At 70.9% G+C, this 55,529-nt stretch carries 52 protein-coding genes and 1 tRNA gene (2 of these 53 cut by a window edge); 14 read left to right on the top strand and 39 right to left on the bottom strand.

The window, feature by feature from the left end:
• From ASE68_RS17445 to ASE68_RS17430, 4 genes are all read right to left on the bottom strand, one after another.
• A protein-coding gene (locus ASE68_RS17445) for a hypothetical protein (protein ID WP_055862525.1) crosses the window boundary here: on the bottom strand, positions 1-187 show its 5' portion. Its footprint begins 1,094 nt before the window's first position; only the first 187 of its 1,281 coding nucleotides appear in the window; it begins with the start codon at positions 185-187; its stop codon lies off the left edge, out of view.
• 75 nt (positions 188-262) lie between these two features.
• Positions 263-1,534 (bottom strand): hypothetical protein, encoded by a 1,272-nt coding sequence (locus ASE68_RS17440; protein ID WP_055862523.1) that lies wholly within the window; start codon positions 1,532-1,534, stop codon positions 263-265.
• Positions 1,535-1,564: 30 nt separating this feature from the next.
• Positions 1,565-2,611 carry a sugar phosphate isomerase/epimerase gene (locus ASE68_RS17435; RefSeq protein WP_235481088.1) on the bottom strand — a complete coding sequence of 349 codons (1,047 nt, stop codon included), beginning with the start codon at positions 2,609-2,611 and terminating at the stop codon, positions 1,565-1,567.
• An 83-nt stretch (positions 2,612-2,694) separates the two neighbouring features.
• Positions 2,695-6,120: a PQQ-dependent sugar dehydrogenase gene (locus ASE68_RS17430; protein ID WP_235481086.1), complete on the bottom strand. Its 3,426-nt coding sequence runs from the start codon at positions 6,118-6,120 to the stop codon at positions 2,695-2,697.
• A gap of 515 nt (positions 6,121-6,635) precedes the next feature.
• Between ASE68_RS17430 and tatA the strand changes: the two genes are divergently transcribed.
• Entirely contained in the window at positions 6,636-6,938 is a 303-nt protein-coding gene (gene tatA, locus ASE68_RS17425) for a Sec-independent protein translocase subunit TatA (protein ID WP_055862521.1), read from the top strand.
• Positions 6,935-7,333 (top strand): hypothetical protein, encoded by a 399-nt coding sequence (locus tag ASE68_RS17420; protein WP_055862520.1) that lies wholly within the window; start codon positions 6,935-6,937, stop codon positions 7,331-7,333. Before tatA ends, ASE68_RS17420 begins: the two co-directional genes overlap by 4 nt.
• Here the strand turns inward: ASE68_RS17420 and ASE68_RS17415 are convergent.
• From ASE68_RS17415 to ASE68_RS17325, 19 genes are all read right to left on the bottom strand, one after another.
• Positions 7,288-8,112, bottom strand: coding sequence for a YidC/Oxa1 family membrane protein insertase (locus ASE68_RS17415; RefSeq protein ID WP_055862518.1), 825 nt, complete (start codon positions 8,110-8,112; stop codon positions 7,288-7,290). The genes ASE68_RS17420 and ASE68_RS17415 overlap by 46 nt on opposite strands.
• 100 nt (positions 8,113-8,212) lie before the next feature.
• Positions 8,213-8,503, bottom strand: coding sequence for a DUF6412 domain-containing protein (locus tag ASE68_RS17410; protein WP_157421741.1), 291 nt, complete (start codon positions 8,501-8,503; stop codon positions 8,213-8,215).
• Between the two features lie 171 nt (positions 8,504-8,674).
• On the bottom strand, positions 8,675-8,944 hold the full coding sequence (locus ASE68_RS17405; protein ID WP_055862515.1) for a GlsB/YeaQ/YmgE family stress response membrane protein: 270 nt from the start codon (positions 8,942-8,944) through the stop codon (positions 8,675-8,677).
• A gap of 76 nt (positions 8,945-9,020) precedes the next feature.
• Positions 9,021-10,505 (bottom strand): aldehyde dehydrogenase (NADP(+)), encoded by a 1,485-nt coding sequence (locus ASE68_RS17400; protein ID WP_055862513.1) that lies wholly within the window; start codon positions 10,503-10,505, stop codon positions 9,021-9,023.
• Positions 10,506-10,593: 88 nt separating this feature from the next.
• Positions 10,594-11,595 (bottom strand): proline racemase family protein, encoded by a 1,002-nt coding sequence (locus ASE68_RS17395; RefSeq protein WP_055862510.1) that lies wholly within the window; start codon positions 11,593-11,595, stop codon positions 10,594-10,596.
• 51 nt (positions 11,596-11,646) lie between these two features.
• On the bottom strand, positions 11,647-12,564 hold the full coding sequence (locus ASE68_RS17390) for a dihydrodipicolinate synthase family protein (RefSeq protein WP_055862508.1): 918 nt from the start codon (positions 12,562-12,564) through the stop codon (positions 11,647-11,649).
• Positions 12,561-14,048 carry an FAD-dependent oxidoreductase gene (locus ASE68_RS17385; RefSeq protein WP_055862506.1) on the bottom strand — a complete coding sequence of 496 codons (1,488 nt, stop codon included), beginning with the start codon at positions 14,046-14,048 and terminating at the stop codon, positions 12,561-12,563. The genes ASE68_RS17390 and ASE68_RS17385 overlap by 4 nt, the downstream gene beginning before the upstream one ends.
• On the bottom strand, positions 14,045-14,368 hold the full coding sequence (locus ASE68_RS17380) for a (2Fe-2S)-binding protein (RefSeq protein WP_055862504.1): 324 nt from the start codon (positions 14,366-14,368) through the stop codon (positions 14,045-14,047). The genes ASE68_RS17385 and ASE68_RS17380 overlap by 4 nt, the downstream gene beginning before the upstream one ends.
• Positions 14,368-15,564 carry an FAD-binding oxidoreductase gene (locus tag ASE68_RS17375; RefSeq protein WP_055862502.1) on the bottom strand — a complete coding sequence of 399 codons (1,197 nt, stop codon included), beginning with the start codon at positions 15,562-15,564 and terminating at the stop codon, positions 14,368-14,370. The genes ASE68_RS17380 and ASE68_RS17375 overlap by 1 nt, the downstream gene beginning before the upstream one ends.
• Before the next feature lie 185 nt (positions 15,565-15,749).
• Positions 15,750-16,421: a GntR family transcriptional regulator gene (locus ASE68_RS17370; protein WP_055862500.1), complete on the bottom strand. Its 672-nt coding sequence runs from the start codon at positions 16,419-16,421 to the stop codon at positions 15,750-15,752.
• A 40-nt stretch (positions 16,422-16,461) separates the two neighbouring features.
• Entirely contained in the window at positions 16,462-17,973 is a 1,512-nt protein-coding gene (locus tag ASE68_RS17365) for an aminopeptidase P family protein (RefSeq protein WP_082462448.1), read from the bottom strand.
• Positions 17,970-19,292, bottom strand: coding sequence for an alpha/beta fold hydrolase (locus ASE68_RS17360; protein ID WP_055862498.1), 1,323 nt, complete (start codon positions 19,290-19,292; stop codon positions 17,970-17,972). Before ASE68_RS17360 ends, ASE68_RS17365 begins: the two co-directional genes overlap by 4 nt.
• Entirely contained in the window at positions 19,289-20,137 is an 849-nt protein-coding gene (locus ASE68_RS17355; RefSeq protein ID WP_055862496.1) for an ABC transporter ATP-binding protein, read from the bottom strand. Before ASE68_RS17355 ends, ASE68_RS17360 begins: the two co-directional genes overlap by 4 nt.
• On the bottom strand, positions 20,134-20,994 hold the full coding sequence (locus tag ASE68_RS17350; protein ID WP_055862494.1) for an ABC transporter ATP-binding protein: 861 nt from the start codon (positions 20,992-20,994) through the stop codon (positions 20,134-20,136). Before ASE68_RS17350 ends, ASE68_RS17355 begins: the two co-directional genes overlap by 4 nt.
• Positions 20,991-21,986, bottom strand: coding sequence for an ABC transporter permease (locus ASE68_RS17345; protein WP_055862492.1), 996 nt, complete (start codon positions 21,984-21,986; stop codon positions 20,991-20,993). Before ASE68_RS17345 ends, ASE68_RS17350 begins: the two co-directional genes overlap by 4 nt.
• Positions 21,983-22,942 carry an ABC transporter permease gene (locus ASE68_RS17340; protein ID WP_157421740.1) on the bottom strand — a complete coding sequence of 320 codons (960 nt, stop codon included), beginning with the start codon at positions 22,940-22,942 and terminating at the stop codon, positions 21,983-21,985. The genes ASE68_RS17345 and ASE68_RS17340 overlap by 4 nt, the downstream gene beginning before the upstream one ends.
• A gap of 5 nt (positions 22,943-22,947) precedes the next feature.
• Positions 22,948-24,639 (bottom strand): ABC transporter substrate-binding protein, encoded by a 1,692-nt coding sequence (locus ASE68_RS17335; protein ID WP_055862489.1) that lies wholly within the window; start codon positions 24,637-24,639, stop codon positions 22,948-22,950.
• A 60-nt stretch (positions 24,640-24,699) separates the two neighbouring features.
• Positions 24,700-26,676 (bottom strand): glycoside hydrolase family 127 protein, encoded by a 1,977-nt coding sequence (locus tag ASE68_RS17330; RefSeq protein WP_055862487.1) that lies wholly within the window; start codon positions 26,674-26,676, stop codon positions 24,700-24,702.
• A gap of 204 nt (positions 26,677-26,880) precedes the next feature.
• On the bottom strand, positions 26,881-27,420 hold the full coding sequence (locus ASE68_RS17325) for a GNAT family N-acetyltransferase (protein WP_055862485.1): 540 nt from the start codon (positions 27,418-27,420) through the stop codon (positions 26,881-26,883).
• Positions 27,421-27,576: 156 nt separating this feature from the next.
• Between ASE68_RS17325 and ASE68_RS17320 the strand changes: the two genes are divergently transcribed.
• Complete coding sequence (locus ASE68_RS17320; protein WP_055862484.1) at positions 27,577-28,491, top strand: helix-turn-helix transcriptional regulator; 915 nt, start codon at positions 27,577-27,579, stop codon at positions 28,489-28,491.
• Positions 28,492-28,558: 67 nt separating this feature from the next.
• Here the strand turns inward: ASE68_RS17320 and ASE68_RS17315 are convergent, their stop codons facing one another.
• Genes ASE68_RS17315 through ASE68_RS17305 form a run of 3 tightly spaced genes read right to left on the bottom strand, consistent with a single transcriptional unit; the run spans position 28,559 to position 31,112 of the window.
• Positions 28,559-28,978 (bottom strand): cupin domain-containing protein, encoded by a 420-nt coding sequence (locus tag ASE68_RS17315; protein ID WP_055862482.1) that lies wholly within the window; start codon positions 28,976-28,978, stop codon positions 28,559-28,561.
• A gap of 57 nt (positions 28,979-29,035) precedes the next feature.
• Positions 29,036-30,022 (bottom strand): aldo/keto reductase, encoded by a 987-nt coding sequence (locus ASE68_RS17310; RefSeq protein WP_055862480.1) that lies wholly within the window; start codon positions 30,020-30,022, stop codon positions 29,036-29,038.
• A gap of 43 nt (positions 30,023-30,065) precedes the next feature.
• The gene (locus ASE68_RS17305) at positions 30,066-31,112 is read right to left on the bottom strand and encodes an alcohol dehydrogenase catalytic domain-containing protein (RefSeq protein ID WP_200921772.1); all 1,047 of its coding nucleotides are present in this window, start codon (positions 31,110-31,112) and stop codon (positions 30,066-30,068) included.
• A 124-nt stretch (positions 31,113-31,236) separates the two neighbouring features.
• On the opposite strand from ASE68_RS17305, the gene ASE68_RS17300 reads away from it, so the two are divergent.
• Entirely contained in the window at positions 31,237-31,602 is a 366-nt protein-coding gene (locus tag ASE68_RS17300) for a DUF2255 family protein (RefSeq protein ID WP_055862476.1), read from the top strand.
• A gap of 26 nt (positions 31,603-31,628) precedes the next feature.
• Here ASE68_RS17300 and ASE68_RS17295 read toward each other — a convergent pair whose 3' ends face one another.
• Positions 31,629-32,732, bottom strand: a complete 1,104-nt coding sequence (locus ASE68_RS17295; RefSeq protein WP_055862473.1) for a DUF998 domain-containing protein — start codon at positions 32,730-32,732, stop codon at positions 31,629-31,631.
• A gap of 186 nt (positions 32,733-32,918) precedes the next feature.
• Here ASE68_RS17295 and ASE68_RS17290 point away from each other — a divergent pair, with 186 nt between their 5' ends.
• Positions 32,919-34,349: a DUF2252 domain-containing protein gene (locus ASE68_RS17290; protein ID WP_055862472.1), complete on the top strand. Its 1,431-nt coding sequence runs from the start codon at positions 32,919-32,921 to the stop codon at positions 34,347-34,349.
• Positions 34,350-34,493: 144 nt separating this feature from the next.
• On the top strand, positions 34,494-35,333 hold the full coding sequence (locus ASE68_RS17285) for an alpha/beta fold hydrolase (protein ID WP_055862470.1): 840 nt from the start codon (positions 34,494-34,496) through the stop codon (positions 35,331-35,333).
• Positions 35,334-35,422: 89 nt separating this feature from the next.
• Here ASE68_RS17285 and ASE68_RS17280 read toward each other — a convergent pair.
• A tRNA-Ser gene (locus ASE68_RS17280) sits at positions 35,423-35,512 on the bottom strand.
• A gap of 45 nt (positions 35,513-35,557) precedes the next feature.
• On the bottom strand, positions 35,558-36,760 hold the full coding sequence (locus tag ASE68_RS17275; protein WP_055862468.1) for an NAD(P)/FAD-dependent oxidoreductase: 1,203 nt from the start codon (positions 36,758-36,760) through the stop codon (positions 35,558-35,560).
• 120 nt (positions 36,761-36,880) lie between these two features.
• Here ASE68_RS17275 and radA point away from each other — a divergent pair, with 120 nt between their 5' ends.
• Positions 36,881-38,242, top strand: a complete 1,362-nt coding sequence (gene radA / locus ASE68_RS17270) for a DNA repair protein RadA (protein WP_055862466.1) — start codon at positions 36,881-36,883, stop codon at positions 38,240-38,242.
• A 27-nt stretch (positions 38,243-38,269) separates the two neighbouring features.
• Here radA and ASE68_RS17265 read toward each other — a convergent pair whose 3' ends face one another.
• Positions 38,270-38,689, bottom strand: coding sequence for a dehydrogenase (locus ASE68_RS17265; RefSeq protein WP_055862464.1), 420 nt, complete (start codon positions 38,687-38,689; stop codon positions 38,270-38,272).
• A gap of 346 nt (positions 38,690-39,035) precedes the next feature.
• On the opposite strand from ASE68_RS17265, the gene ASE68_RS17260 reads away from it, so the two are divergent.
• Positions 39,036-40,190 (top strand): acyl-CoA desaturase, encoded by a 1,155-nt coding sequence (locus tag ASE68_RS17260; protein ID WP_055862463.1) that lies wholly within the window; start codon positions 39,036-39,038, stop codon positions 40,188-40,190.
• 13 nt (positions 40,191-40,203) lie between these two features.
• Here ASE68_RS17260 and ASE68_RS17255 read toward each other — a convergent pair whose 3' ends face one another.
• Positions 40,204-40,839 carry a hypothetical protein gene (locus tag ASE68_RS17255; protein ID WP_055862461.1) on the bottom strand — a complete coding sequence of 212 codons (636 nt, stop codon included), beginning with the start codon at positions 40,837-40,839 and terminating at the stop codon, positions 40,204-40,206.
• A 75-nt stretch (positions 40,840-40,914) separates the two neighbouring features.
• Complete coding sequence (locus tag ASE68_RS17250; RefSeq protein WP_055862459.1) at positions 40,915-41,421, bottom strand: amino-acid N-acetyltransferase; 507 nt, start codon at positions 41,419-41,421, stop codon at positions 40,915-40,917.
• A gap of 124 nt (positions 41,422-41,545) precedes the next feature.
• On the opposite strand from ASE68_RS17250, the gene ASE68_RS17245 reads away from it, so the two are divergent.
• From ASE68_RS17245 to ASE68_RS17235, 3 genes are all read left to right on the top strand, one after another.
• A complete protein-coding gene (locus ASE68_RS17245; RefSeq protein WP_055862458.1) occupies positions 41,546-42,031 on the top strand; it encodes a hypothetical protein in 486 nt (161 codons plus the stop codon).
• 86 nt (positions 42,032-42,117) lie between these two features.
• Positions 42,118-46,074, top strand: coding sequence for a Pls/PosA family non-ribosomal peptide synthetase (locus ASE68_RS17240; RefSeq protein WP_055862456.1), 3,957 nt, complete (start codon positions 42,118-42,120; stop codon positions 46,072-46,074).
• On the top strand, positions 46,074-47,393 hold the full coding sequence (locus ASE68_RS17235) for a M1 family metallopeptidase (protein WP_055862453.1): 1,320 nt from the start codon (positions 46,074-46,076) through the stop codon (positions 47,391-47,393). Before ASE68_RS17240 ends, ASE68_RS17235 begins: the two co-directional genes overlap by 1 nt.
• A gap of 11 nt (positions 47,394-47,404) precedes the next feature.
• Here ASE68_RS17235 and ASE68_RS17230 read toward each other — a convergent pair whose 3' ends face one another.
• The 3 genes from ASE68_RS17230 to ASE68_RS17220 form a co-directional block, all read right to left on the bottom strand.
• Positions 47,405-48,028 carry a 4'-phosphopantetheinyl transferase superfamily protein gene (locus ASE68_RS17230; RefSeq protein WP_055862451.1) on the bottom strand — a complete coding sequence of 208 codons (624 nt, stop codon included), beginning with the start codon at positions 48,026-48,028 and terminating at the stop codon, positions 47,405-47,407.
• Between the two features lie 25 nt (positions 48,029-48,053).
• Positions 48,054-48,263, bottom strand: a complete 210-nt coding sequence (locus ASE68_RS17225; RefSeq protein WP_055862449.1) for a three-helix bundle dimerization domain-containing protein — start codon at positions 48,261-48,263, stop codon at positions 48,054-48,056.
• Positions 48,264-48,442: 179 nt separating this feature from the next.
• Positions 48,443-50,968: an ATP-dependent Clp protease ATP-binding subunit gene (locus tag ASE68_RS17220; protein WP_055862447.1), complete on the bottom strand. Its 2,526-nt coding sequence runs from the start codon at positions 50,966-50,968 to the stop codon at positions 48,443-48,445.
• Between the two features lie 245 nt (positions 50,969-51,213).
• Between ASE68_RS17220 and ASE68_RS17215 the strand changes: the two genes are divergently transcribed.
• Positions 51,214-51,834 carry a hypothetical protein gene (locus ASE68_RS17215; protein ID WP_157421739.1) on the top strand — a complete coding sequence of 207 codons (621 nt, stop codon included), beginning with the start codon at positions 51,214-51,216 and terminating at the stop codon, positions 51,832-51,834.
• Positions 51,834-52,076: a helix-turn-helix transcriptional regulator gene (locus ASE68_RS17210; RefSeq protein ID WP_055862443.1), complete on the top strand. Its 243-nt coding sequence runs from the start codon at positions 51,834-51,836 to the stop codon at positions 52,074-52,076. The genes ASE68_RS17215 and ASE68_RS17210 overlap by 1 nt, the downstream gene beginning before the upstream one ends.
• Here the strand turns inward: ASE68_RS17210 and ASE68_RS17205 are convergent.
• Positions 52,069-52,539, bottom strand: coding sequence for a hypothetical protein (locus ASE68_RS17205; protein WP_055862441.1), 471 nt, complete (start codon positions 52,537-52,539; stop codon positions 52,069-52,071). The two genes, ASE68_RS17210 and ASE68_RS17205, sit on opposite strands and share 8 nt — an antisense overlap.
• A 31-nt stretch (positions 52,540-52,570) precedes the next feature.
• Here ASE68_RS17205 and ASE68_RS17200 point away from each other — a divergent pair, with 31 nt between their 5' ends.
• Positions 52,571-53,626: a pirin family protein gene (locus ASE68_RS17200; protein WP_055862439.1), complete on the top strand. Its 1,056-nt coding sequence runs from the start codon at positions 52,571-52,573 to the stop codon at positions 53,624-53,626.
• Positions 53,627-53,720: 94 nt separating this feature from the next.
• Here ASE68_RS17200 and cls read toward each other — a convergent pair whose 3' ends face one another.
• The 3 genes from cls to ASE68_RS17185 form a co-directional block, all read right to left on the bottom strand.
• Positions 53,721-55,196 (bottom strand): cardiolipin synthase, encoded by a 1,476-nt coding sequence (cls, locus tag ASE68_RS17195; protein WP_055862437.1) that lies wholly within the window; start codon positions 55,194-55,196, stop codon positions 53,721-53,723.
• 4 nt (positions 55,197-55,200) lie between these two features.
• Positions 55,201-55,401 (bottom strand): hypothetical protein, encoded by a 201-nt coding sequence (locus ASE68_RS17190; protein ID WP_055862435.1) that lies wholly within the window; start codon positions 55,399-55,401, stop codon positions 55,201-55,203.
• Positions 55,402-55,503: 102 nt separating this feature from the next.
• Positions 55,504-55,529, bottom strand: partial view of a DUF1684 domain-containing protein gene (locus ASE68_RS17185; protein ID WP_055862434.1) — the 3' portion only. Its footprint extends 736 nt past the window's final position; only the last 26 of its 762 coding nucleotides appear in the window; the start codon falls outside the window, past its right edge — the gene reads right to left on this strand; it ends in the stop codon at positions 55,504-55,506.

Raw genomic sequence — 55,529 nt, 5'->3', positions numbered from 1 at the left:
CGGCGCCGGCTCCGGCGACGGAGCCGAGCCAGGCGGAGAGCGCGAGGACGAGTGCGATGGCGGCGCCGAGCAGCAGGCGGAGCGTCTCGGGCCCGATGCGACCCTGCTGCGGCCGATGGGCTGCTGCGACGTGGCGGCCGCGACGTGCGCGGGCTGCGGTGGACTGGGAGGTGACGGCCTGGGACATGGGCGCTCGCTCGCTTTCGTGCGGTTCGGAGAATGGGGTGTCCGGGCCCCGGCGAACCGGGGCCCGGACGGGTGATCAGCTGAGCGCGGTCAGCGTGATCGTCGCGGTGTACGTGCCACGAGGGGTCTCGAGCGGAAGCTTCAGCTCGAGGTCGGCACCGACGACGGACGCGCTGCGGGCGTGACCGTCGGGAGCGCCGGCGAGGGTGCGGGCGACCGAGAGGCCGTCCCCACCGTCGAAGCCGGACTGCACCGGAGCACCGGCGACGGCGCCGCCTGCGGCATCCGTCACCTCCGGGGTCCAGCCCAGGTACTTGCTCGAGACGGGGTCGCCGCCGGCCGAGAAGTTGGACACCTGTGCGGTGAGCGACCACTCGGGGTTGCCTGCGCGGGTGTCCTGCACTCGGATCGGGACGATCTCGCCGGATGCCTCGAAGTGGTCGAGCTGCTCCTCGGCCACGCCGAGGTCGACGAGCGCCGACGAGCCCTCGAGCTCCCAGATCAGCTCGCCCGGAGCCTGGTTCGGCACCGTCACGGCGATCGCCTGGTCACCGGCTGCGGGGACGCCCGGCGCGGTGCCGGTGTAGTCGCCCACGACCGAGCCCGCTGCCACGCCCGAGCCGAACGCCGCCGCCGGGTCGTTGTCCGACAGCTCGATCGCGCCCTGCACGGTCGTCGCTGCGACGCGCAGGTTGGCCGAGTTGCCGGTCAGCACGAGGTCGCCGCCGATCGTGTTGGCGAACGCATCAGCCGCGCCATCGGCATCCGCACCGATGAGCACGTCGCGAGCGCTGCCGCTGACCGTCACGCTGCCCTGCACGATCGCGCCTGCGACAGACACGCCCCACGCGGACCCGTCGATCGAGACGTCGCCGACGACCGAGGTGCGCACCACGTCGACGTAGTTCGCCTCCTGCGTGGTGAGCGAACCGCCGATCGTGCTGTCGGTCACCTCGACGTCGACCCCGCCTGCGGCGACGGAGCCGCCGACCTCGAGGTCGTTCACGTAGAGGAAGCCGAGCTCGGTGTCCGCCGAGTAGACGCTGATGTCGCCGGCGACGCTCGTGCCGTCGAGCAGCACGCCGTACGCGTCGGTCGCGACGACGTCGCCCTCGACGATGACCGACGTGGCGTCGAGCCAGCCGCCCGGCTCGACGATGACGTCGCCCTGCACGGTCGCGCCGCCGACGACGCAGTCGACGCCGTCGCCGACGACGAGGTTGCCGGCGACGACCTGGTCGCCGATGTCACCGGCGCAGCTCAGGTCCGCCGCGTACGCGGGGACCGCGACGAGGCTTCCGCCTGCGACGAGCAACGCGATGGCCGAGACCTTGAATGTGTTTCTCATCTGGGTATGTCTCCTTTCGGGTTTCGTTGGTCAGCCGCGCAGCGCGGCGATCTGGTCGTAGCTGCGGTCGGCGTTGCCGAGCGAGTTCACGGGGTTGCCGCCGGCGGCGGTCGAACCGGCGTTGTCCTGCTCGTACATGCCGAAGCGCTGGCCGCGGTTGCGCTGCAGCTCCTTGAGGATCTGCGCGTAGGGGATGTCGCCGGCGCCGAACTCGATGATGTCGTAGCCGTTGCCGTTGGCCGGGTTGAGCTTGCCGTCCTTGAGGTGCACGAGCGGGAAGCGGCGGGGGTCGCGCTTGAGGTACTCGACCGGTTCGAACCCGGGGAACAGGTGCCGGCCGACGTAGGCCCAGTAGATGTCCATCTCGAATGCCACGAGATCGGGATCGAACTCGGTCCAGAGGAGGTCGTACACGCGGCGGTTCGTGTTGGCGCCGTTCGCATCCGTCGTCCAGTTCCATTCGCCCTGGTGGGTGTGCGTGTAGAGCGTGACGCCGGCGGCCTCGGCCTTGACGCCCATCTGGTTCCACGTCTGCGCCGCGGTGACCCACGCCGAGTCGGCGCGCCCGGAGGCGATCGGACCACCCTGACCCAGGTACTGCATGCCGAGGGTGTTCGCGATCTCGAGCTGCGCGTCGATGTTGCCCGGGTTGAGCGTGGCGTGCGAGCCAACGGCACGGAGACCGTTGTCGTCGAGCAGCTGCCGGATCTCGGCGGGCGTGATCGCGCCCGCACCGCCCTGCGTGTACCCGGCGAACTCGACCTCGGAGTAGCCGATCGCGCTGAGCTCCTCGAACAGGCGACGGAAGCCGATCGAGCCAGCACCGCTGAGCTTGTCGCGGACGGTGAACAGCTGGATGCCGATGCGGTTGACGGGCACGAGGCGCGCCCCGCCGCTGGCGGTGGGGAGCGCGGCGGGAAGCGCTGCGGGTGCAGCGCCCAGTGCGGACGCCGCGGTCGGGGCGGCGAACGCCCCGAGGCCGACGGCGACGGATGATGCGGCCAGCGCCTGCAGCAGGTTCCGGCGGCTCATCGGCTTGGCCGACACCGTCGGGTGGCCGTGAGTGTGGTGACTCATCTCTCTCCTTCGAGGTGAGACCGAACCGGGGGCCGGGTCGGTCGGGTTGGTGGGGCCCGCACGGCGTGCGGGCCCCACCGGGTTCACTGGCGCACGGTCAGGGTGGCCGTGTCCGTGCTCTTGGCCACGCCGGAGGATCCGTCGTAGGCCGCCTGGATCTGGTAGGAGCCGACTGCGAGCTTCGGCAGGGTGACCACGACGTGGCCGGACGCGTCGAGCGTTCCGGTGACCGTCGCGACCGTCGCGGTGCCCTTGCGCACCGTGACCGTGACGCCGCCGACGGGAACGATCCCCGTCGTCGACTCGACCTGGATCGTCGCCTTCGCGGCGACCGCGGGCTTGACCGGGTCGGGCGAGACGGTGACGTCGGTGATCGACTTCGTCTGCGAGACCGTGAGTCGCGCCGTGCCGGCCGAGGTCTTGAAGACCTCGTCGGCGAGGTAGCTCACCCGGATCGTGTGGGTGCCGACGGCGAGGTCGGCCGGGAGGGTGATGCTCGCCCGTCCTTCCGCGTCGAGGGTGCCGCGACCGACCTCGGTCTCGCCGATGGTGAGTGCGACCTCGCCGGACGGCACGCCGCCCTCGCCGGTCACTTGCACGGCCACCGCGGTCTCGTCGCCGTACGCGGCCCGCGAGGAGCCGAGCGTCACGAGCGTGCGGCTGTCGACCGTCGGCTCGTTCGGCGCGTCGAGGTCGACCGAGAACTTCACGGTCTTGACCGCCGAGACGTTGCCGCCGGTGTCGGTGGCGCGGTACTGCAGGTCGTACGTGCCCTTCGCCTGGAAGGTCACGCCGTACTGCTGGTTCGCAGCGAGCGCGGTCCACGTCGCACCGCCGTCGCGCGAGTACTGCACGCTGGCGAGGGCACCGTTGTCGGCGGGCTGCACGGCGAACCGGACCGGCTCGTTGAACACGCCGCCGACGCCCTTCGGGGTGCTCGGCGTGAGCGTGTGCGCCACGGTCGGCGCGGTCACGTCGGCCACACCGGCGCCGACCATCTTGATCGAGTCGACCGCGAGCTCGGCGGTGGAGGTCACGTACAGCTGACCCGACCCGCTGGGCGCGTTGGCGAAGGTGATCGAGACGTCCTTCCAGCCGGCTCCGCCGGGGATCGTCGCCGAGGCGAACGGTGCCGCCGAGACGTCGTTCCAGCGGAGGTCGACCTTGCCGGCGCCGTTGGCGCGGACGACCGCGCCGGTGATCCCCGAGAAGCTCACGGGGTCGTAGCGGAGGAAGTCGACGACGCCGCCGTCGGTGCCGAGCCCGCGGATCGCGATGCCGCCGGAGGCGGTCTCGTCCTCGTAGACGACGACGCCTCGACGCTGGATGGCGTATTCGGCCTCCTGCGTCTTCGGGTTCAGTCGCAGCGCGGCCTCACCCGTCGCGGCCGGCAGGCCGTTCGCGCCGTTGTCGGCGTAGGTCACGACGACCGCACCGTAGAGGTTGGCTCCCGCGCCGTGCTCCGGCGAGTTGGGGTCCGTCTTCCACGCGCCGGTCGCGCCGGTGCCCGAGACCTCGGGGTGGGCGTGCTCGTCGTGGCCGAGCCCGTAGGTCCACGCCACGCGGCTGGACACGGTCTCGTTGCCGTCTTCGGCGTCGGTGGTGGTCACCTTGTAGGGAACCGCCTGGCCCCAGTCGAAGAAGCCGCCGTTCTCGGGGTACGGCACCTTGACCACGGGGGCCTGGTTGCCGACCGAGATGACCTTGCTCGTCAGGCTGAACTTTCCGCCCGCGTCGGTCGCCCGGAGGCGCACCGTGTAGGCGCCGAGCTCGGTGTACGTGTGGGTCGCCGTGGCGCCCTGGTACTCGAACGTGCCGTCGCCGTCGATGTCCCACGCGTAGGTGAGCGCGCCGCCCTCGGGGTCGGTGCTGGACGATGCGTCGAGCGCGACCTCGACCGGAGCGGCCGAGGACGAGCCCGGCGTCGCGGTGAAGCGCGCCTGGGGGGCCTTGTTGCCCTCGGCGTAGTCGATGCGGTACAGGCCGGCGTCGGGGTTGGCCCGGAAGAAGCCGTCACCGTAGTCGAGCACGTACATCGACCCGTCGGGGCCGAACTCGATGTCCATCGGGTTGTCGTGGATCGGCTGCGCGGCCGCGGTGAGCGCGGAGTTCGGGAGGAAGTCCTCGATCTTCGTCACCTCGTCGTTCGCGTAGTCGACGGTGAACGCCGCGATGTAGTCCTGCGAGAACTCGCCCATGAAGGCCTTGCTGTCCCAGTACTCGGGGAACTTGGCCGTCGAGGGGTTGTCGGCGTCGTAGTGGTAGACCGGGCCGCCCATCGGGCCCTGGCCGCTGCCGGAGCCGAAGTTGACGAGCTCGTTCCACGGCTGGTCGTCGACGTTGTCGCCGTAGTACAGGGTGGCGGCGCGTGCCGGCGGGATGGCGGTGAGGCCGGTGTTCCAGCGCGATTCGTTGACCAGGTTCGCCGGGTCGAAGAACGCACCGGGGGTCGCGGTCGCGAAGTCCCAGTCGTTGTAGGCCAAGTTGTCGCCCGTCGCGTACGGCCAGCCCGAGTTGTGCGGGTCGTCCAGGCTCGCGACGTTCCACTCGACGAGGCCCATCGGGCCGCGGCCGGCGGTCGAGGCGACCGCCTTCGTGGCGTCGGGCCCGTAGTCGCCCCACGAGATGGAGTTCGTCTCGGGGTCGACCTCGATGCGGAACGGGTTGCGCACGCCCATGATGAAGATCTCGGGCTTCGTCTTCTCGGTCCCCGGCGCGAAGAGGTTGCCGGCGGGGATCGTGTACGTGCCGTCGTCCTCGACGTGGATGCGCAGGATCTTGCCGCGGAGGTCGTTCGTGTTGCCGGCGCCGCGTCGCGAGTCGAAGCCCGGGTTCATGCCCGGTGCGTCGTTGTTCGGTGCGAAGCCGTTGGCACCCGGGGCGCTGGCCGGCGTGTTGTCGCCGGTGCTCAGGTAGAGGTTGCCGTCGCCGTCGAAGTCGATGTCCGCGCCGACGTGGCAGCACTGTCCACGCTGCACGGGCACGTCGAGGATGACCTGCTCGGTCGCGAGGTCGAGGCCTTCGCCGGTCCACTGGAAGCGCGAGAGGCGGTTGACGCCCTCCCACTGCTCCCAGTAGCTCTCGTCGGCTCCGACGGGCAGCGAGTTGGGCGCCGATCCCGTCGGGGTGTCGGCCACGCCGTCGCCGTCCGCGTCGCGCGGGGCGTAGACGAGGTAGACCCAGTTGTTGTCCTCGAACCCGGGGTCGATGGCGACCGTCTGCAGGCCGTCCTCGGAGTTCGCGTAGACGGGAAGGGTGTTCGTCACCGTCGTGGTGCCGGACGTCGGGTCGGTGAGGCGGACGTCGCCGTTGCGTGCGGTGTGGAGCACGGTGCTGTCGGGCAGCACGGCGAGGTCGATCGGTTCGCCCACGTTCTTCGTGAGCAGGATCTTCTCGTAGTTGGTCCAGTCGAGCGCCGCGGCAGCGGCCTCGGCTTCATGGTCATGGCCGTCGTGCGCCATCGCCGGCGTACCGGTGATGATGAGCGCTCCGGCGGTGAGCGCGATCACGGGGACCAGGAGTCTCCGTGTGCGCAAACGCCTGTGGGTAGGATTCATCGTTGAACAGCTCCTGTCGGTTCGTTGCCAGTCAGGGTTGTCTCGCCGGGTCATCACCGCCGCTTCGATCGGCTCAGGTGGTGGCCCGGTCACATGTCGAGTGGCCTTCACGGCCACGAGTGCGTGCTGGCGCCCCCCTTCGCTCGTCTTCGAGTCACGGTTGGCGTTCCGGACTTCGTCGTCTGGTCACGGGGCGTTCCACCCCGTTTCGCAGCTGCCGGCTGCACGCTTCCCCCGGCATCGCTCAGGCGTCATCCTGTCGGAAGTTTCGCCGTTGGTCAATCAAAAGATGTCGGATCAGACGTCAAGATAGTTAACCTTCGCCTCAGTCTTGTCTCAGGTGACCGCGCACCTATAGGATCCTCCGCAATAGGACATCGTGGTCTCTCGATCCGCGCCGTCCGATCCGATCCATTCGACGCGGGGGCACCGAGGCCGCCGCATCCGAGCCCGAGGAGGGCCCCCCGATGCTCCAAGGACTGACCGGCTGGCACCTCGTGATCGTCGTCGTGGTGATCCTGCTCCTGTTCGGCAGCACGAAGCTGCCGGCCCTCGCCCGAAGCCTCGGCCAGTCGGCCCGCGCCTTCAAGGGCGAGATGAAGGCGATGCGCGAAGACGATGAGGCGGATGCCGCGGCCACCGCCGCCGCAGGCTCCGCCGCCTCGCCGGGGTCGGCCGCCCCGGCACCCGCGTCCACCGTCGACTCGACCATCGCGCCCGAGCCCGCGTCGGCGGCACCGCCCGCCCCGCAGCCGGCCACGGGGCGATGAGCTTCGGGCTCACCTTCGAGAAGCTCCTCCTCATCGGCATCATCGCGGCCGTGCTGGTGGGCCCGACCAGGCTTCCCGTGTACGCGGCCGCCCTCGCGCGCTTCGTCACCAAGGTGCGCGCGTTCGCGACGACCACCACGGCGCAGGTTCGCGAGGAGCTCGGGCCCGAGTTCTCCGATGAGGACTGGCGTGCACTCGACCCTCGGCGCTACGACCCGCGCAGCATCATGCGCGCGGCGCTGATCGACGACGAGCCCGCCCGACCCGCCGTGTCCGCATTCCGGCCCGCACCCGATCGGGATCCCGTGACCAACCCTCCCGACTCGCCGCCGGATCCCGAACAGCCCGCTCAGGCCGGCAGCGCAGGCGGAACCACGGGCGGCACGGCGGGGTAACGCCGCCGCAGCACGAGCCGCTGGCCGAGGGTCCACGTGACCGTCACGAGCAGGTAGACCGCCGCGGCGAGCGGCACGAACATCGCCACGACGGCCGTCACGAACTGCAGCAGGCCGAGCACGCCCTGCATGCCGGCCAGGCCGGGGAGCTGCCCGGCCGCGGCAGACGTCGCCGTCGAGACATCCGAAGCACCCTGAGCGGATGCCGCACCCGCCGCCGCGACCGGTCGGAACGCCCGCCGGGTGACCTCGCCGACGAGCGCGATGAGCAGCACGATGGCGGCGAAGACGGCGATCGTCGCGGGCGTCGCGGTGCCGGCCGCGACGGATCCGGCGAGGCTCGACCCGAGCGGCACGCCGAACAGCGTGTGCGTGAGCAGGTCGTTCGGTTGCCCGGCGATGACCGGCAGGATGAACAGCGCGTAGATCACGCCGACCACCGGGATCTGCACGAGCATCGGCAGGCAGCCGGCGAAGGGCGAGGTGCCCTCCTCTGCGTAGAGCGCCATCATCTCGCGCTGGAGGCGTTCGGGGTTCGCCTTGTGCTTGCGCTGCAGCTCGGCCAGGCGGGGGGCGAGCCTCGCCCGCGTGCGTTCGGCCTTGGCCTGCGAGACGCCGACGGGAATGAGGGCGGCCCGCACGAGCAGGGTCACGAGCACGATCGCGAGCGCGGCGCTCGAGGCGCCCGCGATCGGCTCGAGCAGGTTCGAGAGCGACATGAGCAGCGAGTAGGCCACGTCGAGCACGGCGGCGATGGGGGGAAAGGCGTAGAGGTCCATGGGTGCGTCCTAGCGGTCGGAGCGGAGTGGGATCCGTCTGGCCGCGTCGGCGCATGGGTCGCCTCGGCTCCCGCGGGCGCGGGGCGGTGGGCGGATGTCGCTACGCGGCCTGGATGCCGCGCCCCGGCGCCCTGGGGCGAGGGCGCCCGGCCGCGTCGGGGTCGCTCTGCGCGATGAGGCGACCGGGATCGACCGTCTGCCGATGCCGCAGCGACGCGCTGCTGGGATCGGCGCCCACGAGCGCGGGAACGGCCCGGTACGACGTGACGATGACCGCGACGGCGGCGATGGAGAGCGCGCCGATGACGATCGCCGTGAGGTGCGCGTCGCCCGCGAGCTGCGGTTCGAGCACGCCCTGGATCAGGCGCAGGAGGGCGACGACGTGTTCCACGACGGCCTCCTCCCGAGCGATGACGTCTGATGCGATCGCGTTCTCACGGTAGCACCGCGCCGCTCGACGCCGGCGAACGCGAACGACGCCGAACGCGAACGAGCGGATGACGGTCGAACCGTCATCCGCTCGTGTCGTGCGGCCGAGGCCGCGTCGTCGTTGTGGTGGTGGTCAGGCCGTCTTGCGGCTGTTGCGCGTGACGAGCCCGTAGATGAGCAGCACGACGATCGAGCCGGCGATGGCGAGGAGCCACGTGCTCCACGACCAGAACTCGTTGAGGCCGACCCCGAAGATGAGGCTGCCGAGCCACCCGCCGAGGAATGCCCCGACGACGCCGAGCAGGAGGGTGATGAACCACCCGCCGCCCTGCTTGCCCGGCAGGATCAGCTTGGCGATCGCCCCGGCGATGAGGCCGAGGATCAGAAATGCGAAGAAACCCATGATGTGCTCCTTACTCTGGCGTTGTTCCTCAACCAACCACTCGGCGCGACCGCGCGCAAGTACCGGAAGCCGCGTGTCAGAGGTTCTCGCCCCAGCCGGTCGACTCCCCCGCCGCCGAAACGGTCTGCGGCACGCCCCACGGGTTCGCCGACTGCAGTGGTTCCGGCAGCAGCGCCTCCGGCGCACCCTGGTAGGCGACGGGCCGCAGGAACCGCGTGATCGCGGCCGTGCCGACCGAGGTGGAGGAGTCGTTCGTGGTCGCCGGCCACGGCCCGCCGTGCTGCATCGCGGGGGTCACCGCGACGCCCGTCGGCCAGCCGCCGAAGAGCACGCGTCCGGCGTGCTCGGTGAGCACGCGCACGAGCGCGCGGAGTTCTGGGGCGTCCTCGCCGTCGGCCGCGTGCACGGTGGCCGTGAGGTTGCCGTCGAGCAGGGTCGGCACGAGCGCCGCGAGGTCGGTGCCCGGCTCGACCTCGATGAGCACCGAGAGCGGGCCGAACGACTCCTCGAGCAGCTGTTCGCGCCCGGCGACGAGGTCGTCGAGCGACACGGCGACGACGGTCGGGGTGACCCAGCCCTGCCCGGCCCCGTCGAGCTCGACGCGGCCCTCGGCGATCGCGCGCACGCCCGTGGCGGCGAGCACGGTCTCGCGGCGGTCGGCGTAGCCCTCGGCGATGCGGGGGTTCAGCAGCCGGTGCGGGGCGACGGATGCCGCGGCATCCGCGATGCCCTGCTCGAGCCCGTGGCCCGCGGGCACGAACACGAACCCGGGCTTGGTGCAGAGCTGCCCGGCCGACCCGCCGACGCTCGCGACGAAGCCGGAGACGATCTCGTCGGCGCGCTCGTCGAGCGCGGCCTGCGTGACGAACACGGGGTTGAGGCTGCCGAGCTCGCCGAAGAACGGGATCGGCACCTCGCGCGATGCGGCGACCCCGGCGAGGAACTGCCCGGCCGGGATGGATCCGGTGAACGCGCCAGCCCTCACGCGCGGGTCCTTGAGGATCTCGACGCCCTCCTGCTGGCCCATGACGACCTGGAACACGCCGTCGGGCATGCCGGCGGCGGCGAGCGCCTCGGTGACGACGGCCGCCGTTCGCCCGGTGAGCTCGGGGTGACCCGGGTGGCCCTTGAGGATCACGGGGCAGCCGGCGGCGAGCGCCGATGCGGTGTCGCCGCCCGCGACCGAGAACGCGAACGGGAAGTTCGAGGCCGCGAAGTTCACGACCGGTCCGAGCGGCACGAGGTAGCGACGCACGTCGGGCCGTGGTCCGAGCGCGAACCCGGGGTCGGCGGCGTCGATGCGCACGTCGAGGTACGCCCCCGAGGCGATGGTCTCGGCGAACAGCCGCAGCTGCACGGCCGTGCGGCGCAGCTCGCCCCGCAGGCGGGCCTCGGCGAGCCCGGTCTCCTCCATGCCGACCGCGACGAGCGCGTCGGCGTTCGCCTCGAGCGCGTCGGCCACGGCGACGAGGGCCCTGGCGCGATCGCGCGGGTTCGTGTCGGCGAAGGGCTGCGCGGCCGCGGCCGCATTCGCGGCGATGGTCTCGAGTTCGGGGGTCATGGTGTCTCCTGGTGTGCCGTGGTGCGGTGCCGAGCGTGCGCGGCGGATGCGGGCGGGTACGGGTGTGGGCGTCGTCGGGGCGCGACGATCAGAACTGGAAGCCCGTCGGGAACGGGTCGCTCGGGTCGAGCAGGTACTGCGCCGTGCCCGTCACCCAGGCCCGGCCCGTGATCGTGGGGATCACGGCCGGCCGCCCGTCGACCTCGGTCTCGGCGATCAGGCGGCCGACGAACCGGCTGCCGATGAACGACTCGTTGACGAAGTCGGTGTCGAGCGCGAGCTCGCCGCGGGCCCAGAGCTCGGCCATGCGGGCCGAGGTGCCGGTGCCGCAGGGCGAACGGTCGAACCAGCCGGGGTGGATGGCCATGGCGTGGCGCGACAGCTCGGCATCCGACCCGGGGGCGATGAACTCGACGTGGTGGCAGTGGTCGACGCCGTCGATGAACGGATGCCGCGGCGGCGCGGTCTCGTTGATGGCCGCCATGATCGCCAGGCCGGCCGTGATGATCTCCTGCTGGCGGGCGCGGTCGAACGGGAGTCCGACCGCATCGAGGTCGACCATGGCGTAGAAGTTGCCGCCGAACGCCATCGAGTACGGGATGGTGCCGTACCCGGGCACGTCGATGCTCGTGTCGAGCACGTCGACGTAGCTCGGCACGTTCTCGATGGTCACCGAGTCGGCGTGGCCGTCGCTCACGGCCACGCGCGCGATCACGAGCCCGGCCGGGGTGTCGAGCCGGATCTCGGTGACCGGCTCGACGACCTCGACCATGCCCGTCTCGACGAGCACCGTGGCCACGCCGATCGTGCCGTGCCCGCACATCGGCAGGCATCCGCTGACCTCGATGTAGACGACGCCCCAGTCGCAGTCTGGGCGGGTCGGGGGCTGGAGGATCGCACCGCTCATCGCGGCGTGCCCTCGCGGCTCGTTCATGAGGAACAGCCGCAGGTCGTCGAGGTGCTCCATGAAGTGGAGCCGCTTCTCGTTCATGGTCGCGCCGGGAATGACCCCGACGCCTCCGGTGACGACCCTCGTCGGCATGCCCTCGGTGTGCGAGTCGACCGCCGAGATGACCCGGTTCGAGCGCATCCGTCCTCCTCCAGCCCTTGAGTTCGCTTCAGTCCGCTTCGGTGCGCGGGCTCAGCGGCTCGCGATGTAGTCGAGCGCCTTCTGCGTGTCGCGGCGCACCTGCGCGTCGTGCTCGGCCGACAGCGGGCCGCGCGGAGGACGCGTCGGTCCACCGTAGCTCTGCCCGGCGATGTCGATCGACAGCTTGATGGCCTGCACGAACTCGGTCTTCGAGTCCCAGCGGAACACCGCGACGAGCTGCGTGTAGAGCGTGCGCGCCTCGTCGATGCGGCCCGCCTTCACGAGGTCGTAGATCTCGACGGCCTCCTTCGGGAACGCGTTCGGGTAGCCGGCGAACCAGCCCGTCGCACCCACCACGAGCGACTCGAACAGCAGGTCGTCGGCGCCGGCGATGACGTCGATGTCGCAGAGTTCCTTGATCTCGAGCACCCGGCGGATGTCGGCCGTGAACTCCTTGATCGCGACGACGTTCTCGAGTTGGGCGAGCTCGGCGACGAGGTCGGGCGTGAGGTCGACCTTCGTGTCGAAGGGGTTGTTGTAGAGCATGATCGGCAGGCCGACCTCGTTCAGGCGCGTGTAGTGCTCGACGACCTCGCTGCGGCTCGCGCGGTAGATCGTCGGCGGCAGGGCGAGCACGCCGTCGGCGCCGTCCTCCTTCGCGTACTCGGCCCACTGCACGGCCTGGTGCCAGCCGACGCCGTGCACGCCCGCGACGACGAGTCCGCGACCCGCGACCGTCTCGACGGCGACCTGGATCACCTTGCGACGCTCGGCGTCGGTGAGGCTCGAGTACTCGCCGAGCGATCCGTTCGGGCCGACGCCGCGGCATCCGTTCTCGATGAGGAAGTCGCAGTGCGCGGCGAACCTGTCGTAGTCGACGGCGAGGCCTGCGGGCGCGGAGGCGTCCTCCTTGAAGGCGAGCGTGGTCGCGACGACGACGCCGCCGAGGTCGAACTTCTGGGTGGTCATGGGTGTCCTTTCTCGGACGGTCGGTGCGTGATGGTGTTGGGGTCTCTGCCGGCCAGTTCGCCGAGGCGCAGTGGCGAGGCGATGGGTCGGCGGTCGGTGGTGACGGATGCCGCGGGGCTGCCGACGATCTCCTCGACCGTTCGCCCGCAGACGCGCCCCTGGCAGATGCCGAGGCCGGCGCGGGTCGTGAGCTTCATCGAGCGGAGGCCGCTCGCGCAGGTCGCCTCGCGCGTCTCGCGCAGGCGCCCGTAGGGCACCTCCTCGCAGCGGCAGACGACGGTGTCGTCCTCGAGCCACGTGGTCCAGCCCGAGCGGATGCCGTGCGCGGCCTCGATGCGGGCGGCGAAGCCCGTGAAGGCGCGGCGTGCGCCGACGGCCGCGGCGAGGTCGGCGTCGCGCGGGCTGCCGCCGGCGGCGACGTGACCGGCGATCTCGCCCTCGGCGAGGGCCGCGTCGACGCCGCCGATGCCGGTGATCTCGCCGGCGGCGTAGACGCCGGGAACGCTCGTGGCCTGGCTCTCGTCGACGCGCACGAAGCGCTCGGGGGTGAGGTCGCATCCGGCGGCGATCGGCAGTTCGAGTCGTGGCGTGAACCCGTGGCTCACGCACACCGCGTCGACCTCGATGCGGCGTTCGGTGCCGGCGATCGGCGACCAGTCGGCGTCGACCTCGGCGACCGTGACGGCCTCGACCCGGTCGGTGCCGTGCGCGGCGACGACCGCCCGTCCGGTGACGTACGGGATGCGGTGCCGCAGGTGGGTGCCGACGTAGCCCGCGAGCTCGCCGCCCTTCTTCGCGGCGCCCACGAGCTGCCACGGCTTCGGCAGCCACCCCTTCACGAGCGCCGACACGCGGCTCGCCTCGTAGACGCCGAGCACCTTCGCGCCGGTCGCGGCGACCGAGGCGGCGACGGGCAGCAGGAACGGTCCGGCTCCGGCGATGACGACCCGCTCGCCCAGGGCCACGCGCTCGCCCTTCGCGAACGCCTGCGCCGCGCCGGCCGTGAAGACGCCGGGCAGGTCCCATCCGGGGAACGGCAGGGTGCGGTCGTGCGCGCCCGTGGCGAGCACGAGCGCGTCGGGGCGGAACGTGCGGCCGCGCCTGGCGCTGCCGTCGGGCGGGCCCACGAGCACGTGCACGGCGACGGGGGCGGCCTCGCCCGCGGCATCCGCCTGCTCGATCGCCCAGACCTGGGCGCCGAGCACGATCTCGCAGCCGGGGTCGCGGTCGAGCTCCTCGTGCAGCGCGGTGTAGGTCGACCAGCCGTGGTGCAGCGCGCGCTCGTTCGCCGAGGGGCGCGACGCTGGCAGGTGGCGCCAGTACTGGCCGCCCGTGGCGTCGGCGGCATCGAGCAGGGTCACGGATGCCCCGCGCTCGCGTGCGGCCTTCGCTGCGGCGAGTCCGGCGGGGCCGGCGCCGACCACGAGCACCGTGCGCGCGGCGGGCGCACCGGCGGCGGGCGTCGCGGGCGTGGCGGGGCTCATCGCGCCGCCTCCGGGAGCTCGTCGTGCTGCGTCTCGACGACGTCGCCGTCGATCGCGCGGCGCTGGCACGCCCGCACGTCGCGTTCGCCGTTGACCGTCACGATGCAGTCGAAGCACACGCCGATGCCGCAGAAGAGTCCGCGGGGTCGACCGTCGACCGAGGTCCTGCGCCACGCGAGCCGGCCGGTCGCGAGCACGACGCCGGCGATGGTCTGACCCTCGACGCCGGCGACCGGTTCGCCGTCGATCGAGATGCCGATGGGGCGCTCGCCCCTCGGCCGGATCGGGTCGTGCCGCGAGGGCATCATGCGCGCGGCCATCAGGCGGCCTCCTCGGTCTCGGGCAGCAGGTGAGGTGCGAGCGATGCGCGCTCCAGCCCGAACGGCGCGGCGTCGAGGGGCGCCGGCGTGCCGAGCAGGCCGGCGACGAGCAGCTCGGCGGTCGCGAGCGAGAGGCCGATGCCGGCGCCCTCGTGCCCGCTCGCGTGCCAGAGCCCCGGCACCCGGTGGTCTTCGCCGATCACGGGAAGGTGGTCAGGCATGAACGGACGGAATCCGCCGTAGGTGCGCATGATCGAGGCGCCGGCGAGGAACGGGAACAGGCGCAGCGCCTTGCCCGCGACCTCGCGGATCACGTCGACGCGCAGGCGCTCGTCGAACCCGACCTGCTCGCGGCTGGAGCCGAGCAGCACCGTGCCCGCGGCCGTCGACTCGACGACGCTCGAGGTCTGCAGCGCGGCATCGGACGACTGGGTGGCGCCGAAGTAGTCGCCGTCGTAGACCTTGTGGAACACGCGGTGCGGCATGCGCGTGGTGACGAGCACCATGCCACGGCGGGGCTTCACGGGCAGGCGAACGCCCATGGCGCTCGCGACCTCGCCCGACCAGGGTCCGGCCGCGATGAGCACGGCGCCTCCGGCCACGTCGCCGGCATCTGTGGTCACGCCCGACACGCGGCCGTCTGCATCGCGCGTCGCACCGGTCACCGTGACGCCCGTTCGCACGATCGCGCCGTGGCGGCGGGCCGACGCGAGCAGCGCCTCGGTCGCGATGACGGGCTGCACCTGCGCGTCGTCGGGGTAGTGCACCGCGGCGGTGATCGCCGGGTTCAGCCACGGCTCGAGCGCGAGCGCGTCGGCGACGGACACCGCGCGGGCGTCGACGCCGGCCATGCGCTGGGTCGCGGCGAAGGCCAGCAACGGCTCGGCACCGGCATCCGTCGTCGCGACGACCAGGCCGCCCTTGCGCTCGTACTCGAGGGCGGGGAAGCCGGGGCCGAGCTCGTCGGCGAGTTCGGCGACGAGGCCCGGCCAGAGCGACGAGGCGTAGACCGCGAGGTCGAGTTCGGCGCCGGGGCCCTTGTCGCTGACGAGCAGGTTGCCCTCGCCCTTCGCACTCGTGCCGGATGCCGCGGCCCCGCGTTCGAGCACGGTGACGCGCTCCCCGGCCATGGCGAGCGCACGGGCGCAGGCCGCGCCGACGATGCCGGCGCCCACGATGACGACGTCGCTGATCATGGGCGCTCCTCTCCGGTTCGTGCGATATCAGTAATATGTCACATATCGAACTGGTGCACAACGACCCTCGGACACGTGCCCGAAGCCCGTCGATGGGTTCAGTGTCGTGGTCGACCGCGCGCGGCGCAAGGCATGCGTCGTCGCCCTGATCAGCGCGGCGACGCGCCGGGATGGAGCTCGGTGCGCTACTCCCCCTCGGGGTTGCCCGCCCACCAGCCGAGCGTGTGGTGGATGTGCCGGCGCATGAGCGTCCTGGCCCCGGCGGCATCGCCGTCGGCGAGGTGCTGCAGCAGTTCGAGGTGCTCGCGCGCCGACTCGTCGAGCGCCTTCGACTCGAGCATGTCGCTGAGGCCGACGAGCCTGGTGCGCGAACGCAGGTCGGCGATGACGTCGACGAGCAGTCGGTTGCCGAGCAGTCGCGTGAGGGCGAGGTGGAACTCGAGGTCGGCCTCGAGGTAGCTGCGCAGGTCGCCCGTGCTCGCGCCGAGCACGATCTGCTCGGCCAGCGCGCGGAGCTCCGGCAGCCGGTCGGCCGGGAAGCGTCGCGCGAGCTCCTCCATGGCCGGCGGTTCGAGCAGCTGGCGCACCTCGACGATCTCGCGCAGCACCTCGGGGCTCACGGTCGTGACCCGGAACCCCTTGTTGCGCACGGGCTCGACGAAGCCGCGGCCCTCGAGATCGAGCATCGCCTCGCGCACCGGCGTCGCCGACACGTCGAACTGGGCGGCCAGCGTTGGCACCGTGAGCAGCTCTCCCGGCGCGAGCTCGCCCGAGATGATCGCCGCCGAGAGGGCCTGCTCGACCCTCGCGCGAAGGCTCAACTGCTGCTCGACGGGGCGGATCGCCGTGACGGCCATCGCGTAGTCCTCTCGATCGGAGGTGTCGACGCGTCGCCGATCACTGCGCTCGCATCCACTGCTCGATGCCGACCGCATCGATCGGCAGCGCCGCCGACAGCACCTCGGAGCCGCCGGTCGTGACCAAAATATCGTCTTCGAGGCGAACTCCGACACCACGCAGTTCGGGGGGCACGGTCGTGTCGAACGCATGGAAGTACAGACCGGGCTCGACCGTGAGCACCATGCCGGGGGTCATCACGGAGCCCTGGTAGGCCTCGTAGCTCGACTGCGCGCAGTCGTGCACGTCGAGACCGAGGTGGTGTCCGATGCCGCAGACGAGGTACCGGCGGTGGTGCTGGCCCTCGGGCGAGAGCGCCTCGTCGACCGAGACCGGCAGCAGGCCCCAGTCCGAGAGGCCGTGCGCGATGACCTCCATGGCCGCGGTGTGGAAGTCGCTGAACGGGCGCCCCGGCGTCACGGCCGCGAGTCCGGCGCGGTGCGATCGCTCGACGAGGTCGTGCACCTCGCGCTGTGCGGCGCTGAACGTGCCGGATGCCGGGAACGTGCGCGTGACATCCGCCGTGTAGTAGGTGCGGTTCTCGACGCCCATGTCGAGCAGCAGCAGCTCGTCGGGCTTGACGGGTCCGTCGCAGCGCACCCAGTGCAGGGTCGGCGCGTGCTCGGCCGAGCCGACGATCGTCGAGTAGCCGGGGCCGTTGCCGTAGGTGCGGGCGTGGCGGTCGAACGTGCCCTGCAGCCAGCGCTCGCCGCCGAACTCGATCGCGTTCGGGATCTCGCGGATGACGCTGCGGAACCCGTTCACCGTCGAGTCGACCGCGCGCCGCAGCTCCTCGACCTCCCAGTCGTCCTTGATCATGCGCAGCTCCGCGAGCACCCGGCCGAGCTCGGCCGAGCGACGGATGCCGCGGAGGGCCGCGAGCTCGGAGTTCAGGGTTCCGGTGAGCAGCACGTCGTCGCCGCGCCCCACGACCTCGGCGAGTCGGTCGAGCGGCTTCACGTCGATCTCGAGGGCGGCCGCCCAGTCCGACGCGTCGGGCGCGGACCCGACCCAGAGCTCGCCGTGCATCGCGTTGGCGAAGAAGTCGGGGTTGCCGGGGTAGGCCGGGGCCGGCACGAACAGGGTGGCATCGTGGCCCGTGCCCGCAGGCGTCAGCACGACGATGGCGTCCTCGGCTGTGCATCCGCTCAGCCAGAAGAAGTCGCTGTCGGGGCGGAAATCGTAGTTCGTGTCGTTCGCGCGAACCGGCGCACGGCCGGCGGCGACCACGATCGTGCGGCCGGGCAGCGCGGCGCTCAGCCGGGCCCGATGCGCTGCGGATGCCGCGGCGACCCCTGGCTCGACGGGCGGCGTGCGATCGGGGGCGTCCCACCCGGTCGCCATGTAGTCGAGGAACGCCGGCACCTCCCGCAGCCGCGGCAGCCGCGGGTCGCGGGTCGCGGGCGCGGGCATCGACGCGGCGGCCGGCGACGCGGCGACGGCCTGGTCGTGGCCGGCGGCGCCGGCGTGGTCGTGGCCGGCGTGGCCGTGCGTCGTGGTGGTCTCGGTCATGCTGCTGCACCTTCCCCGGCCCGGTCGCGCCGGGGTCCTCCGAGCTCGTCGACGAGCTCGAACAGGCGCGGGACGACCCGCTCCGCCCCGATGCCGTCGTGTTCGTATTCGTTGGTCACCCAGGCTCGGGCGTTGCCGACGTGCTCGGCGGTGGCCAGCTGCAGGCCGGCGTCGACATACATGTCGTCGAAGTAGACGGCCGCGGCGAGCGGCACCTCGTTGGCGGCGAGCCGGTCGAGGTCGTAGAGCGCGCTCCACTCGGTGCGGGCGGCCATCAGCTCGACGGCCGCCTCGAACGGCTGCAGCGCACTGATCTCCCGGAACATCCAGGGGTACATCATCTCGCCGGTCATGAGCAGCGGCCTGGCCGACTCGGCGAACTGCGGCAGCCGGTCGCGTTCGGCCTGCGCCGCCCAGTTCGTCGCGCCCGTGGCATCCGACGCGTAGATCGACTCCTGCATGACCGCGAACAGCGGGTTGTCGCGGTACGAGCTTCGGGCCTCGACCTGCGCGAGGAACGTGCCGGTGAGCTCGTCGGATGCCGCGTCGAACGCCTCGTCGACCAGGAAGTGCATGCGCTCGTACCCCGGCTTCATGCCGAAGTCGATGCCGAGGCTCTGGAACCGGCGCACCGTGAGCACGTCGCCGTCTGGAAGCCGCACGTCGCCGTCGGCGAGCCGGTCGGCGATGCGCGCGAGCGTGTCGACGTGGTGCGGGTACCTCGCGCGGAACTCGCGGTTCTTCGCCTCGACCCGCGGGTAGGTGCGGCGATACACCTCTGCGGCATCGGGGTGCACGCTCGCGAGGCCACCGGTGACGTAGCAGGCGGCAAGGCCCTCCGGGGCGTGCGAGAGGTAGCTGAGCGTGAGGAATCCGCCGTAGCTCTGCCCGAGCGTCGACCAGCGACGCCCTCCGAACACGGTCGTGCGCAGGTGCTCGGCGTCGGCGACGATCGAGTCCGCGCGGAAGTGCGCGAGGTGGTCGGCCTGCGCCGCGGGGTCGCCGATCGAGGCGATGACGCTGCCGTCGACCCGCGAGCTGCGGCCCGTGCCGCGCTGGTCGAGCAGCACGACCCGATGCGCCTTGAGCGCTTCGCCGACCCACCCGTCCGGCCCGGTCGGGCGCGGCCCCTTGCCGCCCGGTCCGCCCTGGAGGTAGACCAGCACCGGCAGCTCGTCGCGCCGCTTGACGGGGTCGACGAGCTCGCGCGCGAACACCGTGATGGTGCGGGTGTCGGTGTCGTCGAACCAGTCGAGCGGCACCTCGACGACGTGGTCGCGCACGTGCATGCCCGGAATCGTGTACTCGGCGGCGATCATGCGCCGGCTCCTTCCTCGGCGAGCATCCGAGCGCGTCGGAGCTCCCACTCTGGGTCGATCTTCGGCACCGCGGCGAGCAGCGCCCTCGTGTACTCGTGCTGCGGGCGCTCGAAGACCGCGTCGCGATCGCCCTGCTCGACGATACGTCCCCGGCTCATCACCGCGACGGTGTCCGCGATCTGGCGCACCACCGCGAGGTCGTGCGCGATGAAGACGTAGCTGAGGCCGAGCTCGGCCTGCAGCGAGTTCAGCAGGTTGATCACCTTGGCCTGCACCGACACGTCGAGCGCCGAGACGGCCTCGTCGCAGATCACGAGCTTGGGGCTGACGGCGAGCGCTCGGGCGATGCCGATGCGCTGCGCCTGCCCGCCGGAGAACTGCGCCGGGTAGCGCTGGGCGTGGTCGGGGTTCAACCCGACCCGCTCGAGGAGCTCGCGCACGAGTGCGCGCTTGCCGCCCTTCGGCGCGATGCGCTGGTAGTCGAGCGGGGCGGTGATGATCTTCTCGACCGTGTGGCGCGGATTCAGCGACGAGAACGGGTCCTGGAACACGACCTGCACGTTCGACCGGAAGGCGGCGAGCGCCTTGGCGCCCGCCTTCGTCACGTCGACGCCGTCGAACTCGAGCGTGCCGCTCGTCGGGTCGATGAGCTTCGCGACGATGCGCGCCGTCGTGGACTTGCCGGAGCCGGACTCGCCGACGATGCCGAGGGTCCCGCCGCGCGGTACCTCGAAGCTCACGTCGTCGACCGCGGTGAACGTGGTCGTGCCCGCGATGAACGCGCCGTCGCCGCGCGTGACGAACTGCTTGGTGAGGTGGCTCGCGGTGAGGATCGCCTCGGTCATCGGCTCGTTCCCTTCAACTCGTCGAACGGGTCGTCGATGCGGGGCAGCGCCGCGAGCAGGGCCCGCGTGTACGGCGCGCGCGGGTTCGAGAAGATCTGCTCCGCCGTGCCGCTCTCGACGTGCGCGCCGTCCTTCATGACGAGCACGTCCTGCGCCACCTGGCTCACGACCGCGAGGTCGTGCGTGATGAAGATCATGCCCGTGCCGGTCTCGCGCTGCAGCTCGGCGAGCAGGTCGAGGATCTGCGCCTGCACCGTGACATCCAGCGCCGTGGTCGGCTCGTCGGCGATGAGCAGGTCGGGCTCGAGGCAGAGCGCCATCGCGATCATGATGCGCTGGCGCATGCCGCCCGAGAACTGGTGCGGGTAGTGGTCGACGCGGCGTCCGGCGTCGGCGATGCGCACCCGCTCGAGCGCCTCGATCGTGACGCGGCGGGCGTTGCGCCGGCTGCCCCCGTTGTGGGCCAGGTACGCCTCCTCGATCTGCAGGCCGACCGTGTAGTACGGGTTCAGCGACGAGAGCGGGTCCTGGAACACCATCGCGACCTTGTCGCCGCGCACGCGCCGCATCTCGCGGTCGCTGCGGCCGAGCAGCTCGTGCCCGTTCAGGCGGATGCTGCCGGTCGCCGTGCCGCCGCGCGGCAGGAGTCCCATGATCGCGAGCGAGGTCATCGACTTGCCGGAACCCGACTCGCCGACGATGCCGAGCGTGTCGCCCGACTCGACGCGGAACGAGGCGTCCTTGACGACCTCGACCGGCCCGGCCGAGGTCGGGAACGTCACGGTGAGGTGCTCGACCTCGAGGAGGGTCGCCCCCGGAACGGGGATCGAGATGGTTCGCGGTGCTGAGAGGCTCATGCGGACTTCACCCTCACTCTCGGGTCGAGGTACGTGTAGGCGACGTCGACGAGCATGTTCGCGACCACCACGAGCGCGGCCGCGAGCAGCGTCACGCCCATGATCACGGGCTGGTCGTTCTTCGCGATCGAGTCGGCCGTGAGCTTGCCGACGCCGTTCAGGCCGAAGACCGTCTCGGTGATGAGCGCGCCGCCGAGGAGGCCCGCGAAGTCCATGCCGAACAGTGTCACCACGGGGGTCAGCGACGGCCGCAGCGCGTGGCGCCGCAGCACGACCGGGGCGTCGAGCCCCTTCGCCTTCGCCGTGCGCATGAAGTTCTGCCCGAGGGTGTCGATGACGTTCGTGCGCACGATGCGGGAGTACATCGCGGCGTACCCGAACGCGAGCACGAGCCAGGGCATCAGGTACGACTGGAACCACAGCAGCGGGTCCTCGGCGAACGTCACCGACTGCGGGAACGGCAGCCAGCGCAGCTGCACCACGAGCAGGTACTGCAGCAGCAGCGCGACGAAGTAGTTCGGCAGGCTGATGCCGGCGAGGGCGGACATCATGACCGCCTTGTCCCATCCGGTGCCCTGCTTGACCGCGCTGAGCAGACCGCCGCCGATGCCGGCGAGGAGCCACAGCACGGCGGCGCCGATCGCGAGCGTGACCGAGACCGGCATCCGCGCGACGATCATGTCGGTGACCGACTCGTTCGTCTGGAAGCTGAACCCGAGGCAGGGCGCCGCGCACTCGATCGCGGTGGGGCCCTCGCCGTAGGTGCGGCCGGTGAAGATGCCCGAGAGGAACTGCCAGTACTGCTGCCAGAACGGAAGGTTGACGCCGAGCTGCTCGCGGATCTGGTCGATGCGCTCCGGCGTGCACGTCTTGCCGCAGATCTGCACGGCGGGATCCGGCGACAGCCAGAAGAAGATCATGAACGTGAAGAGCGAGATGAGCAGCAGCACGCCGGCTGCGGCGAGCACGCGGCGGAGGATGACGAGGGTCACGCGGCATCACCCGCATCGAGCACGCGGCGCAGGTTGTCGCCCAGCACGGTGAACGAGAACACCGTGAGGAACAGGAACGTGCCGGGAATGAGGAAGAACATCGGGTCGACGGCGTACCAGCCGACCGCGGTCGAGATCATCTGGCCCCATGAGGGCGTCGGCGGCATGACGCCGACGCCGAGGAAGGAGAGCCCCGCCTCGGTGCCGATGTAGCTCGGCACGGCGAGCGTCGCGAGCACGATGATGGTGCCTCTCAGGTTCGGGAGCACCTCGCGGAAGGCGATCCTCACGGGCCTCGCGCCCGATGCCCTGGCCGCCTCGACGAACTCCGAGTTGCGCAGGGACATCGTCTGCCCCCGGATGACGCGAGCGGTGTACGGCCACCCGAAGATGCTGAGCACGAGCACGAGCAGCACGGGTCGGTTGCCTGCGGGCAGCGCCGAGAGCAGCGCGATCATGAAGATGAGCGAGGGGAATGCCATGAGGAAGTCCATGACGCGCGAGATGATCTGGTCGGCGAGCCCGCCGAAGAAGCCGGCGATCATGCCCATGACCACGCCGAACGTGGTCGTGATGAGCGTGGCCGAGACGGCGATCATGAGCGAGACCCTGGCGCCGTAGGCGACGCGCACGAGGATGTCGCGCCCGTTGCCCGGTTCGACGCCGAGCCAGTGCTCGGCGCTGATGCCGCCGAACGGGCCGATGGGGATGCCGCCGAGGTCGGAGTCGATCGCGGACGGATCGTAGTCGTACGGGCCCCAGCCGGTGATCGCCGAGAGCACGGGTGCGAACACCGCGAGCAGCACGATGAACACGATGATGCAGACGCTGATGACGACTGCCGGGGACTTTCTGAGCGTGGCGATCACGCGTCGAGCGGGGGTGGGGGCGCTGCCAGTGGGCAGCACCCCCTTCGGCTCCGTCTCGACGGCCAGCTCGCTGGGAACCGTCGACATCAGGCTCAGTCGGTGCTGGCCAGGCCGACCGACACGTAGTCGATGCCGCCCGAGAAGCCCGCGTGCGCGTATGCGCCCGCGATGTTCGAGCCGACGACCATGACGGCCTTCTCGAAGAGGAGCGGCACCGCGGGGGCGAGCTCCATGATCTGCTCGTCGAGCGCGCCCCAGGCCGCATTGGCCTCGTCGACGTCGGTCATCGCGCGGATCTCGGTCATGCGCTCGTTGACGGCCGGGTCATTCAGCTGGGCGACGTTCGAGTTGCCCTTCTCGAAGATCTGGGTGCCCTCGAAGATCGGCGGCAGGAAGGTCGCGCCCGAGGCCCAGTCCGGGCACCAGCCCGTGATCGCCGCGTCGTGCTGCTGCGACGTCGTGCCGATGACCTCGTAGAAGGTCGCCGAGTCGATGAGGTTGAAGTCGACCGTGATGTCGGCCTTCGCGAGCGCCTGCTGGATCGCCTCGGCCTGCGCCTGCATCTTCGGGTTGTTGCGGATGTCGAGGGTGAACTCGAACCCGTCGGGGTAGCCCGCCTCGGCGAGCAGCGCCTTCGCGGCCTCGGGATCGCCCTTCGAGTCCTCGCTCGGGTAGAGGTCGAACTCGGTGAAGCCCGCGACGGTGGGCGGCATCATCGTGGTGGCGATGTCGGCGAGCTGGCTGCCGCCGGTGCCGTCCTTGACGGCCTGCTTGTCGACGGCGAGGTTGATCGCCTGGCGCACGCGCGGGTCGTCCATGCCGGGCTTGGTCGTGTTCAGCGGCATGTAGGTCGTGCAGCCCTGCAGGCCCTGGATCGTGCGCTCCTGGATCTCGGGCGTCTGGATGCGCGAGATCGAGGCGGCCTGCACGGATCCGGCGATCGCGTCCTGGTCGGCGCCCTGGTCGGCGATCATGCGCTCGTCGATCGTGGCGGCGTCGAGGCCGAAGGTCCACTCGAACGAGTCGGGTGCGGCGGTGCGCACGTCGTCGGTCGCGGCATCCCAGTAGTCGTTACGCTCGAGCACGAGGGTGCTGCCGCGCTGGTACTCGGTGACCCGGTACGGGCCGGAGGCGATCGGCTGCTGGTCGATCGAGGTGGTCGTGACGTCGGCGTCGGCCGGGAACGGCGTGAACGGCGCCTGCCCGACGACCGCGGCGAAGTCGGCGTAGGGCTGGTTGAGGTGGAAGACGATGGTCTTCTCATCGGGGGTCTCGATCGTGTCGAGCGGCCCCGAGATGTAGTAGCCCTGGTAGTCGTCGGGCATGTCGAGCACGATCTTCGCGTAGGGCGACCCGATCGAGATCGAGGGGTCGAGCGAGCGCTCGACGCCGAACTTCACGTCGGCGCTCGTGATGGGCGTGCCGTCCTCGAAGAAGACGTCGTCCTTCAGGGTGAAGGTCCAGACGGTCGCGTCCTCGTTCGGCGTGCCCGTGTCGGTCGCGAGGTCGGGCACGATCTCGGTGCCCTCGGCGCCCTCGCCGACGCCCTGCGTCGTGAGCGTGCGGTAGATGAGGCGGTAGAAGTTGTTCACGCCGCCGTCGAAGCCCTGCGCGGGGTCGAGGTGCGAGAAGTCCGTGTTCTGCAGCACGTGCAGGGTGCCGCCCTCGACCGGTTCGCCCGAGACTCCCCCGGTCGCCCCCGAACCGGTGTTCGAGGCGGTGCAGCCCGCCAGGGCGAGGGACGTCGCGATGGCGAGTCCGAGGAACGCTGTGCGTCGCTTCATACTCTCTGTTCTCTCTCTTCGTTCGGGTGCAGCTGTAGGGGTGCTTCGGTTCTCGGCCGTTCAGGCCCGGCGCAACCAGACGCGCATGGCCGCCGCCCCGCGGTTGCCCCAGAGGTGGTAGGGCACGAGCGTGACGGTGGTGGTTCCGGATGCCGCGGCATCCGTCTCCTGGTCGCCGGCGGTGAGCTCGGGGTAGAGCCCGTCGGCCGGCACGGGGTCGACGCTCGCGGCGACGGTGACGACGCGGGTCACCGCCTCGCTGTTCGGGGTGACGCGGCGGATCTCGGCGCGCGCGGCGCGCACGTCGGCCGGCGCGAGCGACACGAGGTCGAGGTCGGCGTCGTTGTCGCCCTGCTCGGCGCAGTAGACGATCGGGCCGCGGGCGACCGCGAGCGACGCCCGCAGGCCGTCGACGCGGGGGTCGGCGCCGTGCGCGCGAACCGGCATCGGGAGCACGAGTTCGAGGCGGTCGCCCGCCGCGAGCGCCCGGTCGACGTGCAGCCAGCCGGCCGCGGCATCCGCCTCGACCTGCTCTTCGTTGATCGCGAGGCTCGCGCCGCGGCACCAGGCGGGGATGCGCAGGGCCAGGCGCGTGCTCCCGTCGGCGGCGCGCACGTCGATGACGACGCGCTCGTCCCACGGGTAGTCGGTCGTGACCTCGAGGCCCAGCCCGTCGACCTCGATGCTCGAGGTGGCGTACTGGGCGAGGTGCAGCGTCTCGCCGTCGAGCACGGCGAGGTGGTCCTGCAGCTCGGCGGTCCAGCGGATGATGTTCGGCGGGCAGCAGGGGCAGACGAACCAGCCGCGGCGCAGCAGCTCGCCCTCGGGCTCGGCGCCCGTGCGCTGCTGGTGGTCGGGCCGGCGCTGCAGCGGGTTGTCGTAGAAGAACGCCCGGCCGTCATCGCTGAGGCCGGCGGCGTAGGCGTTGTAGAGCACGGTCTCGAAGGTGTCGAGGGAGGCCGCCTCGCCCGAGCCGAGGTACATGCGCCACGCCCACTGCATGGTCGCGATCGCCGCGCATGTCTCGCTGTAGGAGCGCTCGGAGGGCAGCTCGAAGCGGTCGCCGATGGCCTCGTCGGAATGGCGGGAGCCGAGGCCGCCCGTGATGTAGAGCTTCGAGTCGAGCATGTCGCCCCAGAGCCGGTGCAGGGCGCCGGCGAGCGAGGCGTCGCCCAGCTCGAGCGCCACGTCGGCGGCTCCTGCGGTGAGGTAGGTCATGCGCACGGCGTGACCGGTCACAGCATCGAGTTCGCGGAGCGGCGCGCTGTCCTGGAAGTACTCGGCCGGGAACACGCGCAGCTCGACCGTGCCCCGCCCCCGGCGGTCGATGAAGCGCCGCGACAGGTCGAGGTAGCGCTCGTCGCCGGTCTCGCGGGTGAGCTCGACGAGCGCCATCTCGATCTCGGGGTGACCGCAGACGACGTCTTCTCCCGTCGGTCCGAAGCGATCGACGGCGAGGTCGGCGAAGCGGCGCGCGACCGCGAGGAGTCGGTCGTCGCCGAGCTGGCGGGAGGCGGCGACGGCCGCCTGGATGAGGTGCCCCAGGTTGTAGAGCTCGTGTCCCCAGGCCAGGTCCTCCCACGGTTCCTTGGGCACGTCGGGCGCCTGGTAGTAGGAGTTCAGGTAGCCGTCGGCGCGCTGCGCGCCCTCGATGAGGGCGACGGCCTCCTCGTAGAAGGCCTCGGTCGCGGCATCCGCTCGGGTGCCCTCCGGCCGTGCGAGTTCGTAGGCCAGGCCCTCGAGCGTCTTGAAGACGTCGGTGTCGAGGAACGGGTAGCGGCCGCGGTAGGCCGTGTCGGCGAGGGTCTCGGGCCGGGCGATGCGCCGCAGGTTGTCGAGGTTGCCGGCAGCCAGGAGCTCGCCGAGCGTGTGCGGCACGGTCTCGTCGCGGTTGCGGCGCTGCCAGGTCGCGAGCACGCCGCCGGTGATCGTCACGGCGTCGGTTCCGAGCGGCGCTCGACGGCCCGCGATGGGGGCGACGGCCGCGCGCCGGAGGCGGGTGACGTGCGCTGCGGACGCGACGGCGTTGTCTGTCATGACGATTCAGGCCCTTCTGTACCGTGTGACACATCACACTACGGCACTTTGTAGTGGGTGACATATTACTCACGCCACGGGTGCGGTGGTCAAGCCCCCGAGGGACGTTCGGACCGGCCTTCACACGATCGAAACACTCGAGTGCCGCCGCCGCTGCAGGGCTGCGCCCCCGGCCGACGCCCCCGGCCGGCGCCCCGGACGTGCTCAGTCCTCGATGATCCGCTCGAAGAGCACGTGGTCCTGCCAGCGGCCCGCGATGCGCAGGTAGCGGTGGGCGAGCCCGAAGCGCTCGAACCCGTTGCGCTCCAGCACGGCTTGCGAGGCGGCATTGTGCACGAGCGTGCCGGCCTGCACCCGGTGCAGGCCGGCCGCGCGAGCCGCATGCACGGCCACGCCGGTCGCCGTCGTCGCCAGGCCCCTGCCCGTGTGGCGATGGTCGATCCAGTAGCCGAGATGCGCGTTCTGGAACGCGCCGCGCACGATGTCCGAGAGGTTCACGCGGCCGATGATCTCGTCGCCGTCGACCAGCACGAGCGGGATCGCCGTGCCGGCGTCGACCCGGGCGAGCGTGGCGAGCACCTCGCGCTCATGCGTCGCGACCTTGAAGAACGACTCGGTGCGCTCGGGCTCCCACGGCGCCAGGTGCGCGCGATTGCGCAGGTAGGCCGCCGCGAGCGCGGGTCCGTCGCCCGCCGCGAGCGAGCGCACGACCACGCCGCCGTCGAGCTCAACCGGTTCGAGCATGCGTCCCCGCCTTCCGCCGACCGCGGCGCAGCGGATGCCGCGTGGCAGCGAACCACGCTAGCAGCCGCTCCTGCGGGCACGACTGGTTCGCCGCGGCCGCGAACGAGGTACCCGCAGGGCCTCCCATCGGCGGGCGGGTCGACGTAGCGTTGTGGCATGGGAGACGTGCGCGCCGACATCCGGGAGTTCCTGAGTTCCAGGCGCGCCCGCATCACGCCGGACCAGGCCGGGCTTCCGGCGTACGGTGGCAACCGTCGCGTGCCCGGCCTCCGCCGCGAAGAGGTGGCGATGCTCGCGGGCGTCTCGGTCGACTACTACGTGCGGCTCGAGCGGGGCGACCTCGCCGGGGCGTCCGAGAGCGTGCTCGACTCGCTCGCGCGCACGCTCCAGCTCGACGAGGCCGAGCGCGAGTACCTCTTCGACCTCGCCCGAGCCGCCGGCCCCGGCCGCACGCGTGCGCCCAGGCCGAAGACGACGGTGCGCCCGTCGGTGCTGCAGGTGCTCGACGCCATCGGCGACGCGCCGGCCTGGGTGCGCAATGGGCGCCACGACATCATCGCCGCGAACCGGCTCGCCCGTGCGCTCTACTCCCCCGTCTTCGACGACCCGCGCAGGCCCGTGAACACGACCCGCTTCGCCTACCTGAACCCGGCCGCACGGGAGTTCTGGCGCGACTACGACCAGAACACGCACGACGCCGCCGCGATGCTGCGGCTCGAGGCCGGGCGCAACCCGCACGATCCCGACCTCATCAGGCTGGTCGGCGAGCTCTCGACGCAGAGCGAGCTGTTCCGCGAGCGGTGGGCGTCGCGCGACGTGAAGTTCCACCGCAGCGGGCTCAAGCGCCTGCACCACCCGGTCGTGGGCGACCTCGACCTGCACTACGAGTCGATGGACCTGCCGAGCGAACCCGGCCTCGTGCTGAACGTGTACACGGCCCCGGCCGGATCCGCCTCGGCCGATGCGCTGAAGCTGCTCGCGTCGTGGGCGGCGACGAACACCGCGGCGCTCACGGCCGACGAGCCGACCAGGCCGACCACGCCGGCCTCGTCGGCCTCGTCGGTCGAGTAGCGACGAAGGAGCGTATCGAGACCTGCGCCGCGAAGCGGTCACGGGTCTCGATACGGCGCTGACGCGCCTACTCGACCGGCGGAACCTTCGCGGGGTACTCGCCGTCGGTGAGCAGGTCGCCCCACTCGGTCTCGGGCTCGCCGGTGCCCGGCGACTCCCAGAGCGCGAGGTGGCACATGAAGTGCTCGGCCGTTGCGCCGTGCCAGTGCCACTCGCCCGGCGGGGTGTACACGGTGTCGCCCGGGTGCAGCACGATGAGCTCCTCACCGCGGCTCTGCACGTAGCCGAGGCCCTCGGTCACGTGCAGCGTCTGCCCGACGGCGTGCCGGTGCCAGGCCGTGTGCGCGCCGGGCGTGAACCGCACGAGGTTCAGTCGCGCGCGCGAGGGCTCCTCACCGGCGTAGTAGGCGTTGAAGTACACGTCGCCCGTGAACCAGGCCTCTGGTCCCTTCACCGTCGGCGCCTTCGGTTGCAGTTCGGTGCTCATCGTGGTGCTCCTTCGTGGTCGTGCGTGGTCGTGGTGGTCTCGTCTCGGGCAGCCGGGTCACAGCCCGACGGCGGCCATGCCGGCCGCGTCGTAGCGGTTGCCGGCGACGCCGATGCGGTCGACGAGGGCGTCGAGGTCGGCGATGTCGTCGGCCGAGAGCGCGACGGCGGTGGCGCCGGCGTTCTCGTCGATGCGCTCGCGGCGGCGCGTGCCCGGAATGGGCACGATGAACGGATGCTGCGCGAGCAGCCACGCGAGCGCCACCTGCCCGGGCGTGGCGCCGCGGCCTTCGGCGAGCGCGCGCACGTGGTCGACGAGCGCCTGGTTGGCCAGCAGGTTCTCGCGCTCGAAGCGCGGCACCCTGGCCCGGATCTCACCCTCGGCGAAGGTGGCGTCGGGCGACACCGATCCGGTGAGGAACCCCTTGCCGAGCGGGCTGAAGGGCACGAACCCGATGCCGAGTTCGGCGACGGTCGGCAGCACCTCCGCCTCCGGGTCGCGGGTCCAGAGCGAGTACTCGCTCTGCACGGCCGTGACCGGGTGCACGGCGTGCGCCCGTCGGATGGTGCCCGCCCCGGCCTCCGAGAGCCCGAAGTGGCGAACCTTTCCCTCGGCGACGAGCTCGCCGACCGTGCCGGCGACGTCCTCGATCGGCACGTCGGGGTCGACGCGGTGCTGGTAGAAGAGGTCGAGCGCGTCGACGCCGAGGCGGCGGAGCGAGGCATCCGCCACCTCTCGGATGTGCTCCGGGCGCGAGTCGGTGCCGCGCATCTGCCCGTCGACGAGGCGGAAGCCGAACTTCGTCGCCACCACGACCCGGTCGCGGATCGGGGCGATCGCCTCGCCGACGAGCTCCTCGTTGACCCACGGGCCGTAGACCTCGGCGGTGTCGATGAAGGTCACGCCCTGTTCGACGGCGTACCTGAGCACGCCGATCATGTCGTCGCGGTCGCCGGGGTTCGGCCCGTAGCTCATGGACATGCCCATGGCGCCGAGTCCGACGGCCGAGACCTCGAGGCCCTGGCCGAGTGTTCGCTTGTGCATCTGCTGCTCCTTCGCTCTGTGTTCGATCATGAACCGGTGGCGCTCAGAAGGCGACCATGACCTTCAACGCCTCGCGCGCGTCCATGGCCGCGTAGGCGGCGGGCACGTCGTCGATCGAGACCGTGCGGTCGAAGACGCGACCGGGGTCGATCTCTCCGGCCAGCACCTGCCGGATCGCCGGCTCGAGGTAGGCACGCACGGGTGCGGGTCCGCCGGTGAGGGTGGCGTTCTTGCCGAACAGCGAGCCGAAGCCGATGGGCGCGGACTCGTACTGCGGCACGCCCACGCGCGAGATGACGCCGCCGGGGCGCACGATGCCGAACGCCTGCTCGTAGGCGGGCATGTGGCCGACGGCCTCGAGCACGACGTGGCTGCCCTCGCCGCCCGTGAGGTCCATGACCTTCGCGATGCCCTCGTCGCCGCGTTCGGCGACGACGTCGGTGGCCCCCCACTCGACCCCGAGGTCGGTGCGGGCGGCGTGCCGGCCCATCAGGATGACGCGCTCGGCGCCCAGCTGCCTCGATGCGAGCACGGCGGAGAGGCCGACCGCGCCGTCGCCGATCACGGTGACCGTCTTGCCTGCGGAGACCCGGCCCATATGGGCGGCGTGATAGCCGGTGAGGTAGACGTCCGACAGGGCGAGCAGCGACGCGAGCAGGCGCTCGTCGGCGGTGGCGGGGTCGACGCCGGGCACGACGACGAGGCTGCCGTCCGCCTGCGGGATGCGGGCGAGCTCCGCCTGCAGGCCGCCGTTCTCGCCGCCGTACCATCCGCCGTGCACGCACGAGGTCTGGAACCCCTCGCGGCAGAACACGCACGTGTCGTCCTGGAACGCGAAGGGCGCGACCACGAAGTCGCCGGGCCGGACCTTCGTGACCGCCGAACCCACCTGCTCGACGACCGCGATGAGCTCGTGGCCCATCGCGGTGCCGTGCTCGCTGCCGGGCATCGAGTGGTACGGGTGCAGGTCGCTGCCGCACACGCAGGCGCGCACGGCGCGCACGATCGCGTCGGTCTCGTGGCGGATGACGGGGTCTGGAACGGTCTCGACGCGGACGTCGCCCGCGCCGTACATGAAGGTGGCTCTCATGCGTTCCATCCAATGCTCGCGCGCGCACCCGCGGGAGTCCCTGCCGAGACCGGTACTCGCAGACCCTGCCTCGCGGCGAGCGCACCGAGCATGATGGGCTGAGGATGCCACGGAAGGAGCACTCATGAGCACCTGGACCCCCGCCGAGCTCGGCGAGCTCGACCGCGTCGGAGAGATCCGCGTCGCCGGCCGCCGCGACGACGGATCCCTGCGCACGCCCGTCATCATCTGGCACGCCGTCGTCGACGGCGCCCTCTACGCGCGATCGGTGCGCGGACCCGAGGGCGGGTGGTACCGGGGCGTGACACGCAACTCGGACGGCACCGTCAGCTGGGGCGGTCAGACCCGCGACGTCACCTACACCCGCGACGACTCGCACGAACGCGAGCTCGACGAGGCGTACTTCGCCAAGTACGGGAACGGCTCAGCGACCCAGTCGCTCATGAGCGCCGCCGTGAAGGCGACCACCCTGCGCATCGACCCGAAGTAGGTCCGCCCGGTCGCCCTGCGGGTGCATCACGCCCGCGCGACCGACATCCGCTCGTCGGATGCCGGCACCGGCGCGATCGCCCCGGCGGTGCGGAGGAAGACGATCAGCCACGCGAAGATGAGGGTGAACGCGACCAGCTCGACCGCGGTCAGGTTGTAGTAGCCCGAGATGAAGAACGCCGCGAGCACCACGATGACGCCGACGAACAGGTAGCCGAGCATGAGGAACACCCTCGGCATCGACGGAACCAGTGCGCGCAGGGCGATGACGAGCACCACGTAGACGATCGCCATGCCCGTGGCCGACAGGTTGTGGATCTCGAGGAACTCGTCGACCGGGAAGATGCCGACGCACGCGAGCAGGACTCCCATGACGATCAGCGCGAGTCGCACGAGGGCGCGCCCGCGCGCCTCGGCCGGCGTGACGGCTGGAAGCCACGCGGTCGCATAGTGCGAGATGGTCGTCACCATCACCCCCGCGATGATGAGCGTGAGGTTGAACGTCAGCGCCGAGATGTCGTCGCTGATGCCGAGCGTGCTGAGGTTCTTCTGCCACCACAGCGGGTCGCTCGCGCTGAGCGTGCTCGCGAGGGTGCCGACGACGAGGAACAGCGCGAGCACGATCGAGAGCAGCATGGGAGTGAGGCTCACCGCCGACAGGAACGCCGCGTACGCCGTGATCGCCATGACCACCCCGACGAGGATCGCCGCCGTCACGGAATACAGCCGCGCCCCCTCGAAGCCCGCGCCGAACACGGCGGCGAGCCCCACCCAGCCGAGCAGCGCGATGACCGCGTGCGCGAGGCACAGCGCCGCGACGTCGAACCAGTGCAGTCGCCGCCAGGCCGGAACCGCCTGCTGTGCGGGATCGGGGCCGAGCCGTTGCGCCCTCCGCAGCAGGCAGCCGAAGAGGAAGGCGAGGAGGGCGGCGACCGCCGCACCGATCGCCGCGACATCGCCGAAGGAGCCGCGTCCGGAGATCGGGAGGTCGCGGCCCCAGAAGAGGAGGATCGCGGGAATCGTGCCGACGACGAACGCGGCGGTGCCGACGAGCAGCGCGGTGGATTCGCGCGCCTCGGGGTCGTCGATCGGACGGCGGACGATACGTGAGAGTGATGTCGATTGCGCCACGGGAGCCTCCAGCGAGCTCGTGCACGCGACTCGACCGCGTGCCCACGATCGGAGCGTACCGCCAAGCCCGCATCCCGAGCGGGCCGACACGGATGTCCCGTCTCCGGGTTGCGGTGGCGAGCGCCGGGGCGTGAGTAGCATGAGCGTCAGTTCCGAGCGACAGGTCCGAACCTCTGGGGAGCAGTCATGAGCGAGGCGACGCCGTCCACGCCGGCACCGACCGACTTCGCCGCACGCGCCGAGTGGGGCCGCGCCGCCAGGCGCAGGCTTCCGCGGGGAGCGCATGCGACCTGGGACCCACCCGCCGGCCGCACCGACCCGATCACCCTGCTCGAGGAGCAGGCGGCCACGCGTGTGTCCGAGCTCGTGCCACTCCGCCACGCGCGCATGATGGCCTCGCCCCTGAACTTCTACCGCGGCGCCGCATTGCTCATGGCCTCCGACCTCGCGACGATGCCGAACACCGGCATCGACGTCCAGCTCTGCGGCGATGCGCACCTGTCGAACTTCGGCGTGTTCGGCACACCCGAACGGCGCCTGATCTTCGATATCAACGACTTCGACGAGACCCTCCCCGGACCGTGGGAATGGGACCTCAAGCGGCTCGTCGCGAGCTTCGAGGTGGCCGGGCGCCAGCACGGGTTCGACGACGAGGAACGCGAGGCGGTCGACCGCGCCGTCGTCAAGGGCTATCGCGAGCGGATGTCGCAGGCAGCCGCGTCCCGCGTGCTCGACGCCTGGTACGACCGGCTCGACGCCGACGACCTCGCGGAATGGGTCAGCACCCAGCAGAAGGCCCAGCGCCTCGGCAAGGATCCGGCGAAGCGCACGCAGGCGGTGCTCGCCAAGGCCCGCAAGCGCGACAGCCGGCGCGGTGCGGCCAAGTACGTCACGAAGGTCGACGGCCGCATGCGCATCATCGCCGATCCCCCGTTCGTCGTGCCGCTCGAGGACCTGCGGCCGGCCGAGCGCACCGAGGCCGAGAACGACGAGACCGCCAGGGCCATCATGGACGGCTATCGGACGACGCTCACCGGCAACCGGCATCCGATCGCCGAGTTCGACTACGTGCACATGGCGCGCAGGGTCGGCGGCGTCGGCAGCGTCGGCACCCGCTCGTGGATCGTGCTCCTGCGCGGACGCGACGACGACGACCCGCTGCTCCTCCAGGCCAAGCAGGCCGAGGCATCGGTGCTCGAGCGGTTCCTGCCGCCCAGCGAGTTCGCCCACCACGGCGAACGTGTCGTCCGCGGGCAGCAGCTCATGCAGGCCGCGAGCGACCTCTTCCTCGGCTGGCAGCGCGTGGCGGGCGACGACGGGGTCGAGCGGGACTTCTACCTACGGCAGCTGCACGACTGGAAGGGCGACTTCGACGTCGACGACCTGAACGCGAAGGGCGCCAGGATCTACGCCGACGTGTGCGGCCAGACACTCGCACGCGCACACGCCCGTTCCGGTGACCGCGTCGCCATCGCCGCCTACCTCGGCTCGAACGACACCTTCGACGAGGCGCTCGCGCGATTCGCGGACGCATACGCCGACCAGAACGAGCGCGACTTCGCGGCCTTCACGGAGGCCGTGGCATCCGGTCGCCTCGCGGCGACGCCGCTCGACTGAGCGGGCGCCGACGCGGCCGCGTCGGGCAGGACTACGCGTGACGCGTGGTGCGGGCGACGGGCGGTCGGCGCAACCATGTGCACGACGGCAGAGCCCGTTCCCGGGCTTCCATCGCCGTCGTCCACCGGATGCGAGGAGATCACCATGCCCACCACACCTGCCCGCGGTCGCCGACGCCCGCTGCGCATCGCGCTCGCGCTGGCCGGCGCTGCCGCCCTGACCGCGGTGTCCGTCGCGCTTCCGGCCGCCGCCATCGAGGGCGCGCATCGCCCGGCGCCCGCACCGAAACCGACCGTCGTGCTCGTGCACGGCGCCTTCGCCGACTCGTCTGGCTGGAACCAGGTGACCGAGCGGCTGCAGAAGCGCGGCTACACGGTGCTCGCCGCCTCGAACCCGCTGCGCGGACTCACCACGGATGCCGAGTACGTGAAGTCGATCCTCGCGACCATCGAGGGCCCCATCGTGCTCGTCGGCCACTCCTACGGCGGCGCGGTGATCACGAACGCCGCGACCGGCAATCCGAACGTGAAGTCCCTCGTATACGTCGCCGCGTACGCACTGGATGCCGGCGAGCGCCTCATCGACGCGAACGAGCTCGGTGGCGGCCACTCGGAGCTCGGCGACCACCTCGTCATCCGCCCGTACCCGGGCGCTCCGGAAGGCGACGCCGACGGGTACATCGACCCCGCCTTCTTCCGCGAGCTCTTCGCCGCCGACCTGCCCAAGAAGGACACGGCCGTGATGGCGGCCTCGCAGCGGCCGGCCGCCCTGCAGGCCCTGTTCACCCCGTCGGGCGAGCCCGCCTGGAAGAGCATCCCGAGCTGGTACGTCGTCGCCTCCAAGGACAACACCATCCCGCCGCAGGCCGAGCGCGCCATGGCCGCCCGGGCCGGGTCGAGGACGGTCGAGATCCGCAGCTCGCACGTCGTGATGATGAGCCATCCCGGCGAGGTCGCCGACGTCATCCTCGACGCCGCGAGGTAGCGGCGCCGCCGGCGCGAACCGCGCGAACGATGCGAAGAACGCCGGAATGACGAACGCCCCGCCTCCGTTCACGGAGGCGGGGCGTTCTGTGGCGGTACCGGTGGGATTTGAACCCACGGTGCGCTTTCACGCACACAACTTTTCGAGAGTTGCACCTTCGGCCGCTCGGACACGGTACCGAGGACAATGCTAGACGACACTCTCGAATCGACCAAAACGAGGGGTCAGGCGAGCTGCTCGGCGACGATCGCCGCGTCCTCGCCGACCCCGATCAGCAACGGCGACTTGCGTCGGCGGAGCCACGGGACCCCGACGAAGAAGAGCCCGTCGGCCGCGAGACTCGCTCCCGCATCCTGCACCGGGAAGCCCAGATCGTCGAACGCGCCGGGCACGTCGACCCAGTCGTACGCCGGCCGGAAGCCGCAGGCGACGAGCACCGCACCGAGGTCGCCGAGGCTCGGCACGTCGGCCGCCTCGATGGGCGCATCCAACGGTTCGGGCGGATGCGGGTCTGGCAGGCCGCGTGCCGCTGCCGCCGTGCGTGCGAGCTCGCAGATGAGCCGGAACCCCGCGTCGCCGGCCGCGAGGGTCTCGGCGAGGTCGTCCGCGACCACGAGCCGGCCGTCGTCGACGCCCCGCACGCGACCGACGAGCGCCACACCGCCGGCCGCGAGCGTGCGCAGGCTGAGGTCGTGGCCTCCCCCTGCACCGGTGGCGAGCGGGTTCGCCGCCAGTCGCACCGCCGGCGACGGCTGGTCGGCGAGCACCTGCTCGAAGAACCCCGCATCCTCGAGCCAGTCGAATCCGTCTCGGCCCCCGATGCGGCGCGGCATCGACGGCGCTCTCCCGGGAGCGAGGGTCACCTCGCGTCCGGCGGCGTGCAGTTCCTCCGCCAGCTGGCATGCGGTCTGGCCGCCGCCGACGATGAGCACCGCCCCGCTCGGCAGCCCGGACGGCGAGCGGTAGTCGGCCGACATCACGACGGGCACGGTGCGCGCGACATCCTCGATGAAGGCGGGCCGGTGCGGCCGCTGGTACGCGCCGGTGCAGACGACGACGCGACGGGCCCGGATGTCGCCCGCGGCCGACCGCGCGACGAACCCCGCCTCGTCGGGCTCGAGCCGATCGACGCCGTGCCGCTCGGCCACCGGGGCCGCGAACGACGCGGCGTAGCCGGCCAGGTGGTCGACGATCTCGTCGCGCGGCAGGTAGCCGCCCGGATCGGGGCCGTCGTACCGCCCGCCGGGCAGGCGGATGGCGCTGTTCGGCGTGACGAGGCGGAACGAGTCCCATCGGCCGGCCCATGCCGAGCCGATGCGGTCGCCCTCGAGCACCACATGCTCGACGCTCCGCTCCGAGAGCTCGTGACTGACGGCGAGTCCGGCCTGGCCGGCTCCGATGACGAGCACGTCCACGTCGGCGGACATGCGCACAGGCTAACCTCCTGATGCGGCATCCGCACGCGTCGCACGTGCGCCGCCGCGGCGCCGTCCGCCACGCGGCTGCCTGTGCCGCCGGATGTCGGCGGCCCCACGTAGCCTCGCACCATGGCCAAACCCGTCTCCGCGTACCGTTGCACCGAATGCGGGTGGAGCACCGTCAAGTGGGTCGGCCGCTGCGCCGAGTGCCAGCAGTGGGGCACGGTCGTCGAGGCGGGCGGGCAGACCGGCATCGCGCGCACGCTGAAGCCCGTGGCGATCGGCGCCTCGCAGGTCGCGCGCTCGATCACCGAGGTCACCACCGAAGAGCGCGGCCATTGGCCGAGCGGCGTCGGCGAGTTCGACCGCGTCCTCGGCGGCGGCATCGTGCCCGGTGCGGCGATCCTGTTGAGCGGCGAGCCCGGCGTCGGCAAGTCGACCCTGCTGCTCGATGTCGCGGCGCGCGTCGCGGCATCCGGCCGGCGCGTGCTCTACGTGAGCGCCGAGGAGTCGGTCGCCCAGGTGCGCCTGCGAGCCGGCCGCACGGGCGCGATGCAGCCCGAGCTCTTCCTCGCCGCCGAGACCGACCTCGCGACCGTCGTCGGCCAGGTCGACGCCGTGCAGCCAGAGCTGCTCATCGTCGACTCCGTGCAGACCGTCACGAACTCGCTGAACGACGGCATCGCCGGCCAGCCCGGCCAGGTGCGCGAGGTCGCCTCGACGCTCATCCGCCTCGCGAAAGAGCGCGAGCTCCCGGTCCTCCTCGTCGGGCACGTCACGAAAGACGGCACGATCGCCGGCCCGCGCCTGCTCGAGCACCTCGTCGACGTCGTCTGCCAGTTCGAGGGCGACCGCCAGACCGCGCTGCGCTTCGTGCGGGCGCTCAAGAACCGCTTCGGCCCGACCGATGAGGTCGGCTGCTTCGAGATGACCGGCGACGGCATCAGCGAGGTGCCCGACCCGAGCGGGCTGTTCCTCAGCCGTGGCGCGGCCGTCAGCGGCACGTGCGTCACCGTCGCGCTCGAGGGGCGCCGTGCGCTGCCCGTCGAGGTGCAGGCGCTCGTCGTGGCGACCAAGGCCCCCCAGCCGCGTCGCGTCGTCAACGGTGTCGACCCCTCGCGCGTCGCGATGATCCTCGCCGTGCTCGAACGCCGCGCCGGCCTCCGGCAGATCGGCGAGCACGACGTCTACGTCTCCACCGTCGGCGGCGTGCGCCTCATCGAGCCCGGCGCCGACCTCGCCATCGCCATCGCCATCGCGTCGGCCATGCGAGATCGCGCCGTGCCGCACGATCTCGCCGCCTTCGGCGAGATCAGCCTCGCCGGCGAGGTGCGCCCCGTCAGCTCGGCCAGGCAGCGAGGCAGCGAGGCTCGCCGCCTCGGCTACTCGACGATCCTCGACGTCGAGGCCGGCAGTGTGCAGGCGGCCGTCGGCCGGGCGCTCGCCGCCGCGACGACCGAGCGCGAGCGCGAGCTCGACGCCGCCTTCTGACGCGGCATCCGCATTACCGCTCCTGAGTCAGGCCTCGAGCGCCTTCAGCAGTTCGGCTGGCGGCGCCTGCATCGGGTGCGGTCCGGCGATGTCCAGGAAGACGGTCGTGATGGTCGACTCGTGGCGCTTCAAGAAGGTGCGCAGCCACGCCGGGCTCTGCAGGCCGACGGCCGGCGGCAGGTTCTCGGGCTTGTTCGCCGCGTCGCTGAAGAGCAGCAGCGCCACGTCGCCAGTCTTCGGGTCGCGATAGGTCCAGACCTCGCCGCCGTCGAGCGGCTTGTCGCGCGGCCCCGGCTTCACGAGCGGCACCACGGTGTTGCCGTGCCTCAGGGCGAGCGCGACCGCGGCGATGTCCTGCTTCTCGAGCGCCGTCGCGAGCGCCTCCGAGCGGAACTCCCCCGGCTCCCCGCCTTTGCCCGACCTGCTGGACTTCTTGCGCTGCGCCATCCCACCAGCGTACCCAGCCGATCACGAGCGCATGCCGCGCGCCGGCCGCTCGACACCGGGCAGGCGCCTCGCCCGTCGCATGTGAGGTTGCTGCCAGTTCCAGAGCATTCCTCATCTTCGGCGTAGCCTCAGATCAAGTGGACCGCGATCGCCGTACTCCTCGTCGCACGTGCGACGCCGGCGATCGTCGGGTTCGTCTTCGAAGGCCTCCTCTGGCTGGCAGTGATCGGGATCGTCCCCTTCATCGGCATGCTCGTCTACGGCATCCCCAGACAGCGCGTTCGACGGTCGGTGCAGATCCCGGTCTCCACGAGTGCCCCGACTGCGGGCATGGAGGAGGTGCGTCATGTCGATGGACGCAGGACGTCTGATCACGACACACGGCAAGCGGGCGGCCGCTCGCACCACGGGAGCGAACAGCGACTTCACCGATCTCGCGAAACTGGTGAAGTCCGCGGGGCTGATGCGCCGGCGGTACGGGTACTACTGGACCAAGCTGTCGGCGGTGCCGCTGCTGATCGGGGGCACCATCGCCGTGTTCATCTGGATCGGCGACTCCTGGTGGCAGATGTTCACGGCCGCCGTGTTCGCGTTCCTGTTCACGCAGACCGCGTTCCTCGGCCACGACGCGGCGCACCGGCAGATCTTCCGCTCCGGCCGCTGGAACGACTGGACCAGCCTGATCCTCGGCGACCTCTTCGTCGGCATGAGCTACGGATGGTGGCAGCACAAGCACACCCGTCACCATGCCAACCCCAATCGGATCGGCGTCGACCCCGACATCGATCTGCCCGTCATCGCCTTCACGCCCGCCCAGGCCGCGGAGCGACGGCCCGCCCTCCTGCGATGGACCATGGCGCACCAGGGGGCCTTCTTCTACCCGATCCTGCTGCTCGAGGGACTCTCACTGCACGCGTCGAGCGTGCACCGGGTCTTCCAGCGCGAACACGTCGCGCGGCGTCCGATCGAGATCGTCTTCCTCGTCGTGCGCATCGTCGGATACCTGACGCTCGTGTTCTTGGTGCTCTCGCCCGATCGGGCCGTCGTCTTCCTGGCGATCCAGCTCGGGCTGTTCGGCTTCTACATGGGGGTGTCGTTCGCGCCGAACCACAAGGGCATGCCGCTGGTTCCGGCCGACATGAAGCTCGACTTCCTCCGACGCCAGGTGCTCATGAGCCGGAACATCCGGGGCAACCGCGTGCTCGACTTCGCCATGGGCGGGCTCAACTACCAGATCGAGCACCACCTCTTCCCGTCGATGCCGCGCCCGCACCTGCGCCGCGCCGCGCCATTGGTCGCGCAGTACCTGCGCGAGCACGAGGTGCCGTACGCGCAGACGACCCTCTGGCGTTCCTACGTCATCGTGTTCCGGTACATCAACCGCGTCGGCCTCGGTGAGCGCGACCCGTTCGAGTGCCCGCTCCTGGCGCAGCGGCAGGTCCCGGGCACGGTCACCGTGACGAGCACGGCGCCGCCCACGACGAGCGGCGCGCCGACCTGACCGGGTGGTCGGGTCAGTACAGCTGGAACTGCTTCGTCAGGTCGTCGTTCTGGAATCCGTCGACCGAGACCGAGAGGTGGTACGACGCGCCGCCGGCCGGAACCGTCTCGCGCGCACCCTCGCAGGTGTCGGGCGCCGATCGCGTGCGGTCCCACACGATCGGAGCCGCCGAGCTCACGGGCGTGCCGGGCGTCAGCGACACCTCGGCGTCGACCTGGTCGCTCTGGCAGTCGGTCGAGACCCAGTACTGCTCCTCGCCGCTGGTCACCGTGAACACCTGCGCACCGGTGCCCGCATTCAGCACGCACACGTTGCGGCCGGTGTTCGTGATCGTGACCGACAGCTGCGGCTGCTCCCCGGCTTCGTACACGGTCTTGTCGGTGATGGGTTCGACCGTGATCTGCTCGGGCGAGCACGGGTCGCCGTCGGCGGCGACCGCCTCGGTCGGGATCGTCGTGGCTGGTGACGCGGCGGGCGCCGAGCTCTCGGGCGCGCCGTTCTTGTCGGGCTCGCCCTGGGCACCGCCCGGCCGCACGATGATGAGCACGACGGCGACGACCACGGCGATGAGCCCCAGCAGCACGACCAGCCGTCGGCGACGGAACACCTGCGGCGATGGCCGTCGTGCCGGTGTCTGATTCGTCGACATGCTCACAGGGTACGACCGGTCGACGGATGCCGGCGGCGCGCGCTCGGCGCGCCGAAATGCCCGATCACGCGCCGTTCAGAGGGTCTTCAGCATGCGAGTGTTGCCGAGCGTGTTCTGCTTCACGCGGGCGAGGTCGAGGAACTCGGCGACGCCGTCGTCATGCGAGCGCACGAGTTCGGCGTAGACCTCGGGCGCCACGGTCTCCGCACCCATGTCGACGAAGCCGTGGCGGGCGAAGAAGTCGACCTCGAAGGTCAGGCAGAAGAGCCTGCTCAGACCGAGCGCGCGCGCGTCGTCGACGAGCCGGTCGACCAGCGCATGCCCCACCCCGTGTCCGAGCCAGGCGTCGGCGACCACGAGGGTGCGCACCTCGCCGAGGTCCTCCCACATGGCATGCAGGGCGCCCGCGCCGACGACCTCCCCGGTCTCGACGAGCTCGGCCACCCGGAACTCCTGGATCGCGCCGTACAGGTCGACGCGCTCCTTGCCGAGCAGGATGCGTCGGGCGACGAGGGGTTCGACGAGCGCGATGATGTGCGGCACATCGCTGGTGCGAGCCGGTCGCACCGTGAACTGGGTCATCCGTTCATCGTATTCCGCCGACGGGCGCGTCCCCGCCGGACGTCACCGGCGGGCCGGATCGACGCAGCGGTAGGGTCGTCGAAGGCGTTCGCACCGCGGATGCGCGCGATCGAAGGAGGATGCCGTGGCACCGAAGAAGGTCGAGAAGGCAGCGAAGAAGGCGATCTCGAAGGCCCGCGACGCGGTCGACGAGGCGACGAAGGCGGTCCGGAAGCTCGATCGCGCGTCGAAGCGGCGCGTGAAGAAGCTCGACGCCGAGGTCGTCGCCCTCACCAAGCTGACGGCGAAGTCCGCCAAGCGCGTCGACCGCGCGAGCCGCAAGCTCCAGAAGGCCGCGGCCGTCGCCGTGTCGGCCGCAGCGCTCGCGCAGGAGTCCGAGGACTTCACCGAGGCCCGGCTCTCGCAGACGACCACCCTGCCTGACCCACAGGTCGACCTGGTCGAGGTCGTCGAGGTGATCGACGTCGTCGAGGTGGTCGACGCGAGTGCCGCACCGGCTCAGTCTGAGCCCAACTTCCGCGAGTTGCGCGACGAGGCGAAGCAGCGCGCCGTCCCCGGGTACTCGCGCATGAACAAGGCCGCGCTCCTCGACGCGCTCGGCCGGTCCTGAACGTCGTTCACCTCCGCATAACCTGCCCCGGATAGGGTCGGCCGCCACGTCCACCGTTCCCGCAGCGCGGGTCAGAGGAGCTTGAAGTGACGGAACTCCGCCGTGGGGTGATCAGCCGCTCGGGGTTCGCCCCAGACGCTCGGACGCTCGTCGACATCCTTCGCGACACGGTCGCGCGCCACCCCGAGGCATCCGCCATCGAGGACGCCATCGGCGCCCTGAGCTATCGGGAGCTCATGGCGCGAGCGATCTCAGTCGCCGCGCGCCTGCAGGCATCCGGTGTCGGCCGAGGCGATCGCGTCGGCGTGCGCATGGAGTCAGGCTCGCGCGAGCTCTACGTCGCGATCCTCGGCATCCTCGTCGCGGGGGCCGCCTACGTTCCCGTCGATGCCGACGACCCCCAGGAGCGCGCCGATCTGGTCTTCTCCGAGGCCAGGGTGCGAGGCGTGATCGAGGGACGCGGGCGCTTCGAGCCCATGGCCGGGGCGGATGCCGCCGCACGCCCGCTCGACGTCGACTCGACGCTCTTCGTCGACCCCGGACCCCACCCGAGCACCGCGGCCGCGCCGCTGACCGAACCCCCGACCGTCGACGACGACGCCTGGATCATCTTCACGTCGGGCTCGACGGGCACGCCGAAGGGGGTGGCCGTGCGCCACCGTTCGGCGGCGGCATTCGTGGATGCCGAGGCGAGGCTGTTCCTACCCGACGACCCGATCACCGCCGAGGACCGGGTGCTCGCCGGCCTGTCGGTGGCGTTCGACGCGTCCTGCGAGGAGATGTGGCTCGCCTGGCGCAACGGCGCCTGCCTCGTGCCCGCACCGCGGTCGCTCGTGCGCAGCGGCGCCGACCTCGGCCCGTGGCTCGCGGCTCGACGCATCTCGGTGGTCTCCACGGTGCCGACGCTGGCGGCGCTCTGGCCGTCTGAGGCGCTCGACAGCGTCCGACTGCTCATCTTCGGCGGCGAGGCCTGCCCGCCCGAGCTCGTGAACCGTCTCGCGGTCGACGGCCGCGAGGTGTGGAACACCTACGGACCGACCGAGGCGACCGTCGTCGCGTGCGGAACCGCCGTCGTCGCAGGCGAGCCGGTGAGCATCGGCCTCCCGCTCGACGGCTGGGACCTCGCGGTCGTGGATGCCTCGGGCGAGCCCGTCGGCGACGGCGAGGTCGGCGAACTCGTGATCGGCGGCGTCGGCCTCGCCCGCTACCTCGATCCGGTGAAGGATGCCGAGAAGTACGCGCCGATGCCGACGCTCGGGTGGGAGCGCGCCTACCGCAGCGGTGACCTCGTGCGCTTCGACCGAGGCGGGCTCCTCTACCAGGGACGCGCCGACGACCAGGTGAAGGTCGGCGGTCGACGCATCGAGCTCGGCGAGATCGAGGCCGCGCTGCACGAACTCGACGGGGTCTCCGCCGCGGCCGTCGCGGTGCGCAAGAGCCCGACCGGCAACGACGTGCTCGTCGGTTATCTTGCCGTGCCCGACCGCGCCGGCTTCGATCGCGGAGCTGCGCTCGTGCGCCTTCGCGAGGAGCTTCCGGCGGCCCTCGTGCCGGTGCTCGCAGTGCTCGACGAGTTGCCGGCGCGCACGTCGGGCAAGGTCGACAAGGCGGCTCTTCCGTGGCCGCTCGAGTCGGATCCCGACCTTCCGGCAGGCGGCCTCAGCCAGTCCGAGGCGATGCTCGCGGAGCATTGGCGGGCCGTGCTGGGCGTGGCGGTGACCGACCCCGACGAGAACTTCTTCGACCTCGGCGGCGGGTCGCTGGCCGCAGCCCAGCTCGTCTCGCTGATCCGGGCGACGGATCCGGAGTTCACGGTCGCCGACATCTACGCGCACCCGCGCCTCGGCGCGATGGCGGCCGCCGTCGCCGACCAGCCCGATCAGGACGACCTGCCGGTCTCCACGCACCTGATCGCCCCGACCCCTCGTTCGATGCAATGGCTCCAGACGCTGTTCGGCGTTCCCCTGTACATCCTGAACGGCGTGCGCTGGCTGCTGTACCTGCTGACCGCGAGCGCGATCCTGCGGCCGATCGGCGGCTTCGACTTCCTGCCCGAGGTCGACGTCTGGCTGCTCCTGGCAGGCCTGCTGGTCTTCGTGACGCCGTGGGGACGCATGGCGATCGCCGTCGTCTTCGCCCGGCTGCTGCTCGTCGACATCCGGCCGGGCGACTACCCCCGGGGCGGCGGTGTGCACCTGCGACTCTGGCTCGCAGAGCAGGTCGCGCATCAGATCGGCGCTGCGAGCCTCGCCGGCGCGCCTTGGATCTCCTACTACGCCAGGGCGCTGGGGGCCCGAATCGGGGCCGATGTCGACATGCACACGCTGCCACCGGTGACCGGCATGCTCACGATCGGCGATGGGGCATCGATCGAACCCGAGGTCGACCTCGCCGGGTACTGGATCGACGGCGACCACGTGCGCATCGGGCCGATCCGCATCGGTGCGGGCAGCACGGTCGGGGCGCGATCATCGCTCATGCCGGGCGCCCGCATCGGAAAGCGGGCGACGGTCGCGCCGGGGTCCTCCGTCTTCGGCCGCGTGCCCTCTGGGCAGAACTGGGCCGGGTCTCCAGCCGTCCGCGTCGGCCGCTCGGCCGACTGGTGGCCGGCGGAGCGCCCGCCGCGCCGTACCCGTTGGGTCGCCGCCTACGCCACGGCATCCCTCGTCGTGTCTCTCGTGCCCGTCGCCGCCATCGCGGCAGGCGCCGCGATCGTGGCCGCGGCGATCCGCCACGCCCCGTCGCCGGATGCGGCGGTGCTTCGGGCGTTCGCCGCGCTCGTGCCCGCAACGCTCTTCGCGGGCGTCGTGCTCGCCGCACTCGTGGTGCTCCTCGTGCGCGCGCTCGGCATCGGCCTCGAGCCCGGAATCCATCCCGTTCGCGGAAGGCAGGGCTGGCAGGCATGGTCGATCGAGCGCCTCCTCGATCTGTCGCGCACGGTGCTCTTCCCCCTCTATTCGAGCCTCTTCACGCCCATCTGGCTCCGGATGCTGGGTGCGAGCGTCGGGCGCGACGTCGAGGCCTCGACGGTGCTGCTGCTTCCGACGATGACGACGATCGGTGACGGCGCGTTCCTCGCCGACGACACGCTCATCGCCTCGTACGAACTCGGAGGCGGCTACGTGCGGCTTGCTCGCGCCGAGATCGGCTCGCGGGCGTTCCTCGGCAACTCCGGCATGGCCGTCGCCGGGCACCGGGTGCCTCGCGACGGCCTCGTGGCGGTGCTCTCCGCTGCGCCCCGCAAGGGCAAGGCCGGGTCGTCCTGGCTCGGCTCCCCTCCCGTGAAGCTCCGGAGGCGGGCGCAGAACACCGACGAGTCGCGCACCTACCGCCCCCCGACCGGGCTCCGCGTGGCTCGAGCGATCTGGGAGCTCCTGCGCATCGTCCCGATCTTCGTCACGACCGGCATCGGGCTCGCCGTCCTCATCGCCCTCGCCTGGGCGGTTGATGCGTGGGGCACTCTGCTCGCGGCGCTCTTCAGCGGCATCGTGCTCCTCCTCGCGGGCGCGGTGGCCGCGCTCGTGAGCACCGCGGCGAAGTGGATCCTCATCGGGCGCATCCGAGTCGGGGAGCATCCGCTCTGGTCGTCGTTCGTCTGGCGGAGCGAGGTCTCCGACACGTTCACCGAGATGGTCGCGGCGCCCTGGTTCGCACAGGCCGCGGCAGGTACCCCCTCCCTCGTGTGGTGGCTGCGCAGTCTCGGCGCGTCCATCGGTCGTGGAGCGTGGGTCGACAGCTACTGGCTGCCCGAGGCCGATCTGGTGCGCCTGGGCGACGCCTCGACGGTCAACCGCGGGTGCGTCGTGCAGACCCACCTGTTCCATGATCGAATCATGAGCATGGACACCGTCGCACTCGACGCCGGCAGCACGCTCGGGCCGCACAGCGTCATCCTCCCCGCGGCTCGCATCGGCGCCAACGCCACCGTCGGTCCCGCCTCGCTCGTGATGCGCGGCGAGGTCGTGCCGGTCGGCTCCCGGTGGAGCGGCAACCCGATCGGGCCGTGGCGCGACGTCGTCGTCGGCCGGTACCACGGGCGCTGATGTCGAATCCTGCTCCGGATGCAGCGGCAGCCGCCCACAGGTACCTCCCACGCTCGGGTACCGACGCGTTCCGCGTCGACTCGTACGACCTCGACCTCCGCTACAAGGTCTCGACGAACCGGCTGGATGCCGCGGCCGTCATCTCGGGCCGGGCGGTCACCGGACTCACGAGCATCGCGCTCGACCTGGTGAACCTCCGCGCCAGGAAGGTGCGCCTCGACGGCGACCGACGTACCCGGTTCACGCAGACGGCGACCCACCTGGTCGTCCAGACGCCGCGGCCCATCGCGCCCGGCACGGAATTCGCGATCGAGGTCGAATACGCGGGCATGCCCGCCCCGCGGCGCTCCCGCTGGGGCACCGTGGGGTGGGAAGAGCTGACGGACGGCGTGCTCGTGGCATCCCAGCCGTCCGGCGCGCCCACGTGGTTCCCCTGCAACGACCGGCCGTCCGACAAGGCCAGGTACCGCATCAGGATCACGACCGAGCAGGCCTACACCGTGATCGCGAACGGCGTGCTGGTCGATCATTCCGTCGCGTCAGGCCGCGGGTCGTGGACGTACGTGCAGAACGAGCCGACGGCTACCTATCTCGCAACGGTGCAGATCGGGCGGTACGCCGTCGAGCGGCATTCCATCGCCGGCGTCGATGCCGTCCTCGCGTATCCGCCGGCACTCGAACTCGACGTGCACGCCGACTTCGCGGCGCTCAGCGCCATGTTGGAGGTGTTCCAGAGCGCCTTCGGGCCCTACCCGTTCCCGACGTACACGGTCGTGGTGACGGATGACGAACTGGAGATCCCGATCGAGGCGCAGGGCATGGCGACCTTCGGCGCGAACCACGCCGACGGACACGGCGGTTCCGAGCGGCTCATCGCACACGAGCTCTCCCACCAGTGGTTCGGCAACAGCGTCGGCGTCGCCGGCTGGCGCGACATCTGGCTCAACGAGGGCTTCGCCTGTTATGCGGAGTGGATCTGGTCCGAGGCTTCCGGCGGCCGCACGGCCGACCGGCACGCGCGAGCGCATCACTTCGCGCTCCGTCTCAAGCCTCACGACCTCGTCCTCGACGACCCGGGAGTCGAGCAGATGTTCGACGACCGTGTCTACAAGCGAGGCGCCTGCACGTTGCACGCCCTCCGGCTGACGATCGGTGACGAGCGCTTCTTCGCGCTTCTCCGTTCGTGGGTCGAGGAGCACCGGGGCGGTGTGGTGACGACGGCGGAGTTCCGGGCGCATGCGGCGCGGTACTCCCCCGCCCCGCTCGACGAGCTGTTCGACGCGTGGTTGTCGTCGAAGAAGCTGCCCGCGCTGCCCTGAACGAGCGCAGCTCAAGGCCCACGGTCGATGACCGCGCACGCGATCGACCCGATGTGCCCGTGAACGTCGATCCGTCGCAACCGGTAGCGCTGCAGCGGTCGGCTTCCCGTGATCTCGGCCGTTCGCCCGCGGACGACGACTCGGGCTGGATCGACCCGCAGTCCACGCCCGTCGGCCTTCAGCACGGCCTCGGTTCGCACCCAATGCCGCAATGCATCCCGGCCGGCGCTGTCGGCGACGGTTCGAATCGCCCTGATTCGAGCGGAGGACGTGTCGCGAGGCTCCAGGTCGATGCCGACCGGAACATGACCGGCGATCGCGACGGCGATGCCAGAACCATGTCCGAGGCTCAGGAAGACGGCAGGTTCGCCCTGCACCGTCGGCCGACCGTGCGAACGTCCGCAATCAGGGCACGTCGCCTCGATGCGGATCGCTGCGGCATCCACGCCGGTCAGCTCCGACGCGGCCGCGCGAAGCGCGGTACGGCCGGCGAGGAACCGCGCTCGCCGCGCGGCAGGCAGCATCTCGAAGCGTTGTCGATCGGTCGCGGTCAAGGGCGCCAGCGCCGTCGCGACCGCGTCAGCTGACGGCATCCGACGCGCCTCCCGGACGATCACCAGGCGCACGTGGCGCATCGGTCCGCGGCCTCCGACGAACGTGCTACGCGGCGACGAGCCGCTTCACCCGCTTCTTGGCACTCTTCTCGATCAGCACGGGTACGAAGTCGCGCACCGGTCGACCATCGAGCTGGCCGTATTCCTCGGCGACGATACTGGCGATTTCGGCCCTCTCGACCGATGGATACTTCTCAGCGAGGCGATCGATCACCTCGGTGACGGCGTGCTCTTCGGACACCTTCTTCTTCTCCATGAGGGGATGATACGACAGCGAGGCGTCGCAATGCTGAGTACGGCGACACCGGGCGTTGAACACCGGGAAAACGTTGTCAAGGAGCACTGGGAACGACGAAGGGGCCGGACCCGAAGGTCCGACCCCATGAGTCGTGCGTCGCGCGGTTCGCGAACGGATGCCGCGTGCGGCCGCCGAGCCTAGTCCGACGTGACCGCGAGGTCGGGCGTCGCCGGCCCGGTGCCGATCGCCGCACCCGTGTTGACGCCGATCGCGACGGGCAGCGCCCGCTGGGTCGTCGTGAACACGAACTCGTTGTCGGCGAAGTCGACGTGCACGTGATCGCCGGCGTTGAGCTCGCCGTGCAGGATCTTCTCCGAGAGGCGGTCTTCGATCTCGCGCTGCACCGCCCGGCGCAGCGGGCGTGCGCCCAGTGCCGGGTCGAACCCGAGGTCGATGAGGCGCTCCTTCGCGGGCGTCGTGAGGTCGACCGTCATGTCGCGGTCGAGCATGCGGTCGCCGAGGCGCTTCAGGAACAGGTCGACGATCTGCAGCAGCTCGGGCTTCGTCAGCTGCGGGAAGACGATGATCTCGTCGACGCGGTTCAGGAACTCGGGCTTGAAGTGCTTCTTCAGCTCCTCCTTCACCTTGCCGCTCATGAGGTCGTAGCCCGTGCGCGAGTCGCCCTCGAGGGCGAAGCCGACCGGCCCGCTCGAGATGTCCTTCGTGCCGAGGTTCGTCGTCATGATGATGACGGTGTTCTTGAAGTCGATCACGCGACCCTGGCCGTCGGTCAGGCGACCCTCTTCGAGGATCTGCAGGAGCGAGTTGAAGATGTCGGGGTGGGCCTTCTCGATCTCGTCGAAGAGCACCACGGAGAACGGCTTGCGGCGTACCTTCTCGGTGAGCTGGCCGCCCTCCTCGAAGCCGACGAACCCGGGAGGGGCGCCGAACAGTCGGGAGACGGTGTGCTTCTCGCCGTATTCGGACATATCGAGCGAGATCATCGCGGCCTCGTCGTCGAAGAGGAACTCCGCGAGCGCCTTGGCGAGCTCGGTCTTGCCGACGCCCGTGGGGCCGGCGAAGATGAACGAGCCCGAGGGGCGGTGCGGGTCCTTGAGGCCGGCGCGGGTGCGACGGATGGTCTTCGACAGTGCGGAGATCGCCTCCTCCTGGCCGATGACGCGCTGGTGCAGCGCCTTCTCCATGAAGACGAGTCGCGAGGACTCCTCTTCGGTGAGCTTGAACACCGGGATGCCGGTGGCCTGCGCGAGCACCTCGGCGATCAGGCCCTCGTCGACCACCGCGGTGGTCTTGACGTCGCCGGCCTTCCACTGCTTCTCGAGGCGCAGACGCTCGCCGAGGAGGTTCTTCTCCTCGTCGCGGAGGGATGCGGCCTTCTCGAAGTCCTGCTCCTCGATGGCCGTCTCCTTGGCGGCGCGGACGACGGCGATCTTCTCGTCGAACTCGCGCAGCTCGGGCGGCGACGAGAGGATCGACAGACGCAGGCGTGCGCCGGCCTCGTCGATCAGGTCGATGGCCTTGTCGGGCAGGAAGCGGTCGCTGATGTAGCGATCGGCGAGGTTCGCCGCGGCGACGATGGCACCGTCGGTGATGGACACCTTGTGGTGCGCCTCGTAGCGGTCGCGCAGGCCCTTGAGGATGTTGATCGCGTGGGGCAGCGACGGCTCCTGCACCTGGATCGGCTGGAAGCGGCGCTCGAGCGCGGCATCCTTCTCGAAGTGCTTGCGGTACTCGTCGAGCGTCGTGGCGCCGATGGTCTGCAGTTCGCCGCGGGCGAGCAGCGGCTTCAGGATCGAGGCCGCGTCGATCGCGCCCTCAGCGGCACCCGCACCCACGAGGGTGTGGATCTCGTCGATGAAGACGATGATGTCGCCGCGCGTGCGGATCTCCTTCGTGACCTTCTTCAGTCGCTCCTCGAAGTCGCCGCGGTAGCGCGAGCCGGCGATGAGCGAGCCGAGGTCGAGCGAGTAGAGCTGCTTGTCCTTCAGCGTCTCGGGGACCTCGTTCTTGACGATGGCCTGTGCGAGGCCCTCGACGACGGCGGTCTTGCCGACGCCGGGCTCGCCGATCAGCACCGGGTTGTTCTTCGAGCGACGCGAGAGGATCTGCATGACCCGCTCGATCTCCTTCTCGCGCCCGATCACGGGGTCGAGCTTGGACTCGCGAGCGGCCTGCGTGAGGTTGCGGCCGAACTGGTCGAGGATCTGCGAGCCGCCCTGGGGCTGCTGCTGGTCGTTCGCGCCGACCTGCACCTGCTCCTTGCCCTGGTAGCCGGAGAGCAGCTGGATGACCTGCTGGCGCACGCGGTTGAGGTCGGCGCCGAGCTTCACGAGCACCTGGGCGGCGACGCCCTCACCCTCGCGGATGAGCCCGAGCAGGATGTGCTCGGTGCCGATGTAGTTGTGGCCCAGCTGCAGCGCCTCGCGAAGCGAGAGCTCGAGGACCTTCTTGGCGCGCGGCGTGAACGGGATGTGCCCGGTCGGCTGCTGCTGACCCTGGCCGATGATGTCCTGCACCTGCTCGCGAACCGCGTCGAGCGAGATACCGAGCGATTCGAGCGCCTTGGCGGCGACGCCTTCACCCTCGTGGATGAGCCCGAGCAGGATGTGCTCGGTGCCGATGTAGTTGTGGTTGAGCATCTTGGCCTCTTCTTGGGCCAGGACGACGACACGACGGGCTCGGTCGGTGAATCTCTCGAACATGCTCTACTCCTCTCGACCCCTCAGGGCAGGGGGCGCCGATACATCGAGCGTAACCAGCACGGATGCCGCGTGGGCCGGTGTTCGCCGTGGGCGCACCGCCGTGACATCCGACGTCGTGCACGTTCCGGAGTGGCGGATGTCGCGGGGCGGGCGCTCGGGAATCGCGTCCGCGGGTTGACAGCCGCGACGGACTCGGCCTACCGTATCGATATTCGTTATTATCGATATTCGTTATGGAGCGTGTCATGACCACCACGACCCAGCAGTACCGGCCGAGCCGCGGCGACCTGGCGGGCATGTGGGCCTTCCTCGGTGCCGGCGCCGTCATCGCCGTCTGGGCGGTGATCGCGGCGGTGCAGCGCATCGTCGAGGTGCTGCCGAACCGCGACGTGCAGGTGCCCGCCGAATTCGCCGGCACGGTGGCCGAGGCGCCGATCGGACCCGACGGCGCCCCGCTCCCGGTCGTCCTCGACCGGGCGTCGATCACGGCCGAGTCGCTGCCGACGCTCTCGCTCGCCTCGCTCGTGATCGAGCAGGTCGTCGCCGCGACCACGGTCGTCGTGGTCGTCACCTGCCTCGTGCTGCTCAGCTGGTCGGTCATGCGGGGTCGGGTCTTCAGCCGGCGCAACACGCGACTCGTGACCGTCGCGGGCTTCACCGGCCTCCTCGGCTACGCCGCCGTGCCGTTCTTCGCGAACATGGCCGCGAACGGCGCGTTCGCGCAGGTCAGCGAACGCTCGTTCGACAACGTCGTCATGGCCGTCGACCTGGTGCCGCTGCTGCTCATCGCATTCATCGCGGCCCTCGCCACCGTGGTGTTCTCGATCGGCGACCGCATGCGCCGCGACACCGAGGGGCTCGTCTGATGCCGCCCGCCGAACCCGACGAGGCATCCGACGTGCACTGCCGGCTCGACGTGCTGCTCGAGGCGAGGGGCATGACGCTCGCCCGTTTGAGCGAACTCGTCGGCGTCAGCGTCGTCAACCTCAGCGTGCTGAAGAACGACCGGGCGCGCGCCATCCGCTTCTCGACGCTTCAGGCGATCTGCGAAGCCCTCGACTGCGAGATCGGCGAACTGCTCGTTCGCCGCCCGCGCGCGACTACTTGATCGGGACGGTCACGGACTGGTCGCCGACCTCGACCACGAGGGGCTCGGTCGTGGTGACGAACACCGGGCTCCAGAAGACGGTGGTGTGCGGCACGAAGTCCATGGTGCAGACCTGGTCGGCGGGGATCTCGGCGACGTCGACCGAGACGCGGTTGCCCTCGCCTGCGCGGTCGAGGACGTTGACCTTGGTGCCGACAGGCGGGCAGGTCGAGCTGCCCGAGATCGTGACGGCGAGCTGGCCGCCCTGCCCGAGCCACTGGGCCGAGAGGCCCTCGGTCGCGGTCTCCTCGTCGGCGACGCCCTCGTCGTCTCCGGTGCCCTCTTCGCCTGCGTGATCGCTCACGGGCATCCCGGCGAAGCTCTCGATCGCACGAGGGCTGGGGTTGCACGCGGAGAGCAGGAACACGGATGCCACGGCCACGGTTGCGAGGCCTGCACGACGAAGGGTGAGCGAGGAGTGCATGCCGTAATGGTATCGGGTCTAGCATGCGGGCATGAGCAATCTCGAACGCGATCCCGTCGAGCTCGTGTGCCCTCCTGAGGCATCGAGCGCCGCCCAGATCACGGTGCTCCAGCCCCGTGACGTGCCGCTCGGCGGGCCGCGCGCGATGAACGTCCGCCGCACCCTGCCCCAGCGCGGACGCACGACGATCGGAGCCTGGTGCTTCGCCGACCACTACGGGCCCGACGAGGTCGCGGCATCCGGCGGCATGGTCGTGCCCCCGCACCCGCACACGGGCCTGCAGACGGTGAGCTGGCTCTTCGAGGGCGAGATCGAGCACCACGACAGCACCGGCAGCGCCGAGTTCGTGCGGCCCGGTGCCGTGAACCTCATGACCGCCGGGCGGGGCATCGCCCACTCCGAGGTCTCGACGCCCGACACCACGCGACTGCACGGCGTGCAGCTCTGGGTCGCGCTTCCGGATGCCGCACGCGCCGTCGCGCCGTTCTTCGAGCATTCCGAGACCGTGCCCGTCTCGGTCGACGACGCCGTGGTGCGCGTGTTCGCCGGAACGCTCCCGGGCATCGACGCCGAGACGTCCGTCACCGTCTTCACGCCGCTCGTCGGCGCGCAGGTCGAGCTGCCGGCCGGCGGCGAGGCGTGGATCGAGCTCGACCCCGCGTTCGAGCACGGACTGCTCGTCGACCGGGGCCCGGTGACCGCGACGGTCGCAGCGCTCGAGAGCGAGTCCGACACCGGCCCGGCCGACGCCGATCCGCTCGCCGTCGCGGGCCACACGACGCAGCTCGCTGCGAACGAGCTCGGATACCTCGGCCTCGGTCACGAGGGCGTGCGGCTGCGTGCAGGCGAGCACGGGCCCGCCCGCGTGATCCTCATCGGCGGCGTGCCGTTCGGCGAGGAGCTCGTGATGTGGTGGAACTTCATCGGGCGCTCCCACGAGGAGGTCGCGGAGTTCCGGCGCACCTGGCAGGCCGACGTCATCGCGCGCGGCGACGCCGACGGCCGCTTCGGCACGGTCGACGGCTTCGACGGCGCCCCGCTCCCGGCGCCCGAACTGCCGACGGTGCGCCTCAAGCCGCGCGCCTGACGAAGGGCGCCCGCCCGCGGCATCCGCACCGCTCTGCACCACGGCGCGGCGGACCGCGTCGCAGCGACGGCCGCGACCGCCGCGACGAGGCCCGCTACTGCAGCGCCGAGGTGAGCCGTGCGAGGTTGTCGAGCACCGTCGAGCGGATCGGCTGGCGCATCCACTCGTCGAGCGTGAGCTCGCGGCTGTCGGCGCGGTAGCCGTCTTCGACGGCCCGCATCTCCTGCACGAACGAGCGGCCCCGCACCAGCAGCGAGACCTCCATGTTCAGCTCGAACGAGCGGATGTCCATGTTGCTCGAGCCGATGACCGCGACATCCTCGTCGATCGTGAAGTGCTTGGCGTGCAGGATGTACGGCGCCTTGTACATGTAGATCTTCACGCCGGCGCGCAGCAGCGCCTCGTAGTACGAACGCTGCGCGTGGTAGACGAGCGCCTGGTCGCCGATCTCGGAGACGAACAACTCGACGTGCACGCCCCGCTGCGTCGCGCCGCTGATCGCGTAGAGCATGGCCTCGTCGGGCACGAAGTACGGGCTCGTGATGATGAGCTTCTGCTTGGCCGCGTAGAGCAGCGCGAGGAACAGCTTCAGATTGTTCTGGTTCGGGAACCCGGGCCCGCTCGGCACGACCTGGCAGTCGAGGTCCTGCGCCTCGCTCGGCTGGTCGAACGCGTCTGGGATGTCGCGAGTGAGCTCCTCGCCCGTCTCGAGGTACCAGTCGGTGCGGAAGATCGCGTCGAGACCCGAGACGATCGGCCCCTCGAGGCGCGTCACGAGCTCCTTCCACTTGAGCCCGCGACGGATGTTGCCCCGCTTGTTGTAGCTGCGGTCGATGAGGTTCTGCGAGCCCATGAACGCGACCTCGCCGTCGACGACGAGGATCTTGCGGTGGTTGCGCAGGTCCGGCCGCTGGTACCGCCCCTTGAACGGCTGCACCGGGAGCATGAGCTGCCACGACGCGCCGATGTCGTCGAGGCGTCGCAGCGTGCGGCGGTATCCCTTGGACCGCAGCGAGGCGATGTGGTCGAGCAACACGCGCACCTGCACGCCCCGCTCGACCGCGTCGCCGAGCGCCGCGAAGAACGGCTCGGTCGTCTTGTCGAGCGCGAGGATGTAGAACTCGACGTGCACGTACCGCTTCGCCCCGGCCACGGCGGCGGTCATCGCGTCGAGCGAATCCTGGTAGCCGCCGATCAGGCTCGCGCTGTTCGAGCCGATGAGCGGCATCGACCCGAGGTTGCGGTTCAGGTGCACCACGCCCTCGAACCAGGCCGGCCATCCGCTGGAGTCGCTGACCCGCTCGACGCCGTGCGTCGACTCGCGGATGAACTCGTCGACCTCGGCCTGCTTTTCACGGCGGCGCTTCGGCAGCTTCGGATTGCCGATGAGCAGGAAGAAGAGCACCCCGAGGTACGGGATGAAGAAGATGGCGAGCAGCCACGCCATGCCCGCGGTCGGACGGCGGTTGCGGGGAACCACGATGATCGCGATCACGCGGATCACGAGATCGATCGCGAGCAGCGTGAAGGTCACGATAGCCGTGACCGTCGCGGTCTCCTCCGAGCTCATGGAGTCAGTCGGCGGGGCGCTCGGTGCCGCGATCGGGCCGGCGCGGTAGGCCGAGCTTCGCGCGCTCCTCGGCCTCGATCTGGGCGTACGCCGCACGCTCGGTGCGGTCGGCGCGCAGGATCGCGCGCATCACGAACCAGAAGATGAGTCCGATGAGCACGGTCGGCGCGAGCGACCAGATCGCATTCGCCCAGAAATCGTCCATAGGGGTTCAGGATACGTGGTTCTGCTGGGAATCCGGATGCCGCGACGCGTCGTCGTCGCGAGCCCGCCGTCTCGGCGTGCACCCGCACGAGAGGCCGGCGACTCAGCGCACGGCGCGTTCGCCCCCGC

The sequence above is a fragment of the Agromyces sp. Leaf222 genome (assembly GCF_001421565.1).
GTDB lineage: Bacteria > Actinomycetota > Actinomycetes > Actinomycetales > Microbacteriaceae > Agromyces.
This window is presented reverse-complemented; position numbering and strand designations above follow the sequence as displayed.

Excerpts from the sequence above, each read along its gene's own strand:
- ASE68_RS17255 (WP_055862461.1), bottom strand. The coding sequence starts at position 40,839 with ATGTCGACGAATCAGACACCGGCACGACGGCCATCGCCGCAGGTGTTC.
- ASE68_RS17265 (WP_055862464.1), bottom strand. The coding sequence starts at position 38,689 with ATGGCGCAGCGCAAGAAGTCCAGCAGGTCGGGCAAAGGCGGGGAGCCG.
- ASE68_RS17380 (WP_055862504.1), bottom strand. The coding sequence starts at position 14,368 with ATGGCCGCGCGCATGATGCCCTCGCGGCACGACCCGATCCGGCCGAGG.
- ASE68_RS17205 (WP_055862441.1), bottom strand. The coding sequence starts at position 52,539 with ATGCACTCCTCGCTCACCCTTCGTCGTGCAGGCCTCGCAACCGTGGCC.
- ASE68_RS17350 (WP_055862494.1), bottom strand. The coding sequence starts at position 20,994 with ATGAGCCTCTCAGCACCGCGAACCATCTCGATCCCCGTTCCGGGGGCG.
- ASE68_RS17210 (WP_055862443.1), top strand. The coding sequence starts at position 51,834 with ATGCCGCCCGCCGAACCCGACGAGGCATCCGACGTGCACTGCCGGCTC.
- ASE68_RS17400 (WP_055862513.1), bottom strand. The coding sequence starts at position 10,505 with ATGACCCCCGAACTCGAGACCATCGCCGCGAATGCGGCCGCGGCCGCG.
- ASE68_RS17220 (WP_055862447.1), bottom strand. The coding sequence starts at position 50,968 with ATGTTCGAGAGATTCACCGACCGAGCCCGTCGTGTCGTCGTCCTGGCC.
- ASE68_RS17225 (WP_055862449.1), bottom strand. The coding sequence starts at position 48,263 with ATGGAGAAGAAGAAGGTGTCCGAAGAGCACGCCGTCACCGAGGTGATC.
- ASE68_RS17435 (WP_235481088.1), bottom strand. The coding sequence starts at position 2,611 with ATGAGTCACCACACTCACGGCCACCCGACGGTGTCGGCCAAGCCGATG.
- ASE68_RS17420 (WP_055862520.1), top strand. The coding sequence starts at position 6,935 with ATGAGCTTCGGGCTCACCTTCGAGAAGCTCCTCCTCATCGGCATCATC.
- ASE68_RS17305 (WP_200921772.1), bottom strand. The coding sequence starts at position 31,112 with ATGAGAGCCACCTTCATGTACGGCGCGGGCGACGTCCGCGTCGAGACC.
- ASE68_RS17385 (WP_055862506.1), bottom strand. The coding sequence starts at position 14,048 with ATGAGCCCCGCCACGCCCGCGACGCCCGCCGCCGGTGCGCCCGCCGCG.
- ASE68_RS17235 (WP_055862453.1), top strand. The coding sequence starts at position 46,074 with ATGTCGAATCCTGCTCCGGATGCAGCGGCAGCCGCCCACAGGTACCTC.
- ASE68_RS17300 (WP_055862476.1), top strand. The coding sequence starts at position 31,237 with ATGAGCACCTGGACCCCCGCCGAGCTCGGCGAGCTCGACCGCGTCGGA.
- ASE68_RS17285 (WP_055862470.1), top strand. The coding sequence starts at position 34,494 with ATGCCCACCACACCTGCCCGCGGTCGCCGACGCCCGCTGCGCATCGCG.
- ASE68_RS17415 (WP_055862518.1), bottom strand. The coding sequence starts at position 8,112 with ATGGACCTCTACGCCTTTCCCCCCATCGCCGCCGTGCTCGACGTGGCC.
- ASE68_RS17405 (WP_055862515.1), bottom strand. The coding sequence starts at position 8,944 with ATGGGTTTCTTCGCATTTCTGATCCTCGGCCTCATCGCCGGGGCGATC.
- ASE68_RS17335 (WP_055862489.1), bottom strand. The coding sequence starts at position 24,639 with ATGAAGCGACGCACAGCGTTCCTCGGACTCGCCATCGCGACGTCCCTC.
- ASE68_RS17310 (WP_055862480.1), bottom strand. The coding sequence starts at position 30,022 with ATGCACAAGCGAACACTCGGCCAGGGCCTCGAGGTCTCGGCCGTCGGA.
- ASE68_RS17260 (WP_055862463.1), top strand. The coding sequence starts at position 39,036 with ATGTCGATGGACGCAGGACGTCTGATCACGACACACGGCAAGCGGGCG.
- ASE68_RS17215 (WP_157421739.1), top strand. The coding sequence starts at position 51,214 with ATGACCACCACGACCCAGCAGTACCGGCCGAGCCGCGGCGACCTGGCG.
- ASE68_RS17365 (WP_082462448.1), bottom strand. The coding sequence starts at position 17,973 with ATGACCGAGACCACCACGACGCACGGCCACGCCGGCCACGACCACGCC.
- ASE68_RS17320 (WP_055862484.1), top strand. The coding sequence starts at position 27,577 with ATGGGAGACGTGCGCGCCGACATCCGGGAGTTCCTGAGTTCCAGGCGC.
- radA (WP_055862466.1), top strand. The coding sequence starts at position 36,881 with ATGGCCAAACCCGTCTCCGCGTACCGTTGCACCGAATGCGGGTGGAGC.
- ASE68_RS17355 (WP_055862496.1), bottom strand. The coding sequence starts at position 20,137 with ATGACCGAGGCGATCCTCACCGCGAGCCACCTCACCAAGCAGTTCGTC.
- ASE68_RS17395 (WP_055862510.1), bottom strand. The coding sequence starts at position 11,595 with ATGCGCTCGAACCGGGTCATCTCGGCGGTCGACTCGCACACCGAGGGC.
- ASE68_RS17370 (WP_055862500.1), bottom strand. The coding sequence starts at position 16,421 with ATGGCCGTCACGGCGATCCGCCCCGTCGAGCAGCAGTTGAGCCTTCGC.
- tatA (WP_055862521.1), top strand. The coding sequence starts at position 6,636 with ATGCTCCAAGGACTGACCGGCTGGCACCTCGTGATCGTCGTCGTGGTG.
- ASE68_RS17340 (WP_157421740.1), bottom strand. The coding sequence starts at position 22,942 with ATGTCGACGGTTCCCAGCGAGCTGGCCGTCGAGACGGAGCCGAAGGGG.
- ASE68_RS17325 (WP_055862485.1), bottom strand. The coding sequence starts at position 27,420 with ATGCTCGAACCGGTTGAGCTCGACGGCGGCGTGGTCGTGCGCTCGCTC.
- ASE68_RS17275 (WP_055862468.1), bottom strand. The coding sequence starts at position 36,760 with ATGTCCGCCGACGTGGACGTGCTCGTCATCGGAGCCGGCCAGGCCGGA.
- ASE68_RS17330 (WP_055862487.1), bottom strand. The coding sequence starts at position 26,676 with ATGACAGACAACGCCGTCGCGTCCGCAGCGCACGTCACCCGCCTCCGG.
- ASE68_RS17375 (WP_055862502.1), bottom strand. The coding sequence starts at position 15,564 with ATGATCAGCGACGTCGTCATCGTGGGCGCCGGCATCGTCGGCGCGGCC.
- ASE68_RS17290 (WP_055862472.1), top strand. The coding sequence starts at position 32,919 with ATGAGCGAGGCGACGCCGTCCACGCCGGCACCGACCGACTTCGCCGCA.
- cls (WP_055862437.1), bottom strand. The coding sequence starts at position 55,196 with ATGAGCTCGGAGGAGACCGCGACGGTCACGGCTATCGTGACCTTCACG.
- ASE68_RS17190 (WP_055862435.1), bottom strand. The coding sequence starts at position 55,401 with ATGGACGATTTCTGGGCGAATGCGATCTGGTCGCTCGCGCCGACCGTG.
- ASE68_RS17390 (WP_055862508.1), bottom strand. The coding sequence starts at position 12,564 with ATGACCACCCAGAAGTTCGACCTCGGCGGCGTCGTCGTCGCGACCACG.
- ASE68_RS17315 (WP_055862482.1), bottom strand. The coding sequence starts at position 28,978 with ATGAGCACCGAACTGCAACCGAAGGCGCCGACGGTGAAGGGACCAGAG.
- ASE68_RS17200 (WP_055862439.1), top strand. The coding sequence starts at position 52,571 with ATGAGCAATCTCGAACGCGATCCCGTCGAGCTCGTGTGCCCTCCTGAG.
- ASE68_RS17230 (WP_055862451.1), bottom strand. The coding sequence starts at position 48,028 with ATGCGCCACGTGCGCCTGGTGATCGTCCGGGAGGCGCGTCGGATGCCG.
- ASE68_RS17250 (WP_055862459.1), bottom strand. The coding sequence starts at position 41,421 with ATGACCCAGTTCACGGTGCGACCGGCTCGCACCAGCGATGTGCCGCAC.
- ASE68_RS17360 (WP_055862498.1), bottom strand. The coding sequence starts at position 19,292 with ATGATCGCCGCCGAGTACACGATTCCGGGCATGCACGTGCGCGACCAC.
- ASE68_RS17440 (WP_055862523.1), bottom strand. The coding sequence starts at position 1,534 with ATGAGAAACACATTCAAGGTCTCGGCCATCGCGTTGCTCGTCGCAGGC.